Genomic DNA, 57,671 nt, shown 5'->3' on the forward strand with positions numbered 1-57,671 from the left:
TCACTGAGGATTTCATATCTTTTGGAAAAGGTTTCTGAATCAATACGGAATACTCCCCGGTTATGAGCTGTGTACTCGTATTTTTTGGCAAAAAAGCTAAATCTTGCACGTACGAAGCCAAGTTCATCCCCCTCTTGATTTGTAACGATCCACCTGTTGCTGAAAAGCGGGAATTTGCCGCTAATCAAAATATTTCCCTTCAAATCTAAAACATCGATTGTGGAAGTAAAGGCACTTTTTAAATCTAATTTACCAACAATGTGTTCATCCCTTGTATAAATATCTTTTTGGCCAGATGAAAAAAAACTATCTGTAAAGTATAAATTCTTATAATCCATATTGCCACTCCCTGACATTCTTAATTCCCTCTTCATTAACATTTCTACATCTAAAACCGTATTCCTGCCTTAAAATATATATTGCCACTGAAGTTTGTCTACCTTTATAATGAATACAAAATTATCCATTTTCACGATGTCCCCCTAAATGATTGGCATTCGTTAATGAAGCCCTTTATCCTGCCTGTCCACCAATCATTTTTCAAATATTAAAAGAATAACTAATAAAGGAGTGGAGACATTGGATTGGAATTTATTTGGCGCCCTAGCGATTGCTCTCTTTCTTATTCGCTGGGATCAGAACAACATTAAACTTATTAATTTATTTAAAGAACTGTTAATGATAGGCTTGTTTGTACTTATTTTATCTTTTAGCCTTAAAGTTGAGAATCTAGCATTTTCCGTTTTCAACTATGTTCCTGAACAATTTGAAATTTGGACTGGCGCTCTCCTCTTCATTTCCTTTATTGGCGCATTGACTCACAGAGGCTGGCGCATCTTCAACACAAACCATATCAATCGTCATCATTAAAAATGAATGCTAATCCATTTCCTACATAAACGAAAGGACTGCCATACTGAGCTAGCTATTCAGTGTGGCAGTCCTTTTTATGGTTACGCGGCCAATCTTACTATCACTGTTATAATGAAGCTTTTCAAATCTTCTCATTCGCATCATAAATCTTTTTAACGATTCAAGAATACTTTTGTACTGTCAACAATCTACATATTTATAGCATCATCTAAGGACAGTTTATTAACCAGCTCTGTTAAATAGTCAGGGGCTGTCAAATACAGCAAGCCATTTCCCTCTAATTTAGGTGAGTTCCCAAGAGGTATTGTTCTCTTTATTAATTGTGCATATATTTCCGGCTCACTTAAGTTACGTTCAAAGCTGTTATTGGTCATAACCTTAATAAGAGCCATTGCTCCTGCCACATGAGGCGTAGCCATAGATGTTCCACTTAAAGTCGCATATTTTCCGTTCAAATAAGTGGATAGAATTTTCTCACCAGGTGCTACCAAATCAATCTCCTTATTCGAATTAGAGAATCGGGATGACCGGTGTTCGAGATCAATTGCGCCAACACTGATGACTTCGTTGTAAACTGCCGGATAGCAAAGCTCTTCCGTCTCTTCATTACCATCTCCATCATTGCCTGCGGCACAAATAACTGCAATATTATTCATTACTGCCTTCTTAATTGCTTCATGCAGCTCAGGTACATCTTCTGTTCCCCCTAGAGACATAGAAATAATATCTGCTTTTTGCTCGATTGCATAAAGAATCCCGTTAATAATCCAGTCATATTCACCGAAGCCATCCTTATCCAATACTTTCAGAATAAGCAGCTTGGCAGCTGGAGCAACCCCAACTACCCCACTTTTATCTTGCGTGGCTGCAATTGTTCCCGCCACATGTGTACCATGCCCGTTATAATCCTGGAATTTATCAGGGTCACTATCATCGTCTGTAGTAAAATTCCGGCCGCCAATAATTTGCTTTGCCAAATCAGGATGGTTCACATCACAACCAGTATCCAACACTGCAATGGTTACACCTTCACCCATCGTAACATTCCAGATTTCAGGGGCTTCAATCATTTCAATGCCCTTTGGCACCTCATTGACTGAATCAAGCTGTTGATCAATATGATATGGTATAACTTGCACTTCTCTCTTCATCTTATCTCCTCCACTTGAGATTAATTTGAAGCCGGTACCAGTTGTTACCCATATTTTAACAATATATATAAAAATATCATAGGTACATTCGCACTGATTTTTAATTAGCTTATTTACATAATTATTCATGATTCATGGTTACTACTTATCAATCGTTATAATTTGACAAGTTAACATTATAATTAACCTGAGTGTAACAATGGGCGTGATTCAAAAATGAAAGACAAAATCGTATTTTATCACTAATACAAAAAAAGATTATCCGACCTCTTCACTGATTCAAAACCGATAAATAGTATAATGAATATTCAGAAAATGGTATGTAATAAAGCTGACTGATTATTTTACTTAATATTGATTTTTATACCATGTACGTTTTTTAAACCCTTAATAAGCTTCCAGCTTCCTGATCTAATAAGAAAGTTGTATTTTGGTGTAAAACTTTCTTTTGTGTATGTAAATGTAAATTCTCCTTTAACGTTTTCCTGATTATTTGCGCTTTATGCAAACCATTCGCCAACACAATAACTTCCCGTGCTCCCATTATATGTTTATATCCTACCAAGTAAGCTGCAGGCAGATCCTGTGTATCAGACTGATTATAATAATCCTTATCTCCTATGCGGCGAACATGTGAATAACAAGAAAAAGAACTACTGGGACTAATAAAACCAATCTTGCAATCTCCGCCAATTCCCAATAGGACTAAATCTAATCCCCCGTTTTTAATAATATCATTGTCAATTCTCTTACATTCCTTATGAGGTATCTCAGATTTTCCGTTAAAAAAAACCAATTGTGAAGCTTTGACATTAACTTTAGAAAAAAATTCTTTATAGAGGAATTGATTGCAGCTGCCTTCATCATAAGTGCTTCTGCCCATCCATTCATACATAACTGCAAAACGGCACTCTGAAAAATCAACCAACCCCAATGAATATTGGTTCGCTAATATCTCCAATACTCGCCTTAGACTATTTTCTGCAGGGAGACCTATAAAAAGGTTTGGTTTTTCATTGATTTCTTGTATGATTATTTCAGCCGCGGATGTGGACATTTCTTCGTAATCTTTAAAAATTGTATAGTTCATTTTCTCACAATACTCCTTCCAATATTTAAGCATTTAATTCATTATCCTAAAGATGTATTTCTATTCAGTCATTCATTAACTAGTCCAATTTGTGAAATTTAAGAGAAAGTACAGAGGCGGAGTAAGTAATCATTTATGTACTAAACAGAGGAGGTTATAAACTGTATTGAAGTTAGAAGTTATAAGAAATTGTTGGTTTTATCAAACTACCTTTCCAATAATACAATGCTTCCATCCTCCTAGGCAAGAAAGATGTCTGAAATTTTTGTTAAATTAATCAGAATAAAGTCTTACTAGGAGATAAAAAAAGAAAAAATGTCAATTTCAGCAGAATTAACATTTTAGAAGGATTACTATTTATATATTTCTACCTTTTTATATTTCTTTTGCAGTAATCGTATTCTCTTTCTTCTCAACAGAACTTAAGCCATGCAAGACTAATCCAAACATGACAATAAATATTCCAATCATAGCCGAGATGGACGGAAATAAAATAGATAAGATTATCATCTCTCCTGCTAAAGCAAACAAAATTTCCATGGATTGAGTGGCCTCCACCGCTGCCATCTTTTTCATATCACGGTTAACGAGATCGGTTGCTTTAAAAAATAGAACGGTGGCAATGACTCCTGAAGAAATAGCAACTATCAATGTTTGAATATTTTGCATAGGGCTTGGTGGTCCAACTGTAGACAGCGCCAGAATGGAGACGATAATCCAAAGAGGTAAGCTGGCTATGGTCATTCCTAGTACTCGTTGATATGCATCCAACCGACCTTTTGTAATTTCCATCATTTTACGGTTTCCTAATGGATAAGCAAATGCTGCTATCAGGATTGGGATAAAACCAAATAAGAATTCCTTTATTGTTAACTGATTCATATTTTCCATCTGTATCAATAAAATCCCCAGTAAAATAAAGCATGAGAAAAACAATTGCTTTTTAGGTATGATACCTTTTTTTGAATAAATCCCCTCTTTAAATTCAAAAAACAATGGTGTCAATAAAGTACCTGCCACTATTGTAATTTGCCAGGTTCCTGCTGTAAGCCACCCTGGAGAATATGCTGCAGCAAAACATAAAGGCAGATAGAACATCCCAAAACCAATAAAGCTCCAAAAAAACCATGCCTTTAAGTTTTCTCGCATAATAACAAACAATTGCCATAAATTCTTTCGGATATAAACAATTGCCATTAAAAATGGAATCATATAAATATAGCGCAATGACGCACTCCAAAGCCAGCTACCTCCTGAGAGTTCCATTGACCTGTTTAGTATAAATGTCACCGCAAAGAAAAAAGATGCCAATATACCTAACAATATGGATTGCACTCACATCAACTCCCTATACTAAATTCTTCTCAAAATGGCTATGCCTTTCTCTTAAACCATCTATTATAAAAGGTTTTACAAATGTAAAAGATGCGTAGGTAAAATAAAATGTACATTTGGAATTATTAACAACCTTCTAATAACAAGAAAATCATTCTTTTCCTCAAACGTTTATCTATGAAACGTGTAATATTCGTAACGGCAAAAAAGTTAGAATTAAGGAACAAGTTTCAATCATTTTATCTTTTTTTAAATGCTGCGTGAATACATTATCATTGGCATCCAAGCTTAATAAATATAGAATAATGATTACTTTAAGCTGCTTTCACATCAACTAAAAAAACTTCATATGGGTTTTCGCTTCTTTATAATAGGACAGACGATCATCAAGATTCCCAGTATGGAACTCAAATTTATGTCCATCAGGATCAGTAAAATAAACGGATCGCTGATCTTTTAGATCTCTCATTCTTCCTGGAAGAATATTCACGTTTAACTTTTTTAAGTGATTTATACACTCATCGAAATCTGCTTCTTCTACGGAGAAAGCTATGTGGGTATATGAATATTCTATGTCCCTCCGAGGTATCATTTTTTCTTCATTCAATGCTAACCATAAACCATTAAAATTAAAATATGCAGTTGTTCTCCCTTTTACAAGTAATTTCGCTTCGAACACTTGTTCATAAAATAAAATGGATTGATCCAGATTGGATACGGAAAATAACAAATGATTAATCCCTTTTATATTCATCCTTTATTCACCCTTTGTTTTTGGTTCATTATACTTGAAAACGAACCAAATCCCCCAGATAAAAGATACTTCCAAAAGATAAAACTCATGTTTTCATAATCTCTTCTATACATATAATGGTAAAGTATTATAGAATGATTTATTAGGTGTTTAATTTAAACTAAAGGAGTCAGACGGATTGGTAAATACAGAAAATTTAAAAAATCAATCGCTTTTTTCTATATCATGGCCTTTATTTATAGAGCTTAGCTTACATATAGCAATGGGGTTACTGGCTACATTGATGCTTGGACATTATTCTGACCTAGCTGCAGCAGGAGTAGGTGTCGCCAACCAATTAATAAGTATTTTTATCTTAGTTTTTAATGTCTCTTCTATTGGTGCGATGATCTTAATTGGACAAAGGATCGGGGCACAGCGTCTTGATAAAGCAAGACAATTATCAAGATCTGCATTTAGCATTAATGTATGGTTTGGTGTCCTCATATCTCTTATTGTAGTTATTTTCGGGCAGAGTTTATTGAATTTATTTGACATTAGCGGAGAGGTTTATGACTATGCTCTTCTATTCATAAGGATTGTTGGATTTTCTTTATTTCTTGAGTCAATTTCACTTGTTCTAAGCGCTATTCTCAGGAGCCATGGAAGAACAAAGGAACCTATGTATGTTTCACTCTTTATGAATATTATCAGTACACTAGGCTATGTCATTAGTATTTACGGAGTATTCAATCTTCCGATAACCGGTGTGACTGGTGTTTCATGGACGATGGTTATTGCTCGAAGTTTTGCAGTGGTCGCTTTAATAATGATCGTTGCCAAAGAGCTTGCATTGCGCTTCCGATTAAGTGATTTATTTCATATTAACACTGAAGACATGAAAAATCTTTTTCAAATAGGTATTCCCTCTGCCGGTGAAAATTTATCCTATCATTTTTCACAGCTGTTGGTAACTGCTTTCGTTGCCACCCTCGGTGATGCTTCATTAGTTGCACGTGTTTATTTAACGAATATTACAATGCTCTGTTATTTATTCAGCGTTGCGATTGGCGAGGGAACACAACTGTTGGTTGCAAGATATATAGGGGGCGGTCACTTTGATCAGGCCTTAAAAAGAGGAATGAAAACCGTAAAAATAGCTGTATTTGCCTCTACAGCTGTGTCACTGACATTTGCACTAATGGGAAATTCATTGATTGAGTTATTTACATCTGATGCGGCCATTTTAGCGATTGCTTTGCCTGTTCTCTGGGGAATTGCCTTTGTTGAACCTGGCAGAGCTGTCAACATTGTTTTAATGAGCTCATTAAAATCAGCAGGGGATGTTCGTTTCCCAGTCATTATCGGCATTTTATCTATGTGGACATTTACTGTAGGTTTCGGGTATTTGTTTGGCATTACATTCGGGCTTGGTTTACTCGGAATATGGATTGCTCAGGGAATTGACGAATGGTTCCGTGCAATCTTTGCAGTCAAACGCTGGCACAGCCGTCCATGGGAGAAAAAATTCGCTCATCAGACAAAAAAACAAGATCCTATTCATATTTCCTAACTGACAAAAAGCCTCTAAATCCGTTGTTGTGGATTAGAGGCTTTTTAATCAATATTTGAACTTTCTTATTGAATACGATCCCAGTGGCGATGCTTAGCAACCGCTTCAATAAACTGCTCAACTGACTTATTTATTGGTTCATCAGAAGCCGAGGTAATAATACCGGCAGCTCCATTAGATGTCCGGATAAATGGAGCAACCAAATCTGCAGCTTCTTTTGGGGCACCTATTGCTTTAAAGTGATTGAATGCATCCATTATAAACTCATTCACCTTGTTGATCGTTTTTAGAGCATCTACACTATGTTGACCCGAAGCAAGATAGACAGCATCATATAAAACTGAATCTGTTGTCAAAAACGTCTGGTCTACCTTTAACACAGCTCCATTAGCGCTAGTTATTTCTCCTTGGTTCTCAGAAACAATTTCAGCAATTAAACCAGCCTCCTCAAAGGCTACCAGCGCCTGTTTTAAATCAATTCCATCAAATCCATTATGGACAAGGACAGCAACCTTTCTTGTCGCGGCACCCATGGTTGTATTCAATTGACTGAGTGCAGGTGATGAATCAATTACTTTTGATTCTTTAACTTCAGTATTTGATGGTACCTCAAGACCTAAACCAATCGCAATTTGTTCAGCCAAATAATGATCCACATTCGCATACATATTAACAACTTGTTGTTGGATATTCTTACTTAGACATTTACCAAGCTCAAAGCGGAATGCATCGATGATATGTTGTTTTTCTACTGAAGACATGCTGTTCCAAAATAATTTAGCTTGGCTGTAGTGATCCTTAAAACTTTCACTTCTCTTCCGAACTTTAGATCCATCTACCTTTTCCTGATAATGCTCGAAACCGCCTTCTTCAGGAGAGGCCGGTGATGGAGAATTATTGGCTAACCCATTTTTATTGTAGCTAACCTGTCCTTTATCGATACGCATTTGATGATATCCGTCACGTTGGTGATTGTGTACGGGTGAAATCGGGCGGTTAATCGGAATTTGTTGGAAGTTCGGTCCCCCAAGCCTTAACAGCTGTGTATCCGTATAAGAGAATAGACGCCCCTGTAATAATGGATCATTGGTAAAATCAATTCCCGGTACAATATGACCAATATGGAATGCCGCCTGTTCCGTTTCCGCAAATACATTATCCACATTTTTATTAAGTGTCATTTTACCTATTTTCTGTACAGGTATGAGTTCTTCTGGCCACACTTTAGTAGGATCCAGTATATCGAAATCAAACTTAAATTCATCTTCTTCCTTAACTACCTGAATACCAAACTCATACTCTGGATAATTTCCCATTTCAATCGCTTCATATAAATCACGACGATGAAAATCAGGATCTTTACCTGCGATTTTTTGCGCTTCATCCCAGACAAGAGAATGGACCCCAAGTATTGGTTTCCAATGGAATTTAACAAAATGGGCTTCTCCTTGTTCATTTACAAGTCTAAATGTATGGACACCAAACCCTTCCATCATCCGATAGCTTCTAGGTATACCCCTATCAGAGTTCGTCCATAGAACCATATGTGCAGATTCAGTATTATTTACAACAAAATCATAAAAAGTATCGTGGGCTGTTGCTGCTTGAGGCATCTCATTGTGTGGCTCAGGCTTAAAGGAATGAACTAAATCTGGAAACTTAATCGCATCCTGAATGAAAAATACAGGAATATTATTTCCTACGAGATCAAAATTACCTTCATCCGTATAAAATTTGGTTGCAAATCCACGGGCATCCCTTACAGAATCAGCAGATCCCCTGGAGCCTGCCACAGTGGAAAATCGTACAAAGACTGGTGTTTTTTTAGATGGATCCTGCAAAAAACTTGCTTTGGTCAGCTTCGTCATTGGTTCATACACCTGAAAATAACCATGTGCACCAAAACCACGAGCGTGGACAATTCGTTCCGGAATTCTCTCATGGTCAAAATGCGTCATTTTTTCCCGAAAATGAAAATCCTCCATGAGAGTCGGTCCACGGTCACCCGCTTTTAAAGAATGTTCATCTTCAGAAACTCGTACACCATGATTGGTTGTTAATTTTTTTTCACTATTATCCACTCTAAAATCATCTAATTGCTTGTCTTTTTTGTTTTGAATATGGTTATCAGCCATCATCTCTACCTCATCTCTTTGTCTAATGGTTTCATATATACATAAACATATATAAAAATACACATTTTTCAAAAAATACCACTGATTCATTATTTTTAAACCTTAAAAATTTTAAAGCAATTAATATAGCAATAATTAGGTAGGAAATAAAACGTATAGGATAGACGGGAAAGCCAAAGCCAGAGAGCTTAATTTTTGATGTTGAAAGTGGTTGTTATTTCATACGTATCACTTGCACTTACTACACTGGCACTTAGTATTCGCAATGAGTGATGGCCCAATAAAAAAAGCTTGCCATTCTTACTGATGGCAAGCCTTATAATTATTTTTTGATCAGTTCACTAAGCATTAAAGGCAATGATTGTATGGAATTATTCAGCATCTCCAGCTTCCCTTCAATACGGTATAAAAGATAAACGGTTACCACAATAGGGAAACCCACATCTTTAATTAACGGAATTAAATCGTTCACGGATTGCCACCTCCTCGCTCAATCCTTAAAAAATGGCTAATCCAGCTTATTTGGATTAGCCATCTGTTCATCAATTACACAAATGAATATTCGGTTTTTGCTGTTTTAACTAACTGTGCTTCTTCTTTACTAACGTAAAAACCTGATGTTGTTAAGAATACTTTCGATTCAATAATGATATCCATTGCCTGTCTAACCGCTTCTTGGTCAACTGGCATTTTTGGGTTATCAATTGATAGTTTAGCAGTTTTACCTTCTTCTGTTAGAAAATATAATTCTAGAACATTTTCCATCTGTAGCCCCTCCTTTCTATCCGATATTCCCTTCTACCGATACTAGATTTGCCAAGTATCCAAGCGCCTTACTCCTGCTATTTCATGGACTTGAAGAGAGATAATCGCATTTGCACATCGTTTTAATGCTTCACCATCCGCCCCATTATTAATATTGGATAGTGTTCTTTTCTGGGTGATTGGTTCCCCTTGTGCATCGACCCCAACAACAAATTCAATCTGCAGCTTTGTTAACTCTAAGAATTGATTTTCCATGTTCTCACCTCCTTTTCACCTCTTATATATAAATAAAGAAACTAAAAAGGAGCATCTATAAAAATATTATTTCTCTATTCTTAGCTAGTTTGGTATTTCTCGGCAACCGATGTATTTATCTCGATATCGTGCTGTTTATGATATTAGGCAATCATTCTTCCTATTATAAATTTCTTTTTTGAATGCAATTTGTACTTTTTTGGAAGTAAAGTACAGTTTTATTCTTGGCAGAAATATCCCTGTACTGATGAATGTAATTGTAAGACCGAAAGCAAGATAGTATACATGCTCGGTGCAGGGCTCTAGCGTCAGTTGAACTAATCCGCTAGTCTCCCACTATTCGTTATTGCTTCTCATTCGTTTGAAGTGAGGATCTTGACTCCAGTTTGAACGAAAAAAGAGCAACGGAAGTAAATCCATTGCTCTTCTTTTGAAAAGCATATTATATAGTGAAATCAAGTCGTGAATTGGCTTTCATATAGTCTGTGATAATACCCTTTATTTTGAATAAGCTCGTTATGAGTTCCATGTTCCACAATCAACCCATCATCGATGACATATATACAGTCAGCATTCTCGATTGTTTTTAAGCGGTGTGCAATTACAAAGGTTGTACGACCCTTAGTCAAATTCTTCATTCCGTTTTGAATGGCTATTTCTGTGCGTGTATCAATACTTGAAGTGGCTTCATCCAATATTAAAATATCTGAATCTGCTAAAACCGCTCGTGCAATCGAGATTAATTGCCTTTGACCCTGGCTTAAGTTGATACCACCCGATGTGATGACTGTATTATATTGATTTGGCAAATGTTTAATAAACTGGTGTGCAGCAGCAATCTTAGCAGCTCGAATGACCTCCTCATCAGAGGCATCCAGTTTACCATAACGGATATTCTCCATGATTGTTCCAGAAAACAAATATGTTTCCTGTAGAACGATTCCTATCCTTTTTCTTAAATCTTCGACTAAATAATCCTCTATTAATCTGTCATCAATCCATATTTCACCGCTTAATCGATCATAGAATCTTGATAGCAGATTAATAATAGTCGTTTTTCCTGAACCAGTTTTGCCTACCAATGCTATGGTTTGTCCGCTTTTAGCTTCTAAGGAAATACCTTTTATAATTTCCTTCTCTTTCTCATAGCCAAATCGAACACCTTTAAATCGGACATTCCCTTTTATAGAAGTCGCTGGTATAGCTCCCCTTTTATTCTTTAAATCAGGTACTTCATCCATTATCTCAAACACACGCTCAGCTCCTGCTATAGCGGATTGAATCGTATTCATCAAATTGGATAACTGATTGATCGGTCTGAAAAATAATCTTGAATACGTAACAAAAGCAGCGATTACACCTATTGTTGTCAGCCCATGCACCGACATGATGGCCCCAGTGCCAATAATCAAGCTAAGGCCGAGATTATTGATAAAGTTATTGACAGGGCCGAGAAAACCACCATATGTATCAGCCTGTATAGCCGATTCACGCAAGTCCTCATTGATCTTTTTAAACTCCTTGATAGTCTCCTGCTCTCGTCCAAAAAGAGTGATGACCTCTTTGCCGCTTATTGCTTCTTCTACATACCCATTCAGGTTACCTAAATTTTGCTGCCTCTTGGCATAATTACGGCTGCTCACTTGGATAATCTTTTTGGATGTAAAAATCATAAGGGGTATCACAAGAAATGAGACAATAGCCAACACCCAATTTAATGCAAACATGGCGATTGAGACACCAATGATTGTCAGTAAGGAAGAAAAAATCTGGACTACACTTTGGCTTAATGCATTATTTAAATTATCAATATCGTTGGTTACCCGGCTCATTAAATCGCCGGATGAGCGTTTATCAAAAAATCGGAGGCTTAATGTATGCAGGGTTGAAAATAATTCTTCTCTAATTGTCCGAATCGTTTTTAATGAAATATGTATCATCAAGTTTTGCTGGAGCCAGGTAAGAATCGCACCTGCTATATAAATAACGGCTAATAGCAAAGTCATTCGAATAGAACCATCTACATCTTTAACAAGTACATATTCATCAATTGTGATACCAATATAATAAGGACCAAGCAAACTGAACACAGTCGAAAATAGTACGCATATGATTGACGCATACAGTGTTAATTTTCGCCTTTTAAGATAGGTCCATATTCTTAGGACCGTTTCCTTTTGATGTTTTGCCTTGCTTTTAGGCCCAAATGAATGTCTGTGACCTGGTCTCATATTCACTTGTTTTTGAGTTTGCGTCTGCTGGCTCATAGATGGCTCACCCCCTGCTCACTCTGTATAGAGCATAATTCACGATAGAGTTCATTTTTTTGGTAAAGATCACTATGGCTGCCAATTCCAGTTACTTTACCATCCTCAAGAACCAAAATTTGATCCGCATGTTTTAATGATGAAAGCTTTGAAGAAATAATAATTTTAGTTGAATCCGGATATTTATTTATCAATACTTTTCTGATACGGCTTTCCGATATCGCATCCACCGCTGAAGTAGAATCATCCAATATAATTACGGATGGCTTCCGTATAAAAGCCCGAGCAATGGATATTCTTTGTCTTTGGCCACCTGATAGGTTAGTTGCCCCCTGAGTGAGTTCATATGCATAATCCGGGTCTAATTGTTCTACAAATTGAAGGGCTTCAGCATTTTGAAGAGCTTCTGTCATGTCGTCCTTTGTTGCATTTTCATTACCCTGAGTTAAATTCTGACTAATAGTTCCAGAAAATAACAACGCTTTCTGCGGTACAAATCCGACGGACTTTCGTAATTCTTGTATATCCATATCTTTGATATCTATTCCATTCAACAGGATTTGCCCTTCATCCACGTCATAAAGTCTAGGTAGTAATTTGACCAGCGTTGTCTTTCCGCTACCTGTTGCTCCAATGATTCCAAGTGTTTGTCCACTCGGTACACTAAAAGAAACATTAGAAAGAACTCTCTCCCCATTTTTGCTATAACTAAAACTCACATTTTTGAATTCCAAAGTACCTTTATCCGGTACAGGAACAAGCGGTTGGTCAGATTGTTTAATGTCTTGCTCTGTATTCAATACATCAACAATCCGCCCTGCAGATGGAAAAGCTCTAGTGATTTGCATGAGAACATTACTGCTTGTCATAAGGGAGTTCAAAATGATTGTTAAATAATTTATAAATGCTACAATTACTCCCACATTCAAGCTTCCGTTATCAACCTTAATCGCACCCATCCAAATAGCCGCAACTATTCCCATGTTAACGATAAACAATAGTATGGGCATTAACCCCATAATGACTTGGTCAGCACGGATATTGACCGCTGTTAATTCCTTATTAACAATCTGAAATTGTTTCATTTCATGGTTCTGTGTACCGAATGCTTTAATTACCCTGATTCCAGCAAGGTTTTCCTGTAATTTCGTATTGACACGATCAATTGCCTTCTGCACCATTTGAAAAAGATGACCGGCCTTCCATGTAAATAAAACGATTAATATTGTTAATACAGGTACAACTGCCAGAAGAATTGGAAAAAGTTCTCTGGCAGTAAAAAACACAATAATAATACTGCCAATAAACATAATTGGGCCACGAACAAATATACGTAAGGTCATCATGACAGCCTGCTGCACGGCTGATATATCATTCGTCATAATAGTAATCAGTTTTCCAGCACCGAATTTATCTGTATTTTCTCCAGAAAAGTAATCAATTTTTTCGAAAACATCTCTGCGAAGGTCAGTTGAAAAATGGATCGCTGAGCGCGTACTGAATATCGTACTTCCCATACCACCAAGCAGCCCTATAATTGCAGAGAACAGCATAAATATACTCATTGTTACTACATAACGACTATCACTCGAAGCAATCCCTTTATCAATAATATTTTGCATGATTGTCGGCTGAATCAGGTCCATAGTTACTTCCACAATCATACATAAGGGGCCAAGCAATACAATTAACTTGTATGACTTTAGATATTTGATTAATGCTAAAAATGAATTCATAAAAACCCTCACCTTCACTTATGCTGTCAAACAATCAATTTCATTTACTTAGGATAATAGCTAGAAATAGTTGCAGGATAGCTTATCTCGGATGTCTTAATTTTCAGACTCCATATCTAAATCTGAATCCTACCCTTTCTTTCCGACTGTTACATAGGATTCTTCCCCAGCTATCCATTTCTCAAAAATTAACCATAAATAAACACCCCAAAAGTCAGATTCGAAATCCAACATTTGGGGTGTGAAAAAGCTCAGAGGATCATAAAACGTTTGAATATGAGTCTTCTTATTTTTAAAACCTGAATGCCTTTTAACTTTCTATGTCATAGAAACCAAAAAGGAATATAAGGTGCAGTAGACTCAATAGATCATTATTTCTTTTTCATTCCTTTATTAATTTTCTTTTTTCTGACCCGAATCGTTCTCATTTTTTTCAGACGAAACTTAGGTGTCTTACCTTTTATGTATCTGGCAATGATAAAGATAATATAAATAGCAATGGCAACATAGAAAAATTCAGGAACACTTTTAAACCCTGACTTTGCAATAAGATAAAACATATACAATAGGAATAAAGTTATAATGACCGTATAATAATTTAATTTTACCTTTTTGAAGCTTGGGATTTTAATGGTACTGACCATCAAGATTGCCAAACTAAAGAATATAATGACAAATACGCTGACATGAATCCAGTTTTCAAATAGTACTAAAAAGGCAACAAGTCCCCCTGCAAATGTAATTGGGATTCCTTTAAAATGCTTTAATGATTCCTCAGTAGGCGTAATATTAAATCTTGCAAGTCGATAACATCCAAAAAGCGGGAACAAACCGGCAATCAAAAGACCATATTGTTCAAAATCGTATAAATATGTATAAGATGCTAAAAAGGCAGGCGCGACCCCAAATGATACAATATCAGCCAATGAATCAAGCTGTTTTCCCATATCATCGGCTACCCTTAAAATTCTTGCCATTCTTCCATCCAGCGCATCAAGCATCAATGCAATAAAAATGAGTATAGTCGCATTTCGCACATCCCCGCTGATAATGTAAGAAATGGACAGATAACCACAATAAAGATTTCCTAAAGTCAATAAATTTGGTATATGTTTCTTCATTCTTCACATCCTCAATTTTGTTCGTACCTCATTTGAAGTTATAAGTGCTATTATATCTTAAACTATTAATTAAATTTTATCAAAAGTACCCATATAATGTAATCAAAATAATCTCATTTTAACAATAAGTTCATTTATCAATGGAATAATAGCACCAAGGAATATTATTCTTCCTACACAACTCATTATGTAAATGGGAATAGAATCTTATTCTTTATCAATTCGTTTTATAATACGGGCCGGATTACCGCCAACAACCACATTATCTGGAATACCTTTCGTTACAACAGTTCCTGAGGCAACCACTACATTGTTTCCAATTGTCACCCCTGGATTAATAACCGCTCGGCCGCCAATCCAGACATTGTCACCAATTGTGACCGGCTTTCCATATTCAGTTCCTGAATTTCATTCATCAGGGTTGAGCGGGTGTGTGGCTGTATAAATATGAACACCAGGGCAAGCATGCAATTTTGACCAATTCGAACTTCACATGTATCTAAAATAACACAATCAAAATTAGCATAAAAGTTTTCACCAACATGAATATTGTACCCATAATCACACCTAAAAGTCGGTTCAATATAGCAATTTTTTTCGGTTGAACCGAGTAACTTTTTTAATAAAGCTGTTCGTTCTGCATAATCAGTTTCCATTGTCTGATTATATAGTCTCGTAAGCTTCCTGGCACGGAGACGTTCATTGGCGAGCTCTTCATCTTGGCCTATATAATTCTCCATTAATCATTTTCTGTTTCTCAGTTGCCATACTTCACCCGCTCCCCATAGTACATCCTTTTAAATCTTTCTCAGCTTCACTGAGGAAATAGAATGATCTGAATCCTTCTTAAGAATAATGTTCGCTCTCGTTTTAGTTGGAGCTATATTTAAATCCAAGTTGATTTTGTTAATAGTGTTCCATATATTTGTTGCAATTTCGTCTGCTTCTTCATCCGTCAAATCGGCATAGCGGTGGAAATAAGACTCCGGATTGGCGAAAGCGGTTTTACGAAGCGTTTTAAAACGTTCAACATACCAATTATAAATATTATTTTCAGTGGCATCGACATAGATGGAGATGTCGAAGAAGTCTGATACATAAACACTTGGGAAATGATCATCCTGTTTAGGAGTCTGCAGAACATTAATCCCTTCCACTATTACGATATCCGGTTGTTGAATGACAGTATATTGGTTAGGCATTATATCATAATACAGATGCGAATATATAGGTGCCTTCACCTTTGGATGTCCAGCTTTAATCCTAGATAAAACCTTGATTAATTCCTTCGTATTATAACTCTCAGGAAAACCTTTTTTGTCCATTATTCCTCTTTCCTCAAGAACAGCATTAGGATAGAGGAATCCATCCGTTGTGATAATTTCTACCTGTGGAGTATTTGGCCATCGGGATAAAAGAGCCTGAATAATACGGGCTGTTGTACTTTTCCCTACAGCCACACTTCCTGCTACACCAATAACATATGGCACTTTTCTTGTAGTATTCCCAAAGAATGTGTCCGTGACCGTGTGCAGCATTTGTGATGAGTTCACATATAAATTTAATAAACGGGTTAACGGCAGATAAATAGTCGTAATTTCCTCAACAGAAAGCTTTTCATTAACACCTTGAAGTTCTTCTATTTCCGATTGAGTCAATGTCATTGGCGTATTAAATCGCAAGTTAGCCCAGTCTTTTTTTGAAAAATATCTGTATGGCGAAAAATTTGGCATGGTATCTCCCTTTTAATCTCTTTCTCAATCAACAGTATAAACTTTGCCAAACTGTTTTTCCACTGCAATAATTATTTTTCCTAAATTTCAACATTTGACCCAATTCCAAGTTAAATGGTATGATTTTCATAAATTGACGAAAACTAGAGGGAGATTTTCCTAATGACACATATACATATCATTCATGAAAATGATGACTGGACCAATCATTTAATTAATAGAATGGAAGAATTAAACCTTCCATACAAAAACTGGCATTCAGCTGAAGGCTTAGTCGATTTGACGGATACTCCGCCAGAAGGTATTTTTTACAACCGTATGAGTGCGTCATCCCACACACGCGGACACCGTTATGCACCTGAACTTGCTAGCGGAGTAATCAACTGGCTCGAACGTCATAATCGAAAAGTATTTAACGGTTCAAAGGCTTTAGGAATGGAAATCAGCAAAATCAATCAATATACAGCTCTTCAAGCTTCAGGTATCAAAACTCCTGCCACGATTGCAGCTGTCGGTCGGAGTAATATCATTTCTGCCGCTAAAAAACTTGGAACGACACCTTTTATTACTAAACACAACAGAGCTGGAAAAGGTCTTGGTGTGCAGCTATTTCAATCTGTAGAAGCCCTAGAGGAATACTTAAACAGCCCTCTTTTTGAAGAGCCAGTAGATGGGATCACACTCATACAGCAATATATCCTCTCCCCTGATTCTTCGATAACCCGCTGTGAATTTATCGGAGGAAAATTTCTATATGCTGTTCGTGTTGATACATCAAAAGGTTTTGAATTATGTCCTGCCGATGCCTGCCAAATAGAGGATTTATTTTGCCCAGTTGGAGAACAAGAGGATATATCTCCGCAATTTAAAATTATTAAGGATTTCAATGATCCTATTATTGCAAAATACGAAGAATTTCTTACCTCAGCAAGTATTGACATTGCCGGAATTGAGTTTATCCGTGATCAGGATGGAATGATTTACACATATGATATCAATACAAACACAAACTATAATTCCGACGCCGAAGCTGAGGCAGGCCTATATGGAATGCTTGAGCTCGCAAAATTTTTGGGAGCCGAATTAGATAAAGCAAATAGGTCTTAATCTAGCCTGTAGTTTTAATATTCTTTACCTATAATCTTAAAGAACGAAAGACCTCCAATTGTTTTTACAATTGGAGGTCTGTTAATTATATAATGAAATTTATTTTCATATAGAGCTAACTATACCATTACCAATTAGATGGTATTAAAGTTAATTTAACGTATTATTTATTGAATCATTTCTTGTATTAATTAGCAAAACGACTAACCCAAGGTCAAAAAATAATTTATGGGTTCTTTGTCTCTATAAAAAGAGAGGTAAACGCGACTTGCAGCAATGTAGTAGCTATTGGCAAGTCCCCGTTATTTTCAGCCACTAATGCACAAGTTAATGAACCGTACAACAATAACACCGCAAATACATATACGGTTAACTTTCCATTAAATAACCGATTAATTATTTTTGTAGTATTAATTATTGATACGATTATCAACAAAAAAATACTTATTCCAATATACTTTAATACACTAAACTCTGTTAATACGTTTTCTGCAGACCACTGGATAGCATAATAGATACCTGATGCGAATAAATAAGTTTTTACTCCGTCAAAAATGATTGTTTTAACATTGACCTTAATTGCGTCATTTGGACTATGAACTTCCTTAATAATATATAGAGGAAACAACACTATTAAATATATTCCCACAGAAACCCAGTTTACTCCATAATTTAATAGGAAGGATAAAAATTCCGGGATTTCTCCAACGTCTGCTTCAGTTAACCAAGGTTTAATTAACCCCTCCGTGTAAAACAACAAGAAACAAACACATCCAAACAATAATATCGCTATGGTTAATATCCGCTTTTTATTTAAATATATATATTGTACAATCTTTGCCTGAAGTGTCCTTATATTATCAAACTTGATTAGTTGATTTAACCATGATGGATTTATATAGAAATACAAGCTTGTAAAGATCATCCATGCAAATAATATCCCAAAATAGATTAATACATTAGCTATATTAAAATCAGTTGGAAGAACTTCTTGTAAATAATACAAAGATACTAAACACAATAAAATATAAGAACCTGAAGTTATCCCAATCATTATAATTGGTCTATAAGTAATCTCTCGCTCTATTTTTCTTATTCTTCCTTTAGCCGTTTCATCACTTACTTTGTTGTAATGAACCAGTGCTTTTTTATAATTCTTAGTAGTGCCTTTCCCTTTATAATAACAGTCACCTAAATCTAAATGAGCTTGATTGTAAAAATCATTCGAAGCATGCAAATTATTGACAAATTCCTTTAAATGACTAAAACCAACTTGTTCATTTTTTACGCAACCCTCTCCACTGAAACACATCTGACTTATCCGATACAACGAATTTTTATTATTTCCTTTTTTAGAATTGTTTTTATTTATCGCCTCTTCATGTAATTTTATTGCCCTATTCAGATCCCTAGGAAGGCTATCTGTACCTGTATAATATAATTCAGCTAATTCATACAGTGCATAACTGTGATCAATAATATTAGATTCTTTAAAATGCTCAAAAGCTTTATCAAACTCTTTATTTTTTAATGCCTCACGACCACAATGATACTCATAATCTTTTATAGAAAGAACTTTTTGCAATGTTTGTTGAGTATCTTCCTCTCCAAAATCCTTATGCCCGACATTGGCGATATAATAATCCGTAACAGGAGAAATACCTTTAATGCCAAAATACTTGTGGTTTTTTAATAAAAACAAGATGAATTTTTTTTCATCGATACCTTCTTCTTTTACTTTCTCCAATAAAATATCTTTGAAATAAATGGTAGTAATGTCCTTATCTTTCATATTCAGTAATAATCGGATAAACATTGAATATTTTAGAAAATGTTTATATTCCTCATAGTGATCTTTGAAATCATTTGTTAAGAACACTTCTTTTTCAAACTTTTTCAGGATATCCTTCTTATTAATATATTTTTTATAACTACTATCATTTGGGTGCTCATCATATATTTTTTGTAAATCATCTTGTTTTTGCTTGATTTTATTTTTGACTGTTTCATAGTTTGCTTTTTCATCAAATCCAAAAGCAGTAAATAAATTCACTTCTCCTAACTGTTTCAATTCATTTTCATAAATGGCTAGCTTATTAAGTAGATTCATTGATATGGCTTCATCTGGTCTTTCTTTAGCTTTAAATATCTCTTTGACTATCTTTTCAATTTCCGATTCATCTAGATATTGATGGTATTGTTTCTTTAAAGCTTCAAGATCCATATCCTCTTCATTAGATTCGATTAATCTAGTTTTTAGTTCCGATTGCTTCTCCTCTTTAATTTTCAAGTAATACCGTTGTCGTTCTGTCGGATTTTTTAAAATATCAAATTCATGTGCTTTCAATCTCTTTAAATTTTCAGACGCTTCATCGCTTTTCTTACCTAAATGTTTTAGCTTTAATTGCTTCCATCTGTTTTCCGTTTCTAAAAAAGCTTTATTTATTTGCTCTTCATACTCAGAAGTTGGATTTAATATCAGCGACTCATCCACTTTAAGTTTAAACAAATCAAAATAATTATCATTCGTCATATCAATCACCACATTCCAAGGTTGTATGATTTTCTTCTTAATTGAATGATTGGTGTTTATTACGTTCTATAGCTCGTTTTGTTTCCTCAGTGGATAAAGAGTTCGAAACATCAAAAGTACCATTATACATACTATTTGTTTCTTTATGAAAGGCACTAACTTCCAATAAACCAGCACTATTCATGCGAAGTGTGATCTCAATAGGTGTTCCCTTCGGCATGCTATTTGGAAACTCAAGTATTCCTGATCCAATTTTATTACCTTCTTCAAGTTCAGCCTTTGCACTCATAGTAAATGATTCATATACGTCAATATCCACTCCAACTTGCCCTTCATCCATCGTATAAAACATCAGGGTTTGTTTTTGTGGAAGTTCATCATTTCTTTTTATAAAATTAAAGATTACTAGTTTATCTCTGGAAGAGCTTTCATAGGCTGCTGTTCCGTATGTTCTTGGAGAAACATTTGTAAAAATCATGCCACGCGATTCTTGCTTTTGAACCATATGTCTTGGCAGTACATCTTCATACTGTTTGATTATGCTTTCATTTCCCTCCTGAATCGCTTCTTTCACAAAATCATAATCTTGCTCGCCAACTGATTTTTTTACCAATTGCCAGTCTTCTTCACTGAATTCCACATAATCATTGCTTGCACAAATGGCCGCTCCCTTTGCAACAGCCTCATCCAAGTCTGCTTCTTTTGCTTTAATACCATATTTACTCTGAATTAATTTTGATACTTGAGGCATTTTGGAAGAACCCCCGACTAATAATATGTCGGTAAGTTCTTCATGAAGATATTTATTTATTTCTTCATTCGTTATAGCTTCAATATCTTTTCCATATTTTTTCGCTGCAGCAATTTTCAAACATTTATCTGTATAACTAATACTTCTTTCTAATAGATCCTTCGTTTTTTCATCAAATTCGTTGCGTGTCATCGTAAAGTTTATTCGTCCTGAATCACCAATAATCATAATTGGTGCTGATTCTCTGTTGCTCAGAGTTATTTTAGTTTGTTCCGCCTTTAAAAATAACTCCTGTAAGATATCCAGGTTTTCTCTAGGGTCTTCACCCTTTTCTTCTATATATTTTTCAGCAAAATATTGAACAAGTGCATCATCCCAATCTTTCCCGCCTAATGTATGACTACCATCTGTACAAATAACTCGCGGAATACCATCGTGGACTTCAATAATCGTAACGTCAAATGTACCTCCGCCTAAATCATAAACCATAACGGTTTGTTCTTTACCCTTATTAACATGAGCATAATTTAATGCTGCAGCTGTAGGCTCTGGGATAATATTCATTACATTTAAACCTGCAATCTTGCCTGCAGCCTTAGTTGCCTCTCTTTCAGCCATACCAAAATAGGCAGGACAGGTAATCACCACATCCTTAATATCTGGATTTCCATCACTTAATTTCCCTATTTTCCTTAGCTCAGCATTAGCATCCTTGACTATTTTCGTAAGAATCTTTGCCGAAATCTCTTGTGGAGACATACTTATTCCATGAATTGTTCTCATAATTGGCGCCTTTGTTTCATCGTCTATTTTCCCCATATCACGCTTAATAAAGGCTACCGTATTATCCGGTTCAGATACCAAGCTTTGTTTTGCTACTTCTCCTACTACAATATTTTCCTGTGATTCAAAATAAACAACAGATGGTGTTGTAGCATTGCCTTCTGCATTTTTTAATACAATTGGATTTTGGTTTTCATCGATATACGCCACACATGAAAAAGTTGTTCCCAAGTCAATTCCTAGTCCTTTGACCATTTGCCCTCTCTCCTTCACATTAGCTTGTTTTCGATTTTATAAGTCTATTTCTCTTAATAAGAGCATTTATTCTATATTAATATAATTTCTCTAAATTCTTATAATTAAACGTTAATTCAAGTTATTTAACGATTTTTTATACCTGATTGGTTGGTCAGATTAAAGTTTGTAATTATATAAAAGAGAAAAAGTGAATTAACAGCTACGGTATCAAATATCGTATATTAATTTTTATAACGAATAAAAACACAAAGGCTTTACTGCCATTGTGCTCTTAGAATAATGGTTCAAACTTATGTATATGTTGTAATCAAGCACTTGAATTTGTTTATCCATCAAGCAACACTTATAATAAACCTGATTCTATACAAATAAAGGAGTTTCTATCGTGATTGAATTTTACAGCTGGCCCTTATTAAAAAATTATTTAATAACAGAATACGATTTTCAGGAGCACGGACTTGAAGAAGCATTCAGCACATTCGAAAGAAAGGTAATTTTAAAGCATGGATTAACAACTAGTGCTCAACCTGCCACTTTTCCCTTTAATTGGTTAACAGAAGATGGAGTGGATGTGACACTTAACTTTGCCTTTATCTTTGATGAAGAGGAAGAAGAAAAAAAGTATGCGATTGTTATGTATTGATACATATACGTGAGGATTACGCCCAGATGATTATTTAAAATACTCTGGATATAATCCTTTATTAATTACACAATATTGGTACTTAACATTCTTCTTTCCGGATACTCACCAGTTTAACAAATTCCATTAATACCAGTAGAATTATTCTCATCAATCGTTTTCAACCTTTTTAGCCACTTCACCATGCATCCATTCTCAAAAAAGCTTAGCAGAGCCCCCTCACTGAATCGCTCCGCTCGAGTGGCACCCATAATGAGTGCAAGGATACATTGGGCATCGAGAGAATCCTCATCCGCATTACGCATTGCTTCCTGATTCCATTTAAGACCATTCCTCTCCAAAATATCACTGTAACTGGTCAAATTGTATTCCGGATGGGATTCGGAAAAGTGATAGAATTCCTTAACAAATAAATTTATAAGCTTTTTATACATGACATATGGCATTTGGATGGATTGCCCTAGTGTTTCATTATACTCTCGATCTATAAACCATTCACCAAAGGAATCCGTATCACAAATTTTAGGTATATATTTTGTTAGTACTGTGAACTTACCAGAGTGATGTTCGTTCTTATAAAGACACCAGTCATCGTAAATAGACTGCAGTTCATCATCCAAATAGGTTAATACCTTTTCCTTCAGGGTTTCAGGTACTCCGTAATACGCTTCCGCTATAGCGCCGGTAATGGCTGCCAGAGTATCACTATCTCCACCAATCGAAATGGCATTACGAATTGCATCTTCAAAGGACGTTGATTCTAAAAAAGCAACAATCGCTTGCGGAACGGTCTCTTGGCATATCTCATTAAACACGTATGTGTCTCGGATTTGATCAATTGAGAAATCTAAATGATAGTAATAACCATTAATCCTATTTTTAATTTCACTTTTGGTAAATCCACGTCTCGCCATAAATATGGCTAGAGCGGTAGCCTCAGCACCCTTTATTCCCTCTTCATGATTATGGGTTGTTCTGGTAACAATCTTAGATAAATCCTTTGCTTCATTCTCGGTTCTGGCTAAAAAACCTACAGGACTTATTCGCATCGCTGCCCCGTTTCCAAAACTGTTATAAGGTTCGGGATTATCACTGAAGACCCATTTCGCAAACATCCCACCAAACCCACAATTCGGATATTTACGCCCCAATTCTTGCATAAATGTAATCGACATACTCTCAAGCAGTGTCTCGTACTCACCGTCATAATCCCTTGCAGTGATAGAAGAGTGAATAGACCCTTCTGTCTCCATAAAAGCTTTAGCAATCGCAAGAGTCATAATGCTGTCGTCCGTTACTCGGCACTCTTCGGTAAACAACTCAAATTCCTTGCTACGATGATTATTAAATTCAAAACGAGATCCAACAACATCACCTATAATCGCACCAATCATAAATAATCCCTCTCTCTCATTACTCAACTCACTATTTCAAGGCTTAAAAAACGAAAGGAAAGTTTAGACAGACAACTGTAACAACCTTTAAGTCATTAGCATTACCTTGGTAATAAAAAATCAAATTTCTAATGTTCCAGCTTCTCTTACTGAGGTTTCATTGTTCACGAAAACAAATATAGTTTGCAAAAGAGCTATTCAAATTTTTAAATATATCTACACTTCAGTAACCACTCACAGTATAAAATTAATTATATATACGTCTCCACCAATATTTTAATATAACATCAAGTGGTTCATATACCTATAAATCAAAAATCAGATTTTTAATTTTACTTTTTCACACGGCATATAAAAAACCCTAATCTCTGCTCAGAGATTAGGGTACTTTCATTCGAATTAAAACTGTTTCAATCTGTGTCATTCACTCAACCTAGAGTATACTATATGTGTGTACACATGATCCTGTTGGTTTTAATGACATATGCTCGCTATTTTTTATTCGTCTTCAACTAATCTTTAGACTAGCGTCTAAGTACGCATTATAGCGCCATTAGGCTTTGGTATATCTTGTTCCATGATCTGATTCATTTTACAAAAATGATTAAAGAATTGCTGTGCAAGTTCTCGTTCATTCGGGTCACTTTTCAACGAAATGATAGCAAGTAAAATTTGAGCCATCCATAAATTATCGAAATAACGGTATTTACCTGTATTCCATGTCATTTTTTCTGGATTTTTCTCATTTACATAATATTCCCAGAAAGCCAACTGATCTGATTCCTCTTCTGTAAGTTGGATTCTGTATTTTGAATGAGCAGGAATAATTCCATCTTCACACATCTTTCCGACAAAATTTTCATGCACCATATAGACACCTAAGATACGTCTGTCTTTTTCAGACATATTGGAATCGACTGCAGTTAACAGGACAGCGCTATTTTGATGTAAACGGACTGGCTTGTTCGGATTTCCTTTGTTTTTACCGCTTTTTATTACACCCGAAAAAACCTTCCACTCTGAAAGAGAACTATTCTGTTCTTCTGTGTCACACCAAAAAACCATTTGTGATTCAGGATGTAGCTTATGATGCTTCATAAGTTTTTCGTGTTCTACGCGAAGTTCCTGTTTTTTTCGTTGTAGTTTTTTTTCTTCTTCCTTTTTCCATTCTTCCTCTTTTAGTTCGTCTTCCTTTTTTTGTATAATTTCTTCGAGTGACTTAGCATCACTTTTATCATGTAGTTTTAGATGCTCTCCAAAAACATCAGGGTAAACAAACATTTTATTTTCCGATTCGAAATTTATTTCAATTTTAGACTCATTATGCCCAACTATACTACCCGTTCCAAAACGTTTGTGTGTAACTTTCTTATTGATTAGATTCATTATTAAAGTCCTCCTTGTATATAAAAACTCGTTTACTAATAAAGTGAAACTTTGCTCGGTGAAGGTTTTCTTTCATCCCCTCCCGAGCATTCGTTGAACCAATCGGGTTCTTACCGACGCTTATCTCCGCCTTAACCGTGATTGCTTCTGCTTATGTTTGAAGGCGGAGTCTTAGCACCAGTTTGAACGGGATAAATAGTTTATTGAAAATTTTATTCAACTAACTTACTTTAAAGCTTAAAAAACATCTGAATTTTCCTTCGTTTTATAAAAGTATATAAAAAAAAACGTATGCAAATTCTATCTGTAAAGAAAAGTCCAGCGGAATTTGAAATACGATAAAAAACAACTGTAAAACTATTATACCATTTTTTTGATATTTTTACAAATTAATTATTGACAAAACATTTTGTGTTGATGTAAAATGAAATTTTATTCCACGCACTTACGTATAATAACCATAAATTTAAGGTGTATAAAAAGGCGCAAAACTCTAAGGAAATCCGCTTAAATCACCGCTGATTACCGGTGATAAACAGGGGTGAATATAATATACAATAAGTTGATTCCTTTCCTGGAAAATTAACCGATGAATGAATCCGTGCCACGAACCATATATGCGGAACATTACATAAAAAGACCCTGATTTTCACAAAGATTATATGAACGAAATTAGGGTTTTGATTAAAATCTAGATGTTATAACTTCTCAATGGATTAAATGATATTGAGACTCATTAATCAAAGATTATTTACTAAAACAATTGTGACAAACCATTAATGAGTGAATAACCTCCCATTATCGCCATACCAATAACGATAACTACACCAAAAACAGTAAGCCATAAAGGCTGTTTATAGTCTCCTACTATTTTCTTCTTATAGGCTGCTATTAGCATAACACCAAGAGCCACAGGAAGAATCAAACCATTTAATGCCCCCACCAGCACGAGAATCTGTACAGGCTGGCCAATTGTCGCGAACACTGCCGTTGAAATAACGATAAAAGCAATGACAAACCATTTTTGATAACGATCAACAAAACTACTAAAGGTTTTGATAAAGGAAACCGATGTATATGCTGCACCTATAACTGAAGTAATGGCAGCAGCCCACATTATGACCCCAAACATTTTATATCCTACATTCCCTGCAGCTTGCTTAAAGACAGAGGCTGCCGGATTACCGGCATCCAAAACAAAGCCCTGTGAAACCACTCCCAATACTGCTAAAAACAAAAATATTCGCATGATGGATGCAATGCCAATGGCACTAACCGCACTCTTAGTAACTTGAGGTAAATTTTGTTTTCCAGTCAACCCGGCATCAATTAATCTGTGCCCACCCGCAAAAGTTATATAACCACCGACTGTTCCTCCAACCAATGTGACAATCGCCAGCAGATTAATCTCATCAGGCCACACTGTATGTACAAGAGCTTTGGCATAGGGAGGATTAGCTGTGAACATTACATAAACAGTAAGAAAAATCATAATAAAGCCCATAATTTGTACAAACCGATCCATTACTTTACCAGCCTCACGAACTAAGAATATTCCTACCGCAACTAATCCACTTAAAAGCGCACCCCATTTTGCATCGACCCCAGTGATTACATTGATACCGAGTCCTGCCCCCGCAATATTCCCAATATTAAATGCTAATCCCCCTAATACAATTAAAGTAGCTAAAAAATAACCTAATCCCGGTAGTAATTCATTCGCTATATCCTGCGCCCTCTTTTCTGATACAGCTATAATTCTCCAAATATTCACCTGTGCCCCAATATCTATAATAATGGATATCAAAATAACAAAGCCCATACTCGCCAATAGCTGTTCAGTAAATACAGACGTTTGTGTTAAAAATCCTGGGCCGATCGCTGATGTGGCCATTAAAAAGGCAGCCCCTACTAAAATACTCAAATGCGATTCTTTCTTTTTCATACGACTCCCCCATCCAGCTTTGGCTCATTAGTTAGAATAACAACCAGCTGTATTCAAATGTCTTCCAAAGAGATTTTTTATATCAATTCATTTATGAAACGATCTATTTTTTGAATTTCGATATCTTCTCTTTTTAATGTTTCTGAGATTTGCTTTGCAAATTCCAACGCGTTTTCTCCATCTCCATGAATACAGACTGTATCTGCTTTTATCGTTATCACCTCATCCTGAACGGAAGTAACCCTCTGCTCTTTCACCATACGAACAACTTGATGAATGGCTTTTGTTGGATCTTTAATCAATGCATTGGCTTCCGTTCTGGAGGTTAATGTTCCATCCGCCTGATAAGTGCGGTCTGAAAAAACCTCACTGGCAGCACGTAAACCAATACGTTTGGCCGCCTTCACCAATTCTCCACCGGATAATCCAAATAAAATCAATTCAGGATCGACATCATATACCGCTTCCGAAATGGCTTCGGACAGAGCAACATCCTTTGCCGCCATATTAAATAAAGCTCCGTGCGGTTTTACGTGCTGTAGCTTGCCTCCCTCTGCCTTTGTAAACGCATATAATGCACCGATTTGATAGATTACCAGATCATAGGCTTCCTCAGGACTAACCCTCATTTCCCTGCGCCCAAAACCTATTAAATCCTGAAAACCCGGATGTGCTCCTATTCCAACTCCCTTCGAAAGCGCTAACCGTACTGTTTTCTTCATTGTCGATGGATCGCCTGCATGAAAACCACAGGCTATATTAGCTGAAGATACATAATTTAGTATCTCTTCATCTCGCCCCAATCGATACTGCCCAAAGCTTTCTCCCATATCGCAATTAATGTCAATCTTATACATATTGTTTCCCCTTATTAAATTTCATCCCAATTCCCCTTTTTAAAATTTTCAGTTGTTTTTCTTGATTAATATAAAGCTGCTGCGCCTCATCCAATGTGACGAATTCAAATTGCAAAGAATCACCTGGTTTTGCCTGGGCAACAACTGGCAAATCAACCGAAATAACTTCTGCTATTTTTGGATAGCCGCCGATCGTCTGACTATCAGCCATCAATATAATTGGTTTCCCATTTGCAGGAACCTGTATCGTCCCAAAAGTGACGGCTTCTGAAATAATCTCTTTCTGCTTAAAAAGTTCAAGCGAGACTCCATCAAGACGATAACCCATTCTATCTGATTGAGGAGAAATTTTATAAGATTGCTTAGAAAAGGCATCTATACTCCTTTTTGTAAATTCTTCAAAATGCCTGCCCTTTAAAACCCTTACCTTTTTACGGCCTTCTGGCTCTATATGCAACAAGTTCGAAGCAAACCACTTCGTGCTAATTACATCCCTCTCAAGTTTTAAAGGACCAGCCCCTAAGTGATCGCCCTTTTGCAAAGGTCTCCCTTTGAATCCCCCTATTTGTGCACGTAAATAAGTGGAATAGCTCCCCATCACTTTTTGAATCTTTATGCCCCCGCGTATTGCTAAATAGGCACGGCATCCTGTCTTAGGCTGGCCGAATGTCAGAACATCCCCTTTTTGAATGTGAATAGGACTTGCCATTTGCATTGGCCTGCCATTTAAAGAAGGGGATAAGTTTCCTCCGCACAAAGAAACTATCGTATTCTCTAAAAATCGTATAGTTGGACCATAGAGGGTCATTTCAATCGTCGGTTCATTTTCATGATTCTGGACCAACAGATTTGCCATTCTATGAGATAACGGATCCATTGCTCCGCCTGTGATAATCCCATATTTTTTAAATCCATACCTTCCTAAATCCTGAATGGAGGTTAACAAACCCGATTTTTCAATTATTAACATTGCCGTTCCCCCTCCAGACTGACATACTCTTCAGGGCTAATTGGTTTAAATTGAACCCGGTCCCCAGCTTGCAATAAAGTGGGTGACGAATCAGTTGGATTAAATAATTTCAGAGGAGTTCTCCCAATCAACTGCCAACCTCCTGGTGTTTCAATTGGATAAATTCCTGTTTGTTCACCAGCAATTCCTACCGTTCCCGGGGGTATATTTTGTCTTGGCGATTTTCTTCTTGGTGCTGAAATTTCCTTAGACATTCCTCCAATATAGGGGAATCCAGGTGCAAAACCAAGCATGTATATAAGATAATCACCACTTGAATGAATCTCAATAACTTCCTGTTCAGTTAAATAATTATATTTAGCCACATATACTAGATCCGGCCCGTATTCTCCGCCATAGCAAATTGGAATTTCCACTCTTCTTTGTTCGTTTTTAATTGATGGTTGAAGACGGTCTAGCAATCTTTTTAATTCACTAGTGATTACTTCATATGGTAGCCGACTTTCCTGAAATGCTCGATAAACATATTCAGGAGAATAAAATAAGGTAAGTGTTGTATACGCGGGAACCACCTCAATCAGCCACTCAGGTTGCTCACTTTCCAATATGTTGCTTATCTTTCGGACAGAGTTATAGGTCTCTTCATCTATCTCTTTGCCAAATTCAATTAAAATTGCTCGGTCTCCAAGTGGATGTAACGAATAATTCAACTACCATCCCTCACCTTCCATCCCATTCAAGAGAAATATGTAATGTTTTGTAGGAATAATAAAAATCTCCAGATATTCCATTATTATACTTTAAGTGTTTGAATTATTAAAATATTTAAATTATCACCATTTATAATTTACTCCATTCGTTATCGTTGTAATTATCCTTACTTCAATTCAATTCTTCTGTTGATAAACTGAACCAAGATAATATCGAACAAGATAGTATGGCAATGATCATTCTTAACAGCAAGAAAGCGAAGTCCTAAATGAAAAAGTAAAAAAGACAGAGAAATAATCTCCCTGTCTTCAATCTTAATATTCATACGTTAATGGCATCATAAACCTTTATTCGATTAGCCCGACCAAAACTAACCTCATAAAAGCTCAACATAAGCTTTTGATTTTAAAGGATTTACACATTACTTGAAGAGTAATTCAGTTTAAAGATGGAAAGTTCCTTCTCAATCTCGCTATCTATTAACACTTCATTTACTGTATCCTCTTTTGGATTAAGTTCTTTATAGGACTCTTTATCGATAATTTCCCTTTTAATCCGTTCAATATGCTTCTTGCAGTTCCCTCTGTCTAACTTTTCAGAAATCACCAATTCCTGTAATGCTATTTTCTGTTTGATAATAAAAGCTTCTCGATTGCTTTTATCATTATCTAAAACACAAAGGGCTTTATTTAGCCTATATTGATATTCTTGGATTCTTTGATTATGCATATCTATTATTTCATTCAGACATTGTAATTTCTGCTGTTCCTTAACTTTTTCTCGAATCATTTCCCTGGCAGCTGTATCTTTCTTATGATCCACATACTGTGTGACTAACTTATTTATACTTTCAATTCGAATAAGCTTGTTCGATTGTTTCATATCCAAGTAATGACCGATTTCTATATGCTTTGCTAATGCTAACTTTAAAATTTGAATGTTCTCCTCTAAAATTTTTATAGCATCATCTAACATTTGGCGGTAATCGTTCAATTCTTCAATAAATAACTCTTTATCTGTTTTGAAAAATCGGGTTATCTTTTTTAATAAGTTTTTCATGCTACCTCACCCTTAGTTGTATAATTTATATAATTAGTTATCCGATACCCTTTTTCGTCGGTCAAAAGAAATGATTGCCGTATAATAATCATATTATGTAAATAAACTTTTATTTCATGCAGTATACTTGTATTATGATTACAAAACCTACTAATCAAATTAGTATCATTATTACACTCATGGTATAAATATACACTTATTCCAGTTTATCAATCCACTATTTGTTTTCAACTAAACTGCTCTTTAACAGCATAAAAGAAGACCGTCAATTTGACAGCCGTGGACTTTCGCTATAGTTTGATAGAATACCGGTCTCCAAAGGGTGAGACTAAATAGTTCATCATTCAACATAATTTAAATATCCTATTATCCCCTAACATTTTTGCTTGGCTTGCTCAATATAAATTTTATCCATTTAATCTTCTTTTATCCAATATTCCGAACAATCCGTGCTGCGATTCATAAATCCATACACGATAAGCTCTCTTCTAATTGTTGCAAAATCACCGTAAATTGTTTTCAATACTTCGTTAATTTCTATTTCTGAATATACTCTCCCCAGTTCAAAACGTTCACTTATATTTTGTAAAATGATCAGCTTTCTTTTCTCCTTACTCGGAAAAGTATCTAATTGACCACTCAAACCTTCTTTAAAATAGGCTGACAAGACCTTTTGCTTTTCCTCTTCTGTTGTTACATAGCGTATATTCACCATGTTTACCCCCTAAAATCAACTATGTTTCTATTTTTTTAGTAATAATATTTACAATCTCATATTCAGGTAATGTTCCATCTACAATGAGGTCAGAAATTGGTTTGATCGTATTCAACATATGAAGATATCCCCTTCTTCCCCAACCAATGTAGTAATTTAAATCCATCATAATCTCCTCAACGGCACCATTTCTAAAATCTCGAGTTAATCTTCGTGCCATGGCAATATCCATTGGAGTATCAATAAATACTGCAAAATCAATAATTTCCTTCATTTGACTATGTAAATTAGCGAATGGAAAATCTACTATTATGTAATCCAGCGGTTCATTAACTAACTTTTTTATATCTGTAAGAAGCGGTGATAAATCCCAATCATCTGGATTACCTCCATTATCAATCCAATTAATCATGTCATTGGGACCATTAAAATCATAATCATCAAAGGATAGAGTTCCACTATTTTGCAAATTATTTTTCAGGTAAGAGGTGATGGTCGTTTTTCCTCCACCTGAAACAGCAGCAATTGAAATAACAAACGGACACTTTCTTTTTTTATATTTCTCCAATTCAAAAATCCTTTCATATAACCAGCATTCTATTCCTTTGAGTACTTGACTAACTTTGCAGTTCCACCGTCTTTTATTGACTTTGCAATCCTTTCACATTTTTTAATGGCCCATATATAAAAGCAGGTTTCTTCTTGTTGGGAAGCCTGCTCCTTCTGTCCTTTCCAAAAATATTTTCTCTACACATTCAATTATCTAGATTTTAAGTTCCTAATTACCGAAGCCTGAAGTTAAATGATTGTCAAAATTTTATGGCTGGATTCCATTCTATTGAATCATTGAAGCCCGTCCTTGTATGTCGCCTAAGCTTTTCTCGGTGATATATCCTCTTCTAATACTTTTAGATGAATCACTCGCTACTTAATTTCTTTTAACTTACTAATAATGCTATCTGCAATAACATGCCAAGTATCATAATCCACCGTAAATTTATTTACAAATTCTTTGAACATCTCAAGTTGTTTTTCTTTAAAATCAGGGGCATCTGCGCTTGGTAACTGTGATTTCAATTCCTCAAAGCTTTGTTGAATTTTAGCAGCGCGTGGTCCCCAGACGGTTAATTCATTTCCATCCTCATCTATGAAAATAAAAATCGGGATCGATCGAGCCGTTCCATTGGTTAAATACTGATCCATTAACTCTAAATTGCTGTCACGCAGGATAAAACGAACGTCGATATTTGTTGCCTCTGCAATACGCAGTAAAATCGGGATATTTACCATTGCATCCCCGCACCAATCTTCTGTCAACACAATAACCTTAATCCCAGTGGGCGGTATAGTTAAAAGCGCCTCTTTACTCTCCCCTGATAGATGGAACGATTCATATACCTTTAGGAGATTTTCTTTATTTGTTTTCATACCATCGATATACTGTTCCGTTGTTAAACCTTTTTCAAACCATTGTTGTAATTCCACCCCTAAAACCCTCCTGTTATCATTATAAAAACTCATCCACCAATATATGTCTCTATCTTAAGAGAGCTATCAAGGTTAAAACAAATTCTACCAACAAATTCTACCAATCTATTTATTTCTCTTTCTTTATTTTAAAAATTTTATTTGGGTTTAGAAGATTATCTGGATCTAGTACCCGTTTAATCTTTTCCATCACCAGCAGTGCTTCTCCGTGTTCTTTCTCTTGGTATTTCTGTTTCCCAATGCCGACACCATGTTCTCCTGTACAAGTTCCTCCTCGTTCAAGTGCATACATGACAATCATTTCATTATATTGATCAGCTCTTTTCAGTTCATCAAAATCATTCATATCAATCATTAACAGAACATGAAAATTGCCATCACCGACGTGCCCAACAACACCGCCTGTAAGCATTAACAAATCAAGTGTTTCTCTTGCATGAGCAATAGCACCTGCTAACTCGGAAAGGGGCAAACAAACATCGGTTATCATGAGTTTTTTTCCTGGGTGTCCGTGAATATAGGAGTAAGCTAGATTATGGCGAGCTTCCCATAGCTGATTTCGAGCAGCATTATCGGTCTCGAATTCAATACGTTCACAATTGTGAGCTTCCACAATCTCTTTCATAAATTCAACATCTTGCTTTAAGCCCGCCTCATTCCCCTCAAATTCTAAAAATAAGGTTGGCTGTTCCAGATAGGCCGTCTTATTATGAAGGTTTACTTGTTTCATAGAAGGTTCATCTACGAGCTCAACTCTTGCAATTGGAATTCCCGCTTGTAAAATATTCAAGACTGCTTCAACAGCATCACTAACTGTTTTAAAGGATGCTCGCGCTGCCATAATATTTTCAGGAATACCGTACACTCTTAATGTCAATTCAGTAAAACATCCAAGTGTCCCTTCCGAACCAACAAATACACCATTTAAATGATAGCCAGAAGAAGATTTTTCTGCTAAATTTCCTGTATGAATCACTGTGCCATCTGCGAGAACAACCTCTAAATCCCGAACTTGGTCACGCATAATTCCATATTTAACAGATGTTGTTCCACTGGCATTTGTAGCTGCCATCCCACCAAGTGTTGCATCTGCTCCCGGATCTACGGAGAAAAACAATCCGTATTTTTTCAGCTCTTTATTCAACTGAGAACGCGTCACCCCTGGTTGAACTTTCACAAGAAAGTCCTTCTCCCTAACCTCTACTATTTTATCCATAAGAGAAAAGTCAATCATGATTCCATGGTCATAAGGAATAACATGCCCTTCCAAGCTTGTTCCCCTTCCAAATGGCACAATCGGCACTTTATATTGATCCGCTATAGTAATTATCTCCCTCACTTCTTCTGTGTTTGTCGGAAACACTACTATATCAGGCAGACTAGCACGATGATACGATTCATCTATGCTGTGTTGTTCTAAAATAGTATGATTGGTCGTTACTCGGCTTTCTTGAATAACACTTCGCAGAGCAATTAACAATTCTTCAGTGGTTTTGATCAATTTATTCGCCCCTTATTATCATTTTTCCGCGGTATTTGTTAATGGTATTTTTGCTGTTTGAATTATAAAAATATACCTTTATAGTAATTCCTCTTACTTTCAATTCTCTCCAACCTCTACCATTATATCAAATATTAGGAAAATATTTGCAATTCACATTCCCTAATATTGATTCTAATTAAAGCTTTAGGGAATAAGAAAGGATCATACAGCTTCGATATAATAATCGAATAAGAGTCATTATTAAAAAATACTGGTTGAGGATGCGGTGAAGGGCAATTTAGCTGGATTAACATGAAATTGATTCAGGAAAAAGATAACTATATTAGTGCATGAAAAAAGCAGGAAACTATGTCCCCTGCTAAGATTTCTTTCGTGATACATTCCATACGGCAAGAGCGAAAAATAAAATGGTGACTCCTACCAGGACAAGAATATGCGTGCTGCCTTGGGCAGTAAAGTCACCATATGTCAGCACAACACCCAGTTCTTCTTTAAAACCATCGACTGCAGCACTTGGTGCACCGTCGAATGATATTTTTAAGGGCTCTTCCATAAATACCTGACGAAATAAGACGCCTGCATGGGTGACCGGAAAGATCTTCACAATCATTTGTACAGCATCAGGAAGATTGCCAATTGGTATGTAAATGCCGGTAAGAAACCCGATTAATGTCCCGATAATCGTACTGCCAGTTGCAAATGCATTAACACTTGAAAAAAAGCTAACTAAGAAAAACACCATTGCGCTTGAGGCTAGAACCGATAGGAACATCAACACAATGATTTTTAACATACCTATGAGTGGCAAAAGCTCCCCACCGTTTGCGACAATATATATCTCCGCTAAGACAAAAGTGACCATACACATGATGAGGCCGACCATAAATGAACTGATTACATAACCACCAGCGATTTGATACCTTTTTAATGGCGAAGCATAGAAATCTTTTGCATTGCCATTTGCCCGATCCTCTACCATTGTGCCAAAAGCGCCCATTGTCGTCGTGACAGAGGTAACGGCAAGAAGACCGCCCATAATCCAACTGTCCATTAAGTATCGAGCTTCCTTAATTTCGGTCATGTCCCCTGCAATGGTATCTCCAAGAAAGAGGACATATAAGCCAATGATAATGAAGACGGCCAATAAGGAGAAGAAGACCGCACTTTTATCCCGAAAAAATAGTTTTAGATTACGCTTTGCTAAATTAAACATCAGCACGTATTTCCTTTCCTGTGATTTCGATGAACACGTCATCCATTGTCCCATGCATCACTTCAAAATTTGCAATCAAGGGCTCTGCCAATTTTAGAATCGAGAGGGCCTCTTTTGTATTCGCTATTTTAATGATCATCAGTTGATGCTCGTTTTTGTAACTGATTCCATTGGCTTGAAAAAGCTCATCGAGAGCAGCATAGTCAATCGGTTCAATTTTCAGCATATCTGAGCTATATGTATTTCGCAGTTCATAAGGAGTTCCCTTTGCCACAATCTCTCCATCATCAATAATCATGATATAGTCGGCAGAGGCGGCTTCCTCCATATAATGTGTCGTCAAGAATACAGTCAGTCCCTGATCTCTTTGCAGGTTCGTAATCGTCTCCCAAACACTTCTTCTTGTTTGGGGGTCAAGACCGGTAGTCGGCTCATCCAGGAAAAGAACCTTCGGTGTGTTCACAAGAGCTCTTGCTATATCAGCGCGGCGCCTTTGTCCTCCTGATAATTTTCCGTATGGGCGATCAATAAAGTCCATGACATCAGCTGCAATCGCTGCTTGTTCCACTCTGGATTTGAGCTCCGATTTTGGAATCTGATAGAATTTGGCTCTTGTTAGGAGATTTTCCCGTACAGTCAGGAGAGGGTCGAGCAGACTTTCCTGGAAGACTACCCCGATTGATTCACGGATTTTTGAATCATTTTTAGCAATCTGAAAGCCATTGATGATGATTTCTCCTTTATCTGGCTTCAAGAGCGTGCATAACATATCAATTGTCGTGCTTTTGCCCGCGCCATTAGGACCGAGGAAGGCAAACAGCTTTCCTTGCTCTACATAAAAATCAATATCATTCACCGCAGTAATGTCACCATAGGTTTTGGTGAGGCGGCGTACCTCAATGATTTTTTTCATATAAACACCTCAATTCATATAAATAGGCAGATTAGAATGTTCTTTCGCTGGAGAGTTTTAAAAATGGGGTCAATTTGTAATATTTAATTATATTATAGCTCGGATAGAAGCAATTTGGCGATGAAATATATGCGATGAAATGAACATTCTATCCTGATTAAAACATATATAGACTGGATTTACAGATTGAGGGAGAACTTCGAGATATTTACACGACAATATGGATGCAAAAAGCCGTACCTGTATTAAATAAACCGATTAATGATGTAAAACCACTCTATAATTATGTAAAAAGGTATATGAATTAACGCGTCATTTCTTTAAATAACTAGAACAGCCACTTCCTTCCTGGAGGTGGCGGTTTTACAACTCAGAATAAATTATACAAAAGCAACATCCTTACGAAAACAGTCTTATTTTTACTGTGGCGAAAGAATAAGATTACTATCAGAGAGCAACAAAAAAATTGCTTAATATAATCTGGTTGTGTAACCCTCCTTTAATTGAATTTCAATGTCTTCAGCTCTTGTTTTCAATTTGCTGGCATGCGCTGCAAGTATCTTTGAAGCTTGAGGAAGAGAATTTTTATCTGGCCACGTTGTCGGGTTCCATAATTCTGATCTAATAAATGCTTTTGCACAATGAATAAAGCATTCCTCTACCTTAACCCCAATACCGATGTTTGGTGTCTTTCCATTAACACCTAAACACTCAAGCAAGTCTGGATCTTTTACTACGTACCCTTTTCCATTTACACGGAGGGTTTCACCCAAGCCTGGAATAATAAACAACAAGCCTACTCCAGGGTTCATTAGAAGATTGTATAGAGTGTCCATTCTTTTATTGCCTCTCCGTTCTGGAATTATCAAATAATTTTCATCCAATATTCGAACAAATCCAGCTTGGTCTCCCCTAGGTGAAACATCTAAATTCCCGTTTCCATCCGTTGTACCAATAAACACAAACGGAGATTTGCTTATGAAATGAACACAATGATCATCCAATCGTTTAATCACTTTATTTTTTACTAGTTTACTTGGTTCTCCTATCAGAGCACGCAGTTCATTTGCCTCCGTTATAATCTGTTCAAACATTGTATTCCCCCTTTTTTATTTAACCAAATAGGTTTCAGCCAACTCCTGATTCAAATAGCGGGCCATACCTGTTTTCAATGGGTAAAATCCGCATTTTTTATAAAATTCCTCGTTTCCGACTGTCGAAATTAAGTGGATACAAGATACGGATTCAATTGTGTTAATAGAGAGTTAATAATTTCCTTAGCTACTCCATTACCCTGTTCGTCTGTATGGACTACGAGATCATAAATCGCACCATTAAATACACCATCTGATAGCGCTCTTCCAAAACCAATTAGTCTATCTTCTTTAAAAGCAATGGCCACATGCGTGCTTACTGTGAATACTTGATTAATCATTTCAATTGTATGCTTATTCCAGCCCACAGATTGATAGACTTGCTGCATAGACTCGGCATATATTGAGTTATAATTTACTTTGATTTCTATGTCCATTCCGAGATTCAGTTGACTATGCTACCGATCGTTTATCTTTTCTAAGCACTTCCTCGATTTAAGCTTTCCGGTTAGAGCAAATAGCTTCTGCCACGCTAACAAAATACTGCTTAGAATGCGGTACAAACCGGTCCTTACTTATTGTCTCCTTAAACCAGGTTTTACCTCCGCTAGAATCCTGCTTATAGCCTTCAATCTCCAAATGATCTGAATCTCCATTGTAAAAAGAAATAAAATCGTATAATCGAGCTTTTGCCATTCCAGATACTTCTTCCGGCTGCAGGATAAAAGTCTCCATAGGTTCTGTCATTTCATAAAGAAAAACATGACTTAATTCATGGTCTTTGATTGTCTCTGTTTCTATTACATTAGGAAACATACCAAGGCTGTTTAGTTGATCATAGGTAACATTTAATCCAAGTTCCTCATTAACTTCTCTTACACCATCAGCTACCGTTTCGTTTGAAAGAATATGTCCCGCTGCAGTTATATCGTAAACATTAGCAAAATCTTTTTTTAAATGACTTCTAAGTTGAAGATACATATATTCTTCATGATTTTCTTTTCCAACCACATAACATTGAAAGGTTTGATGCCAATATCCTTTATTATGGACTTCATCGCGTGTGGCTACCCCAATCGCGGAACCTGATTCATCAAAAATAGTTAGCATTTCTGTTTCCATACATATACACACTACTTCCCATATATTTACTTTCACCATTATTATATGCCTAGCTTTTCTATGTAGTCTAGATAAAAAAGGAGATATTTTCATAATGATTAATACCTATTCTTTTGACAATCTGTTTAATAAAACCAAAATAGGGAAAAGTGCTATATATCATTAATTAAGGAGTTGGTTTGATGGAACCATTATATACAGCAACCGTCACATCCACAGGCGGTCGTGAAGGACATGTAAAATCTGAAGACGGGATTATAGATTTAGATGTGAGGCAACCAAAAGCATTGGGAGGTAGCGGAGAACAAGCTGCAAACCCAGAATTACTGTTTGCAGCAGGATATGCTGCCTGTTATGACAGTGCATTAAACCTCGTATTACGTAAGGATCGAAAAAAAGTAGATACAACGGTCACGTCTAATGTAACGATTGGTAAAGATGAAGAAGATGGCGGTTTTAAACTGGCTGTCCGCTTAGATGTCTCTATCCCTGGTTTGGATAAAGAAGAAGTTAAAAAATATGCTGATATGGCCCACCAGGTTTGCCCTTATTCTAAAGCAACGCGAGGAAATATTGAGGTAACCATTATTACGGTGTGATTACTTACTTTCTATATAAGTATTTTTATAGGATAGAGTCTATTCGCTTATAAATAACAGAACAAACGACTGGGAAACCAGCCGTTTGTTCTTTTTTTACTTAAACCGTCCGTTTAACTGCTAAAATTCTTGGATGAAATCCATTCAATTAATTGTTTTAGGATAATAGGTAGTTCCGTTTAATACCAGCTTAGGGACATCCTGATGTTCAGTCAATAAAGCCTTTATTTCATTCCTATTTAATTTAAAAATATAGGCTAGGTCACTCTCTTTTAAAAACACATTGTAATCAATTACATTTTTAGACTGACGAAAATTTATGAGTCCTTTACCTATGTAATGCCCCAATAAAGCTAATCCAACCCCAATACAAAATAGCCCAAAATTTATTCCTGCACCTGATATATCTATTTCCAAATCTATCTCCCCCTTCTTTAATTCTAGTAAACATAAAGAAATTTCCCTTCGAATTCTGACTCTTTTATATGCATCTATATTTATTCGATTAAAATATTGTTAAATCCTTTTATTAAACTTTATTTTGATCTTGCAGCATAATGATTAAGGTAGCTAACACCTTTGTTTATATAAGTAAATATCAATCAAAAAAAACTGTTCACCTCTCAGCTAAAACTTTATTCCCTTCTTATTCGTCTCTTCTCACTTAATAAGAGAACTTCTTCTATCCCTGGCATTCATTTAATGGTATAGTATCCATAACAAATCACTTCATAATTTGAAAATCTTAAACGGAGAGTTGCCAGCCATGATAGGATTATTAATTGAATACGATTATGATGTCATACAGCAGACATTAATAATTGCCTTTTTATTCTCGGTTGTCTTTCCGTTAGCCGCCTTATTCATAGTGCATAAGCAAAATAAAGTCCTTTTCAGTAACCACTATGAAGAAGGAACGAATCAACCGATTTTAAAAAGCAATAAGAAACAGCCAATTATAGATAAACGCCATATTCAACGCTTTTTCACTTTATTTCGTATTAAGGTAAACCCCGGAGATAAAGAAAGCAGCCATTTCCATCCCATCGTATAAACAAATACATGATCGGAGGAAATGGATTGAAAAAATTAATAGGTGTTTTATTCGCAGGAATGTTGTTGAGTGGATGTTCAGCCAATTCTAACGGAGACGGTTTTTTCCAACACTTTATTGTCTCTCCCTTATTATCCTTACTGGAATTTAATGCAGATCTATTTCAGGGGAATTATGGGCTCGCCATTATTTTGGCTACGTTGCTGATTAAATTATTGCTCATGCCGTTGACTGTTAAACAGTATAAAACTCAAGCTGATATGAAACGGAAAATGGAAGTTTTAAAGCCTGAGATGGAAGCTATACAAGAAAAATTAAAACAAACAACTGATGCAGCGAAGAAAGCAGAAATTCAACAGGAAATGATGCAGCTTTATCAGAAGCATGGCGTAAATCCTCTCAATATCGGATGCTTACCAATGCTGATTCAAATGCCGATATTAATGGGATTCTATTATGCCATTAGGGACTCACATACAATTGCAACCCATGACTTCCTTTGGTTTAGTCTTGGCGAGGCGAACATGATCATGGCGTTAATTGCCGGATTGATTTACTATCTCCAATTCAAAGTCAGCTCAAGCCAAATGCAGCCTGAACAGCAGAATCAAATGAAATTAATGGGACTCTTGTCACCTATGATGATTATGTTCATTTCTTTTTCGGCTCCGGCTGCTCTTCCGCTCTATTGGATAACAAGCGGAATCTTCTTGATCATCCAGACATTCGTTTTACAAAGTATCTTTAAACAGGAAGAACCAAAAGACCTTCCAAAAATTCAAACTGAGCCATCTTTAAAGAAAAGCTAAGCTCTTAATAAATAAAATCACCCCATAAAAGACAGACATAGCTCTGACTTTTATGGGGCTTATTTATGCTCTTATTTAACTGATTAACCAAATAAGGAAAAACAGTGTGATTACCGTCCATAACCACACTGCTTTCTTAAAGATCTTAGTCCATATTAATCCATACACTCTTCACTTCTGTGTAGTTATCGAGTGCATAGCTTCCCATTTCACGACCAATACCGGATTGTTTGTACCCTCCAAAAGGAGAAGCCGCATCAAATGTATTATAGGTATTTACCCATACCGTACCCGCTTGTAACTTATGTGCGATTTGATGAGCCTTTTTCAAGTCCTGTGTCCAAACACCTGCCGCTAACCCGTAGTTGCTGTCATTGGCTTTTTGTATAAGATCATCAATATCATCAAATGGCATGGCCGCTACAACAGGTCCAAATATTTCTTCTTTTGCTATTGTCATGCTATGGTTTACATCTGCAAACACGGTCGGTGATACAAAATAGCCTTTATCAAATGGAATATCCCCTCCAATTAACACTTCGGCTCCTTCTTCAACACCTTGGTCAATATATCCTTTTACCCTGGACTGCTGCTGGGCGGAAATAAGCGGGCCCATCGTTGTATCTTCTTCTAACCCATTACCCTGTTTAATATCCTTGGCACACGTTATTAAATCAGAAACGACATTATCATACATTTTCTTTTGGACATATAAACGGCTGCCTGCACAGCAAACTTGCCCCTGATTGAACATGATACCCATTAATGCACCCGGAACAGCCTTTGATAAATCTGCATCCGGAAGAATGATATTCGGCGATTTTCCTCCAAGTTCCAATGTTACGCGTTTCAGCGTATCAGCAGCTGATTTCATAATTTGTTTACCCACCTTAGTCGAACCCGTAAAGGCAATCTTATCGATCATTGGATGATCGACCAATGGTTGTCCTGCTGACGGACCATATCCTGGGACAATATTGACGACTCCATCCGGGAATCCAGCTTCACTAATTAGTTGTGCCAGGTATAATGCAGAAAGAGGTGTGTTTTCTGCTGGTTTTAATACGATTGTACACCCGGTAGCAAGTGCCGCTCCGAGTTTCCAGGCAGCCATTAATAATGGGAAATTCCACGGGATAATCTGCCCAACCACTCCAACTGGTTCATGTTTTGTATAATTAAAAAAATTACCGGCTACTGGGATGGTTTGTCCCATGATTTTAGTCGACCAACCTGCAAAATAGCGGAAGTGTTCAATGGCTAATGGAATATCTGCATTAGATGTTTCACGGAAAGGCTTCCCGTTATCCAATGTTTCCAATTGAGCCAACTCCAGCTTGTTTTCTTCCATTAAATCTGCCAATTTGTATATTAAACGACTGCGTTCTGCAGCATTCATTGTTCTCCATGGTCCTTGATCAAATGCTTTACGTGCAGCTTTGACAGCTATATCAATATCTTCAGATTGCGCTTCTGAAATCACAGCCAAAACTTCACCAGTAGCAGGATTCATTGTTTCAAATGTTTTACCAGATACTGAGTCTACGAATTCACCATTCATATATAACTGTTTTGTACCTTTTAGAAACTCTGCTAATTTGGGACTAATATTAGAGCTTATAGTAGTGGTCATTTAATTCCCTCCATTTATATCCATCATTTTGTGAACGCTTTCAGTATATTCCATCTATTTTCCATTTTCAATTAATTACCATCTGAAGAGCAAATGAATCGTTCGCTCCTTTTTGACATGAATTAATTCAATACACCATATATTTGTTGAAAAAGAGCAAAGCTTGATCTATATTGTACTTTTGTGTTCTTTTAGCAACATAGACGCGCTTTTTGCATTTTTAAACACATGCTTTCAAAATGAATGATAAAATGCTCTCATACAAAATAGTTTCTCTTATTGATAAAAGGGAAATATATCCATTGTATAGAATAGTATTAAAGAGGCTCCATCTTTACTTTAACGAGGAGGTTCCAATTTGAATCAGTCAGTACTTATTGAGGATTTTAAGTCCTTCTTTCTTGAATTTCAATCTATATGGAATAGCTGTAATACTGAATTGATGATTTCCAAGCTTTCTCTGAATTTATCTGTTCGTTGGGCAAATGCGGATGGTGTCGTTTCAGATTGGGGATATAAGGAGGCTTGCCTAGGATGGGCAGAAGCTTTTGAACAATATTGCGGACATAACCCAAAATGGAATTTTACTATTTTACATACTACTCCAGCGTCTGAGGATGAGGTCATTGTTTTATTTTGGGTAACATTTGAAATGGATGGTGAAAAGAAAGAGGTTGTTAAACTGTTTGTACAGAGATTTAAAAGATATGAAGATGGATGGAAATTGTTGCATGAATACTGTGAAAGTTTACGGCCAGAAGCAGCAATATTATAGACGCCATACCTTTCTTCCACACAAAAAAAACGAACTGTTTTGAAAACAGCACGTTCTCTTTACTACGATTGGATTTCGATAAATTGCTCAATTTTATTGATCAAGATTAACAGGGCAGCACGAGTTTCAAACTCCTCCCTTGTTTTTGGTAAATCCATATTCTCAAACTTACCTCTTAGATTCTGTAATTTTAACAGTAGACGATTCCGGTCTTCTATATTTGCACCCAAATCATCTACGAAGTCAGCTACCATTTCATTCTGCTCAAATGTTGTAGGCAGATGAATGATTAAAGGAGCCATTCGCTCAACGATTTGGAATTGCTGATGCACTTTAGTGAAGTATTGCAAATAATAGGAGTCTCTTTTAAAAAAGGAATTTTCCTCACTTCTCTTGGCTAATTCCATACCCACTTCGATTAGCTTCTTTGTTTTAATAATGTATTCATCATTCCAAACACGTTCTTTCTTCCGAATAAACTGACCGAATTGCAAGAAGATCACTTTAAAATTTCCTTCTAGCTCCTTTATAATCTTCTTAATCTCACCTTCAACACTTGGCATATATAAGTTGAACAAAAGAGCGACCAGAATTCCAATCGATACGATGCAGATTTGGTTTAAAATAAGCTCATACGTAATATTTTGCGATATGTATAATTGCATGACAATAACAAAACCAGGTACAATACCGTCCTGAAGCCCCAGCTTAGCCATGACCGGTATATAAATAAATAATAATAAACCTACTGCAACAGCTGTATAAGCACATCCTTCAAATATCAATACAGCCAATAAAATCCCAAGTATACAAGCTGCAAACCGCTGCCATGCAATCTGTATACTTCTGCGCTGTGTACTCTGAACACTTAATAAGGTGATGACTGCAGCGGTTGCTGTATTTTCCAGCGACAAAACTTGAGCAATAACCAAGGCAATCATCGCGCCAATCGCTGTCTTAACTGTGCGGCTTCCAATTGTAAACATGGTTGTATCGATCCCTTCTTTCTTTCCATCCCCATTATATAAGAATACCCGAAATAAATAAAATTACCTCTGTACGGAAATATTAACCTAAAGAAAATTCGAATAACTTTTTGTTGATCAATAAAACTTTCGTTATAATAGGAATACAGAAGGAGATGAATCTGATGAATAAGAAATTAGTTGAACGCTTTCTTACATATGTAAAAATTGATACCCAATCCGATGAAAACAGTCAAACATGCCCTTCTACAGAGAAGCAATTTGACCTCTTAAATCTTCTAAAAGATGAATTGCAGACAATAGGAATGGAAGAAGTAACACTTGATGAAAATGGCTATTTATTTGCCACCCTTCCCGCGAATACAGAAAAAGAAGTACCAACAATCGGCTTCCTTGCTCATGTCGATACGGCTACCGATTTTACCGGTAAGAATGTAAAACCACAAATCGTAGAGAATTATGATGGCGGTGATATTACGCTTAATAAAAATCTTAATGTCATCCTATCACCGAAAGACTTTCCTGAGCTAAAAGAGTATATAGGTAAAACACTTATTACCACTGACGGCACTACTCTGCTTGGTGCTGATGATAAAGCAGGCATCGCTGAAATCGTAACGGCAATGGATTACCTAATTAAACATCCGGAAATTAAGCACGGCAAACTTCGTGTCGCTTTTACACCGGATGAAGAAATTGGCAGAGGCCCTCATAAGTTTGATGTGGAGCGTTTTAATGCTGACTTTGCTTACACACTGGATGGCGGTCCCATTGGTGAACTTGAATTTGAAAGCTTTAATGCTGCAGGGGCAAAATTGACTTTTAAAGGAACCAATGTCCACCCAGGATCCGCTAAAAATAAAATGGTCAACTCCTTAAAGATTGCCATGAATTTCATTGATGAGCTTCCAAAAGAAGAATCACCCGAATATACAGAAGGCTACGAAGGCTTCTATCATCTCCTATCGTTAAACGGTGATGTAGAACGTACTCATGCCGCTTATATTATCCGAGATCATGACCGTGAAAAATTTGAAGCCAAAAAAGCGACGATGAAAGACCTTGTTGCAAAATACAAGGCTAAATACGGCGAAGAAAATATTATATTAGATATGAATGATCAATATTATAATATGGGAGAAAAAATTGAACCTGTAAAGGAAATAGTCGATGTCGCCCATCAAGCCATGGAAAACTTGGGCATTAAACCAATTGTTAAACCAATTCGCGGCGGTACAGATGGTTCCCAACTATCCTATATGGGCCTGCCTACTCCTAACATCTTTGCCGGAGGAGAAAATTTCCACGGTAAATATGAATATGTAGCTGTTGAAAGTATGGAAAAAGCCACCGAAGTCATCATAGAACTTGTACAATTATTTGAGAAACGGGCATAATTTCTCTTATATGAAAAAGAGTGTGCAGAATAGAGGATACCAAGTCTATTATAGAGGCTAGGTATCCTCTTTTATTTGAATTTAACCAGACAAGGAAAATGGTATATCCAATATAAAAGAACTATTAAAACCCCAATTATATCCCTCCGCAAGCCGCAAAATATATACTACTTATTTTCAATTTTCTCCAATAGGGCAATAACTTTTTCGTTTTGTGCGATTATTATTTCATTTTGCTTTCTCAGTTTTACAAAGTCAAAGAGATAGACTAATAAAACCACTATAATTAAAAATCACAATCCTATTCCCCTTTCACAGTACAAAATAATTCCATTTATTATTCATTTAACCTACCCAGCCAGTAGGAACAACCTATCCTATAGTTAGGTGGCGGTAAACTACATAAATTAAAGACACATATACTTCCTCATTTAAAAGAAAATATCGTTATTATTTTGATTCAGCAGTACATACAAGTACTCGTTGTATTAGCTCATCTAGGAGTACTAAAAATTTTCTTTGGCGGTACATTACAGGATTCTGATGGAAATGCTAACTCAGCTTCTCACGAATGGTCAGGTTTGATTGGCCAAGCTTACGATAATCTGATCGGGTATCCCTGGTTACCACTTATACCTATCCTATTTTTAGGATTAACCATTTTATCCGCTCAAATGATGCTAAGCGGGTTCACAGATGTAATAAATAATAAAGCTTTATATCTGGCTAAAGTATCTAAACCGAGAAAACGTGCTGCTAAGAAGAAGATAGAAACACAAAACTAACTATTTAATGAACACGAATGTGTCTGGCTTGATAGTTGTATAAGGTAGAATCATTAGGACTTGAATCATAAAAAAATAGCCCAATCATATTATAAAATTAAAATATGATTGGGCTATTTTTTTACATTGATTTGAAGGTTGAGTATCCAAATATAATATAAATTGGTACCCTCCTTTCGTTAGTCTACTTTGAACTGAATTTTTTTCCTTGAGTCATCCTTCACCCCTTTGGCTGTTAACCATGCTTCTAGAGTGTATTCTCCAGGTTCAAGGTCTTTCAAATGGATATCATGCGTTAATTGCGCTCCTTTAACCAGTTCTTTTTCAGTAATAACCTGTATAAAGGATTTTCCCTCTGAATACTGGATGATTGTTTTTCCCGCTTGATCCTTTAAAATATAATCAAACGTTTGGCCGCTGTTAAACGTTAATTTAATCGGTTTCGCTGTCTCGTTTTCAACTGTATATACAAATAAGTAATCATTTTCGACTTTGTTCTTTTGGACTAAGCTTGACGTTAAACTTGCATCATTGATACGATTTGTACTCTTATCTATATTCACTGGTTTATCATCACTTCCTTTGTTTGGACTGGGTTCTTGCCCGCATGCTGCCAACAGGAGGATACATAAAATAAAGCTTAGACTTTTTTTCAAACTCACACCTCCTTATAATTCCTTTGTTTGTTAGGTTCTACAATCATCTGCCATTCCCCTGCTCAATCATTCTTAGATTTTATTTTTTCCTTCATCCATTTATAGACTGTTACGATTCCTAACACTCCACCCAACGCAATTCCGGATAATGCTACAAATAAAGCGATATATTCAAAGAAGGAATAGGAAGCAGCCTGGGACCAGTTAATATTCCCTTTCCAATCCTGTTCAATGACCAGATTCATGCCGTAAATTCCCGAAATAACCGTATATGTAGTTAAAAACGTAAGTAAATATTCATGTCGTTTCCCTGTTAGCTTTTCGTGGTTTTTATAGAGATTGCCAAGTGTTCGGTTCACATGATTATAAAGCTCATCCATATGAAAAATATCTTTCATTTTTAAATAGATTTCTTTCCCAAAAATCCGGCTATGTACTTCAGGCTGATAAAATTGTGCAGAAAAATTCGTGATTCGAATGATAAGCTTTTCAATAGAACCTTTTTTATCATCCACTCTCAGCTGGGAATTCTCATACGATAATTCTAATAAGAGGAGTCGATTGAAAAAGAATAAAATATTTGTGTAAAAATTTTCTCCATACATACGCTCAGCAATAAATTTACTTTTCTCTTCACATTCATTTGATAGACAGACAAATGCATAATTACTGATTATATAATAGGAAGAATCGCCCCATCGATCATATACATGCTGATCACAAAAGCGATGGATGTATGCCTCCGATTTAGCACCGGCATAGGGATGTCCTTCCCTATTATATCCCTTAATCAAAGCGGCTCTGTATAAAGAAATTTCATCCAGGAGGGTATTCTTTTCGAAAGCTAAATAGTAGTAAACTTGCATACGTTCTTCTATAAAAAATGGCAAACTGCCAAAATAGGTTGTATGCTCTTTCTTTGATAAATGATCCTCCAGCCATGGACAATATTCATTGAAAATAATTCCTTTTGTTTCAGAATACTCTTTTTCATTTAATCTAATAACTATATCATGCGGTTTATCTAGTTGTCTGAATAAGTCTATAAAATGAAGAACATCATTATAGCTCATATGATCAGGCAAATTAATTCGCATATTCATAATGCCAATATTATACGGACAAACAAAGATATCAAAAGATACTAATATAAAATCAGTTTCTAAATACTTGGATTGTAAACAACCCTTTTGATTGATAATTTTACTAAAGCGACGAAATGCATTTTTATCCTTTATAGTTGGGGGAAATAAAATGGGCTCCATATTAGGAAGAAAAAATTTCTCCATGCGTTCATGAGATACTCGTATATCTCCATAAAATTTGCAATCCTGACTTGTATCTCTTAAATCAAAAAACTCCCACTGCTCTTTTATTAACTGCTGAACCAAGCCCTCACTCCGTGAGTCCTTTATTTGAAAGGGGAAGATGAACTGTAGGTAGGATTGTTCCACTTGAAGTTCTGGGATTTCTATCTTAGACATTCTGTATACCCCCATCTCTCTATCTATCTCTCTTTTCCCTCAATACTGGATTAAAAAACTTATTGATTGGTTTATATAATAACCTATGATGAATAATTGGGTTTATATTCAATATATACAAAACAAGTACTAATATTAAGAGGAGAGTGGACTATATTCTCTCATCACACCCATTCACAGTCCAAAATAAAAACCTTCTAGAGAGATTACCACATCACTCTAAAAGGTTTAATAACCGATGTAAAAGAATTAAGATTATTTTAGTAAATGAATTGTTTAATCGATATATATGCCAATCGCTTTACTATCATCAACTTTGGCTTTTTGTTATTTCAATGCGCCAATAAAAATTGTAAGGATATCTCATTGAATTGGGCAGCTTGATCTATATTACATACATGACCGCTATCCTTTAATATGACTAACTGACTTGATGATTGTTTTTTTACTAGCCGCTTCACTGGTTCTAAAAACACATAATCCTCATCTCCCATAATATATAATGTAGGAATATGTGTATCTTTTTCATTGATTTTCAATAAATAGCTTGCGATATCACCAGTTAGTGATAACCAACGCAAAAATTCTCTATGCTTAATTTTTCTCGCCTCTTGAACAAATAAATGACGTGAAGTTTCATGGGTTTTTCTCGGCATTAAAATCCAGGCAAATAGTTTATATAACCACATAAATGGGATTATTTTCTTAAACATATTTGCGATACCAAGTAAAAAGTGCAGCCTTGGTGTAATACGTATTACAGCGCCTGCAAGTACCATCGAATGAAACCTTTCAGGGTTCGTCTCAGCTAACTGACGAATCAGCATTGTCCCCAGTGAAATTCCTACAAAGTGAGCTTTATCAATCTTTACTTCATCTAAAACATTTAAAATATCTTCGCTAACCAAATCAAGTGTATATTTAGTTGGACTGTTCTCAATCTCACAATCACCATGGCCGCGAAGATCGACGACCAACACATTAAAATGCTTACGGTATACTCGAATTTGCTTGTACCAAATAGTTGAGCTACCTCCTGCACCGTGTACTAAAACAACCCATTCTTTATGTTGTTGACTATAGATTTTATAATGTAACAAATTTTTCATCCTTTAGTTATTTAACATATACTATCATTACGTACAGCAACACTCATGGTTTCAAATTTTAGAGTATTTTACATTAGATGTATGCCCAAAAGTAATATCCGTAAACATTTCCATTTATCAGATACCGAACATATCTATAATTTTTTCGCTTCCTGCTAGCGTTTGATCAAGCATTTATCACTTCTAACATTTATTTCCTCTTGGGTGCTAGATATACAAATATTTTTAATAAATGAAGGAGCAGCGGTAAAAGACGATACATAGTCTAATCATACTGAATCTTTCAGTAAGGGACTTTGTGAAACAAACGATAATCAGAGTATTAAATAAGCCAAAAGAGAAAAAGCACTTTTTATAGTTCATGATAAATTAACATCGGCCGATATAATAAAAGCCCCATAGACAAGTCTATGAGACTAGAGGTATTATTTCGTTATAATAGTAATATTCAAATATTTATTTTTTGGGACTGCGCCATTTTTCAAGTGCAGTCTGTAATACAGATGCTAAAAAAAGAGTTTCTCCTATACTGATTAAAATTCGATTCATTGGATTATGCATATTAATCGATTCTCTATCAAGTTTACCTATCTGTTCTTTTTTTAATTGAATAATAGCTTCTTCAGCTTGACCTTTTGAGAATCTTAAAAGCTTATTTCCCCAATCCTGATCATCCTTCGTAAATAATACAGAGTCTTCTTCAATGATTGCAGCAAATTTTACACCGTAATTATTTTTGTAGTGATACGGAGCTTTTTCAAAGAAATCCTCAGGCGTGTCTTCTAACATTTCATGTTCAGCTTGTATAGCCTTAATCTCTTCTTCTACTTCTAAACTAGTGCTTGTAACCATAAATACCAACTCCTTCTGCTAAGTACTTAAAAGTATAAACGGTTTACCAAAAGTTGTCTTCTTATATATGGAAGGATATAAAAAGTAATTATATTTAGAATTTTCTTTTAAATATAACTACAATATTGGAATAATGATTACATTATGTAATAAATAGTTCTACCCTCGTATACAATAGCTAATTCTAACTTTAAACGATATATTATACATTGATTTATAGAAAATTTTATTATTCGAAGAATTTCTTCACCCTTTTTGTTAATATTCACTCTATGATTATCTTATAATCATTCTACTGAAATCATATATTTCTTAACCTCTAGATAATCTGTAACCATCATTTATTTACATTTGTTTCCACACTTGATATTATCAAAATAAAGAGGTGAAGCTGATGAAAAAAAGAATCCATCCGTCTTTTTCTCATTCCTATGAAATAATCTTGCAGGATACCGTCCATTTTTTGCTAGCTTTATTCCATAAAAATCCCTCACACCGTTTGATAAAGGAAACTCTTAATGCATGCTATGACTCTATTATTCATGTTACACAACCCCTTACCCGCCAACTTCAGGAACAACCTACAGAGAAAATTGAATTCCAGCTAGTTACAGACATGATTAATGAAATTTATTACGATGAAAAAGAGGACCAGAGCATTATTGATATGTATTACAAAAACCTTCCACTGGATGACTTTTCAAATGATAATTTAGTTTCGGAGCTGACCGAATTGCTGACAAGAACTCATAATCCCCAGCTCTCCTATTCAACCAGCAGAAAAGCGCTCCATTCATGGGTAGATTTGCGTGAAGATGGTCAAATAAAAAGCATATATTCCGGCCAAAGCTTAAATCCCAGTGATGTAATTGCTCAGGATAAACTGCTGGAAGATGCGGCAATCGACCAAATGATACAAGTATTGAGTAAGGATTTCGGAGTGCTTCATGAACATAAAAATATATTGATTGAGTCCGTATTGCGGTCTCTCCAATTCAATATTGAACATGTCATTCCACAATCGTGGTTTGAGAAAAGACACCCCATGGTTGGAGATCTTCATCATTTATTTACGTGTGAAAAAGATTGTAATTCATTCAGAAGTAATATTCCTTATTATGATTTTGAAGACTACAAACCTGGAGCTTATAAAGAAGTCATAAAATCCTTTTGCGGAAAAAGAGATGGCAATCAAAGGTTTGAGCCTGAAAATGGCAAAGGTGAAATAGCACGAGCATGCTTATATTTTTTAATGAGGTATCCTGATGAAATTATACAAGAAAAAATGTCATTGATTGATATCGACCTATACAAAAAATGGCACAACAACCATCCGGTCTCTCTTCATGAAAAACATCGAAATTGGGCAATTTTTAAACTCCAAGGAAATCGAAATCCCTATATTGATTTTCCTGAGCTGGATTTCACATGATTATAAGATATTTTTTCAGAGTTTGCTAACAATTGAAGATTCCAGTCATATTTTTTGGTAACTACATGATCCATACTATAAAAAATGAGGGATACAAAATGAAACTGAAAACCATTATTCCGCTTTCAGCTTCATTGTTATTGCTATGTTTATCAACAATGGCCGCTTTCTATGAAGGAAGTGCTCTCCGAGATGACATTTTCGAATGGCGGTGGTCCACTCCATTTACTATGCTTACAGCAGAAAGAATTTCACATGCCGATCAAGTATCAAAATTAGATTACCTGGTTTATGCTGCAAAATTCCAGCCGTTTTTTCCTGCTATTATGTTGATATGTCTCATTAGTATCCTCATCTTAGCCAGTTATATTGGTATTAAAAATCCAAAGACTCATGCTTATTATTTTTCGGTCTTGGCTTGTGTAATGGCAAGTGCAGGTTTAATGATACTCTCTGATCATGTGGGGACAAAATTTATTTATTCCAGCATACTACTATCAGGAGTTATTATTTCCTCTCTCTTAGCCTATCAGCACTTTACTCAAACACTCACACAATCTACATTTAAGCAAAATGAGACTTAAAATAATACCAATAATTAAAAGAAGGAGTGAAAATTCCACTCCTTTTATTGCGACATTCTTTTGTTTCAACTCTGTTAATGATTAAGGATGAGATTAGCGGAATTGCAAAAACCATCCCATTGTCGATATGTCTAATGTGCTAAGTCAATGTTTTTGTAATGAATAGTTTTAAAAAGGAGTACTCCAAGAGGCATATCTTCTTATGAATTCCCTGCTTCGAATTGATCCATAAGCATAAAAATAAAAACAATCGCCAAATGAAGAATTGCCAATATTGCGAAATGGTATCCTTCAAGGATTTTTATATAATAAAAAAAGATGGGAAAAGCAACGGTTTCATAACCAAATAAAACCAATAGCCACCCTATTCTTTCAGCCAATTTTTTCTCATTCTTCGGAATAAAGACTTCATTATTCCCTGCGATAAAGGACGTTTTTCCTTTTTTTCTAATCGAGTTCCCACTCATCATGAGTAATATACCGATCACCGCAAGTACAACAGAAGGCAAAAGCATTCTCTTTCCTCCTCATAATTCATCAGCATATTCTTAAACATGTATTCTGATTTTTTCAATAATTAAGTGAAACTTATTTATTGATTTTATCATCAAAAATTATCATTTAGAATTGCTAAATGCCGCTTTTTAAGTAAAAGGATTCCAACTAATTAGCATTATTCTATGTACCAATGAATTTTACAAAAATAGGAGGTATACCTTTGCCATTAACTTTATAGTATAAGGTAATACCTAATATAGGTCTCCCCCTTATGTTTATAAAAATACAATTGACATAGTGTACAGTTTAAAGGAACGAATGTGCCTCAGAATAAAGACGTCAGTTACATGTTTATTTGTTTTAATGATGTTTTTAAAATGTTCCCATTCCTACATCATGAATAGACTATAAAGGAAAGGAGCGGTTTTTTTTGAACAGAGATAAGTACGACGGTCTCCATTTCTTAGCGATTATCTGCATAACCTTTTTACAGTTGAACTTTGGCTTTAATGACTGGATTTTCGGATTGCTTATAACCATATATGCCGTATTTGCCATTTTAGTTATTGAAGGACTATCGAAATACTCCGTGACAAAATTTATCATTTTATTACCAATGATCTTCCTATTAAGAATCTTCATCACTTTATACTCATGATTTCAAATAATTTATAGATTACTATAAAATACAAAACTAATTCAGATATCAGCATGACCTGCACCAAGGTTAGATGGTCTTGAGCTCATAATAGTGCAGGTCCTACTTAATTGGATTGTTCTTTCTAATTGCTAGCCAGAATGACAGCCATCTCGTCTTCAATTTTCTTCAGCTGATTTTCTTTCTTGGCATTGTTAATAATGATGGAGAAAACGTATTTATTCCCCTTCTTTCCTTTTACATATCCCGTCAAACTACTGACCGTTGAAATCGTACCTGTTTTGGCTATGATTTTACCTTGTGCAGCTGTGCCCTTCATTCTGTTTCTTAATGTCCCTCCTACACTTCGATCACTATCACCTGCTACTGGAAGTGCATTCTTATATGTTTTATACCATGGTTTGGTTTGCGCTTTATAAAGTAAATTTGTTAATGCGTTAGCTGAGATCATACTAACATGAGACAACCCTGAACCGTCTCTCATAAGTATGGCATCATTTCCAATCCCCAAATCGACAAACTGGCCCTCAACAACTGATAATCCCTTATCCCAGCTTCCCACTTTTCCTTTTACCCTGCCCATTTCTTTTACAAGAACCTCAGATATTGTATTATTACTAAGCTTCATATATGGTACAAGAATCGTACCCAATTTAGGTGAATGGTCGGTGGCAAGCTTTGTAGGCTTAGCTGGTATTTTTCCGGCTGTATAATTCCCAGTAATTTTAATGCCTTGCTTTTCTAAAGATCTTTTAAATAAAGCAAGGGTATATCGAGTAGGCTCCCATACAGAAATCCATGTTTTTGTAGTACCGGAATTTAGAGGGACATTCCCGGTGACAGTAATTCCATTGCTGCCATGTTTTCTATGTATCTTAACAGTATTTTTACTGTTAACCTTACCAACTTTGGTTTTGTTCGATATCTTCACATAATCCGTCTTTGGAGTCATGGTTACAGAGGCGGCTTTACCTACTTTATTGCCAGACTTGACTTGTATAATCACTGTACCTGCATCATAATCAGCATTGGGGGAAAAGGTTAATCCAGAAATTTGAGCACCATAATACTCTTGCTCATCACTCCATGGCATATCCAATGATAATCGGATTTGGTCATACCAAGTATCATCCGCCACAAGATTTCCTTTAATCTTCTTTATCCCCTTCTTTTTTAGAGCTAAAGCAATATTGTCTAGATCCTTTTCCCCTAGAGTAGGATCCCCCTTCCCTCTGATGTAAATATTTCCCTTTAAGGTACTTCCTTTTTGTTTACCATCTGTATAGATCTCAGTTTTGAAACGATAGTTTTCTCCAAGTAATTGAAGAGCAGCAGCACCGGTAACTAACTTCATACTTGAGGCCGGCCTTAATCTGGTATCCCCATTATGCTTGTATATTATTTTTCCATTAGATGCATTTCTCACGCTTATTCCAATACTGGCACCTTTTAAATCAGGATGGCTTAGCACCTTGGCGATTTTAGAGCTTAACTGGCTTCCTCCAGCGGCATTAGAAGCCTCGTCCTTTTTCAAGGGACTGACAGAGCTAAAACTAATAACCATAACAACCATTAACAGACATAACCATTTCATCTGCTTGTACAATGGACTCTCCCCTTCTATATTTTTTTTAAACACTTTTATTAAACAGCAGAGTATAACTGGCTATGAAGGCATAGCCATATTAATTTGTATATGAAAGCACCTAAAAGGAGAATCATTTTTAAAAAAATGACCTCACACTTTTTACTAATTATCTTCTCCCTAATCATATTTACTAGTACTGCTTCTATTGTTAAAACATTCAGAGAAGGGATATAGTTCGCGAATACATTGGTTGCTCCCCCTTAACTTTATATATTCTGATTTATTAGCTATATAGTGTGGGGATGAAGAAACAGCTAAAAAAGACTGTGAGTTAGGAAGATTATGTACAAACACGTTTTCAGAAACAGGGTTAGTACCCCCAGTGCTTGTCTTGATGTTTGGAGTAAATGTTGGGGTTATCAAGGGGAAAAATATGTACAAGGATGGAAAGACCTATAAAGTTATAGTGTGGTCTTGGCAACAGTATTCAAACAGCTCGAATCACCAATCATATTATAAAAAAAATAATGCCAGGCGTTAGCATCCTTTTTTATATGATTGGAGTAGCCATAACCTCTAATTTTAAAATATGTAGAACATACTTAATTTGAATGACCAATGAAGAGACAAGCTGTCACCTTAACTATGTAGTTAATTCTTATTATATAATGTAGAGATATATACATAATTCTATACTTTTAGTTGTTTTTAGATTCATTAGTCAAAACTTTTACTAATACTAAATAAAAATATTATGTAAACAATCATTTTAAAATCTAAGCATATGTTAAACCGAGCACAACCTATATAATTGAGGAAATGAATTCCTCTAATATCATAAAAGTGTAAATCACTAATGCTATACCAGCAACAGCAATGAATCCAACAAATAGTGCAGAGCAAATTATCTTTATAAAAGAAATAATAGTGGTAAGAATATTTTTGTTAAATATTATAATATGAGCCATCTTATTCAACCTTTCTGAAAGTCTTCTACTTTCACTATACCGTAATCCCTTGCCAAATGTTAACACCTATTTTCCTTTATTTTGTAATAACATTTCCGTATTTCAAGAGGACCTCTAAAAAACAAACGTTAAAACCTTGCTATAAGAATGATTTATGTTAGATGAAATTATAAATATATGATTCATATGGAATCAAAATATTTTGTTTTTTTTATTTTTTGTTCTATCATAGATTATTAAAAAAGGAAAGTTAGGTCTTAAGATGAAAAAAAACACATATCATACAATTATTGCTGAACTAAATCAATCAGACCAAGTTTCTCAAAAATTATTACATTCTTTATCAGCTCCGATTATTATAAAAATGTTTTATAATTTATTCGGACCTTCTGGGACACACCGGTTAAGTGAAAATGCTTATTATAAAATTCTTACTGAATTGAAAGACCACACGGAAGAGCTTCCAAACACTTCTGTGCCATATGCCAGTTCAACACTGATTCATTTATTTTATGACAAGATTGGCAGGCACGTCACGGCTGAGACCGTTTTGGAGGATGATGAAGGGGACTCCAAAGAAGAAACAAATGA

54 protein-coding genes and 1 pseudogene (2 of these 55 running past the window's edge) are annotated in these 57,671 nt (G+C 35.6%); 14 read left to right on the top strand and 41 right to left on the bottom strand.

The genetic code is table 11. The features are described 5' to 3' along the window. On the bottom strand, positions 1-338 hold the 5' portion of the coding sequence (locus AC4BHP_RS06550) for an LURP-one-related family protein (RefSeq protein WP_066102213.1). The gene continues 172 nt to the left of window position 1, outside the view; the window shows 338 of its 510 coding nt (coding positions 1-338); the start codon lies at positions 336-338; its stop codon lies off the left edge, out of view. A 241-nt stretch (positions 339-579) separates the two neighbouring features. Here AC4BHP_RS06550 and AC4BHP_RS06555 point away from each other — a divergent pair, with 241 nt between their 5' ends. Continuing rightward, positions 580-870, top strand: coding sequence for a hypothetical protein (locus AC4BHP_RS06555; RefSeq protein ID WP_066099877.1), 291 nt, complete (start codon positions 580-582; stop codon positions 868-870). Positions 871-1,061: 191 nt separating this feature from the next. Here the strand turns inward: AC4BHP_RS06555 and AC4BHP_RS06560 are convergent, their stop codons facing one another. From AC4BHP_RS06560 to fosB, 4 genes are all read right to left on the bottom strand, one after another. Beyond that, positions 1,062-2,024, bottom strand: coding sequence for a S8 family peptidase (locus tag AC4BHP_RS06560; protein ID WP_066099880.1), 963 nt, complete (start codon positions 2,022-2,024; stop codon positions 1,062-1,064). 379 nt (positions 2,025-2,403) lie between these two features. Next, the gene (locus AC4BHP_RS06565) at positions 2,404-3,114 is read right to left on the bottom strand and encodes a 6-phosphogluconolactonase (protein WP_066099884.1); all 711 of its coding nucleotides are present in this window, start codon (positions 3,112-3,114) and stop codon (positions 2,404-2,406) included. Positions 3,115-3,489: 375 nt separating this feature from the next. Further along, positions 3,490-4,449 carry a DMT family transporter gene (locus tag AC4BHP_RS06570; protein ID WP_490551758.1) on the bottom strand — a complete coding sequence of 320 codons (960 nt, stop codon included), beginning with the start codon at positions 4,447-4,449 and terminating at the stop codon, positions 3,490-3,492. A gap of 334 nt (positions 4,450-4,783) precedes the next feature. Continuing rightward, positions 4,784-5,203, bottom strand: a complete 420-nt coding sequence (gene fosB / locus AC4BHP_RS06575; RefSeq protein WP_066099887.1) for a metallothiol transferase FosB — start codon at positions 5,201-5,203, stop codon at positions 4,784-4,786. Positions 5,204-5,381: 178 nt separating this feature from the next. Between fosB and AC4BHP_RS06580 the strand changes: the two genes are divergently transcribed. Then, the gene (locus AC4BHP_RS06580) at positions 5,382-6,755 is read left to right on the top strand and encodes an MATE family efflux transporter (RefSeq protein WP_490551759.1); all 1,374 of its coding nucleotides are present in this window, start codon (positions 5,382-5,384) and stop codon (positions 6,753-6,755) included. Between the two features lie 65 nt (positions 6,756-6,820). On the opposite strand, the gene AC4BHP_RS06585 is transcribed toward AC4BHP_RS06580, so the two are convergent. The 9 genes and pseudogenes from AC4BHP_RS06585 to coaA form a co-directional block, all read right to left on the bottom strand. Then, positions 6,821-8,890 carry a catalase gene (locus AC4BHP_RS06585; RefSeq protein WP_066099893.1) on the bottom strand — a complete coding sequence of 690 codons (2,070 nt, stop codon included), beginning with the start codon at positions 8,888-8,890 and terminating at the stop codon, positions 6,821-6,823. Between the two features lie 322 nt (positions 8,891-9,212). Further along, positions 9,213-9,362, bottom strand: a complete 150-nt coding sequence (locus AC4BHP_RS06590) for a YvrJ family protein (protein ID WP_066099896.1) — start codon at positions 9,360-9,362, stop codon at positions 9,213-9,215. A 74-nt stretch (positions 9,363-9,436) separates the two neighbouring features. Beyond that, positions 9,437-9,655, bottom strand: a complete 219-nt coding sequence (locus AC4BHP_RS06595) for a DUF2922 domain-containing protein (protein ID WP_490551760.1) — start codon at positions 9,653-9,655, stop codon at positions 9,437-9,439. A gap of 42 nt (positions 9,656-9,697) precedes the next feature. Then, positions 9,698-9,910 (bottom strand): DUF1659 domain-containing protein, encoded by a 213-nt coding sequence (locus tag AC4BHP_RS06600; protein WP_490551761.1) that lies wholly within the window; start codon positions 9,908-9,910, stop codon positions 9,698-9,700. Positions 9,911-10,365: 455 nt separating this feature from the next. Then, the gene (locus AC4BHP_RS06605) at positions 10,366-12,141 is read right to left on the bottom strand and encodes an ABC transporter ATP-binding protein (protein WP_225983715.1); all 1,776 of its coding nucleotides are present in this window, start codon (positions 12,139-12,141) and stop codon (positions 10,366-10,368) included. 32 nt (positions 12,142-12,173) lie between these two features. After that, positions 12,174-13,913: an ABC transporter ATP-binding protein gene (locus AC4BHP_RS06610; protein ID WP_140461333.1), complete on the bottom strand. Its 1,740-nt coding sequence runs from the start codon at positions 13,911-13,913 to the stop codon at positions 12,174-12,176. A gap of 371 nt (positions 13,914-14,284) precedes the next feature. Continuing rightward, positions 14,285-15,034, bottom strand: coding sequence for a CDP-diacylglycerol--serine O-phosphatidyltransferase (gene pssA / locus AC4BHP_RS06615; RefSeq protein WP_066099906.1), 750 nt, complete (start codon positions 15,032-15,034; stop codon positions 14,285-14,287). Positions 15,035-15,241: 207 nt separating this feature from the next. After that, positions 15,242-15,802, bottom strand: a pseudogene (maa, locus tag AC4BHP_RS06620) (maltose O-acetyltransferase). 29 nt (positions 15,803-15,831) lie between these two features. Then, a complete protein-coding gene (coaA, locus tag AC4BHP_RS06625; RefSeq protein ID WP_066099908.1) occupies positions 15,832-16,767 on the bottom strand; it encodes a type I pantothenate kinase in 936 nt (311 codons plus the stop codon). Between the two features lie 162 nt (positions 16,768-16,929). Between coaA and AC4BHP_RS06630 the strand changes: the two genes are divergently transcribed. Then, complete coding sequence (locus AC4BHP_RS06630; protein ID WP_490551762.1) at positions 16,930-17,874, top strand: ATP-grasp domain-containing protein; 945 nt, start codon at positions 16,930-16,932, stop codon at positions 17,872-17,874. Positions 17,875-18,100: 226 nt separating this feature from the next. Here AC4BHP_RS06630 and AC4BHP_RS06635 read toward each other — a convergent pair whose 3' ends face one another. Together AC4BHP_RS06635 and AC4BHP_RS06640 are read right to left on the bottom strand one after the other, a co-directional pair. Continuing rightward, positions 18,101-20,407 carry a tetratricopeptide repeat protein gene (locus tag AC4BHP_RS06635; RefSeq protein ID WP_490551763.1) on the bottom strand — a complete coding sequence of 769 codons (2,307 nt, stop codon included), beginning with the start codon at positions 20,405-20,407 and terminating at the stop codon, positions 18,101-18,103. Between the two features lie 37 nt (positions 20,408-20,444). Then, positions 20,445-22,196: an Hsp70 family protein gene (locus tag AC4BHP_RS06640; RefSeq protein WP_066099917.1), complete on the bottom strand. Its 1,752-nt coding sequence runs from the start codon at positions 22,194-22,196 to the stop codon at positions 20,445-20,447. Positions 22,197-22,584: 388 nt separating this feature from the next. Here AC4BHP_RS06640 and AC4BHP_RS06645 point away from each other — a divergent pair, with 388 nt between their 5' ends. Continuing rightward, entirely contained in the window at positions 22,585-22,842 is a 258-nt protein-coding gene (locus AC4BHP_RS06645) for a hypothetical protein (protein ID WP_139891156.1), read from the top strand. Positions 22,843-22,955: 113 nt separating this feature from the next. Here the strand turns inward: AC4BHP_RS06645 and AC4BHP_RS06650 are convergent, their stop codons facing one another. The 16 genes from AC4BHP_RS06650 to AC4BHP_RS06725 all read right to left on the bottom strand — a co-directional run bounded on the left by AC4BHP_RS06650 (position 22,956) and on the right by AC4BHP_RS06725 (position 39,213). Continuing rightward, positions 22,956-24,236, bottom strand: a complete 1,281-nt coding sequence (locus AC4BHP_RS06650) for an ADP-ribosylglycohydrolase family protein (RefSeq protein WP_066099922.1) — start codon at positions 24,234-24,236, stop codon at positions 22,956-22,958. Between the two features lie 531 nt (positions 24,237-24,767). Then, positions 24,768-25,622, bottom strand: coding sequence for a malate synthase (locus tag AC4BHP_RS06655; protein ID WP_066099925.1), 855 nt, complete (start codon positions 25,620-25,622; stop codon positions 24,768-24,770). A gap of 754 nt (positions 25,623-26,376) precedes the next feature. Further along, entirely contained in the window at positions 26,377-27,567 is a 1,191-nt protein-coding gene (locus AC4BHP_RS06660) for an NRAMP family divalent metal transporter (protein ID WP_066099928.1), read from the bottom strand. A gap of 77 nt (positions 27,568-27,644) precedes the next feature. After that, positions 27,645-28,424 carry a LamB/YcsF family protein gene (locus AC4BHP_RS06665; RefSeq protein WP_066099931.1) on the bottom strand — a complete coding sequence of 260 codons (780 nt, stop codon included), beginning with the start codon at positions 28,422-28,424 and terminating at the stop codon, positions 27,645-27,647. Continuing rightward, complete coding sequence (locus AC4BHP_RS06670) at positions 28,417-29,394, bottom strand: 5-oxoprolinase subunit C family protein (protein WP_490551764.1); 978 nt, start codon at positions 29,392-29,394, stop codon at positions 28,417-28,419. The genes AC4BHP_RS06665 and AC4BHP_RS06670 overlap by 8 nt, the downstream gene beginning before the upstream one ends. Beyond that, a complete protein-coding gene (gene pxpB, locus AC4BHP_RS06675; RefSeq protein WP_140461327.1) occupies positions 29,388-30,104 on the bottom strand; it encodes a 5-oxoprolinase subunit PxpB in 717 nt (238 codons plus the stop codon). Before pxpB ends, AC4BHP_RS06670 begins: the two co-directional genes overlap by 7 nt. Before the next feature lie 415 nt (positions 30,105-30,519). Next, positions 30,520-31,164 (bottom strand): hypothetical protein, encoded by a 645-nt coding sequence (locus AC4BHP_RS06680; RefSeq protein ID WP_139891159.1) that lies wholly within the window; start codon positions 31,162-31,164, stop codon positions 30,520-30,522. A gap of 415 nt (positions 31,165-31,579) precedes the next feature. Next, the gene (locus tag AC4BHP_RS06685) at positions 31,580-31,876 is read right to left on the bottom strand and encodes a DUF2087 domain-containing protein (RefSeq protein ID WP_490551765.1); all 297 of its coding nucleotides are present in this window, start codon (positions 31,874-31,876) and stop codon (positions 31,580-31,582) included. A 22-nt stretch (positions 31,877-31,898) separates the two neighbouring features. Beyond that, positions 31,899-32,447 carry a nucleoside/nucleotide kinase family protein gene (locus AC4BHP_RS06690; RefSeq protein ID WP_490551766.1) on the bottom strand — a complete coding sequence of 183 codons (549 nt, stop codon included), beginning with the start codon at positions 32,445-32,447 and terminating at the stop codon, positions 31,899-31,901. A gap of 356 nt (positions 32,448-32,803) precedes the next feature. Next, entirely contained in the window at positions 32,804-33,364 is a 561-nt protein-coding gene (locus AC4BHP_RS06695; protein WP_066099951.1) for a thioredoxin family protein, read from the bottom strand. A gap of 112 nt (positions 33,365-33,476) precedes the next feature. Further along, complete coding sequence (locus AC4BHP_RS06700; protein WP_139891162.1) at positions 33,477-34,868, bottom strand: FAD-binding oxidoreductase; 1,392 nt, start codon at positions 34,866-34,868, stop codon at positions 33,477-33,479. A 361-nt stretch (positions 34,869-35,229) separates the two neighbouring features. Next, on the bottom strand, positions 35,230-36,084 hold the full coding sequence (locus AC4BHP_RS06705) for an ABC transporter permease (protein WP_066099955.1): 855 nt from the start codon (positions 36,082-36,084) through the stop codon (positions 35,230-35,232). After that, the gene (locus tag AC4BHP_RS06710) at positions 36,077-36,997 is read right to left on the bottom strand and encodes an ABC transporter ATP-binding protein (protein WP_490551767.1); all 921 of its coding nucleotides are present in this window, start codon (positions 36,995-36,997) and stop codon (positions 36,077-36,079) included. The genes AC4BHP_RS06705 and AC4BHP_RS06710 overlap by 8 nt, the downstream gene beginning before the upstream one ends. 470 nt (positions 36,998-37,467) lie before the next feature. Next, positions 37,468-38,091 (bottom strand): pyridoxamine 5'-phosphate oxidase family protein, encoded by a 624-nt coding sequence (locus tag AC4BHP_RS06715; RefSeq protein WP_139891165.1) that lies wholly within the window; start codon positions 38,089-38,091, stop codon positions 37,468-37,470. Positions 38,092-38,219: 128 nt separating this feature from the next. Next, positions 38,220-38,528, bottom strand: a complete 309-nt coding sequence (locus tag AC4BHP_RS06720) for a GNAT family N-acetyltransferase (RefSeq protein ID WP_306821531.1) — start codon at positions 38,526-38,528, stop codon at positions 38,220-38,222. Positions 38,529-38,586: 58 nt separating this feature from the next. Beyond that, complete coding sequence (locus AC4BHP_RS06725; protein WP_066099964.1) at positions 38,587-39,213, bottom strand: NUDIX hydrolase; 627 nt, start codon at positions 39,211-39,213, stop codon at positions 38,587-38,589. A 182-nt stretch (positions 39,214-39,395) separates the two neighbouring features. Between AC4BHP_RS06725 and AC4BHP_RS06730 the strand changes: the two genes are divergently transcribed. Continuing rightward, positions 39,396-39,812 carry an organic hydroperoxide resistance protein gene (locus AC4BHP_RS06730; protein ID WP_140461321.1) on the top strand — a complete coding sequence of 139 codons (417 nt, stop codon included), beginning with the start codon at positions 39,396-39,398 and terminating at the stop codon, positions 39,810-39,812. A 144-nt stretch (positions 39,813-39,956) separates the two neighbouring features. Here AC4BHP_RS06730 and AC4BHP_RS06735 read toward each other — a convergent pair whose 3' ends face one another. Further along, positions 39,957-40,229: a DNA-binding protein gene (locus AC4BHP_RS06735; protein WP_490551768.1), complete on the bottom strand. Its 273-nt coding sequence runs from the start codon at positions 40,227-40,229 to the stop codon at positions 39,957-39,959. Positions 40,230-40,578: 349 nt separating this feature from the next. Here AC4BHP_RS06735 and AC4BHP_RS06740 point away from each other — a divergent pair, with 349 nt between their 5' ends. Continuing rightward, positions 40,579-40,866, top strand: a complete 288-nt coding sequence (locus tag AC4BHP_RS06740; RefSeq protein WP_066099970.1) for a hypothetical protein — start codon at positions 40,579-40,581, stop codon at positions 40,864-40,866. Positions 40,867-40,892: 26 nt separating this feature from the next. Beyond that, on the top strand, positions 40,893-41,675 hold the full coding sequence (gene yidC, locus AC4BHP_RS06745) for a membrane protein insertase YidC (protein ID WP_308810529.1): 783 nt from the start codon (positions 40,893-40,895) through the stop codon (positions 41,673-41,675). A 145-nt stretch (positions 41,676-41,820) separates the two neighbouring features. On the opposite strand, the gene AC4BHP_RS06750 is transcribed toward yidC, so the two are convergent. Next, entirely contained in the window at positions 41,821-43,308 is a 1,488-nt protein-coding gene (locus AC4BHP_RS06750; RefSeq protein WP_490551769.1) for an aldehyde dehydrogenase family protein, read from the bottom strand. A gap of 358 nt (positions 43,309-43,666) precedes the next feature. Between AC4BHP_RS06750 and AC4BHP_RS06755 the strand changes: the two genes are divergently transcribed. After that, positions 43,667-44,083, top strand: coding sequence for a hypothetical protein (locus tag AC4BHP_RS06755; protein WP_066099976.1), 417 nt, complete (start codon positions 43,667-43,669; stop codon positions 44,081-44,083). A gap of 62 nt (positions 44,084-44,145) precedes the next feature. Here the strand turns inward: AC4BHP_RS06755 and AC4BHP_RS06760 are convergent, their stop codons facing one another. Further along, positions 44,146-45,069, bottom strand: coding sequence for an aromatic acid exporter family protein (locus AC4BHP_RS06760; RefSeq protein WP_066099977.1), 924 nt, complete (start codon positions 45,067-45,069; stop codon positions 44,146-44,148). Between the two features lie 164 nt (positions 45,070-45,233). On the opposite strand from AC4BHP_RS06760, the gene pepT reads away from it, so the two are divergent. Next, positions 45,234-46,466: a peptidase T gene (gene pepT / locus AC4BHP_RS06765; RefSeq protein WP_490551770.1), complete on the top strand. Its 1,233-nt coding sequence runs from the start codon at positions 45,234-45,236 to the stop codon at positions 46,464-46,466. 455 nt (positions 46,467-46,921) lie between these two features. After that, positions 46,922-47,251, top strand: a complete 330-nt coding sequence (locus tag AC4BHP_RS06770) for a hypothetical protein (RefSeq protein WP_490551771.1) — start codon at positions 46,922-46,924, stop codon at positions 47,249-47,251. A 179-nt stretch (positions 47,252-47,430) separates the two neighbouring features. Here AC4BHP_RS06770 and AC4BHP_RS06775 read toward each other — a convergent pair whose 3' ends face one another. The 4 genes from AC4BHP_RS06775 to AC4BHP_RS06790 all read right to left on the bottom strand — a co-directional run bounded on the left by AC4BHP_RS06775 (position 47,431) and on the right by AC4BHP_RS06790 (position 51,352). Then, complete coding sequence (locus AC4BHP_RS06775; RefSeq protein WP_066099988.1) at positions 47,431-47,907, bottom strand: BsuPI-related putative proteinase inhibitor; 477 nt, start codon at positions 47,905-47,907, stop codon at positions 47,431-47,433. 62 nt (positions 47,908-47,969) lie between these two features. After that, the gene (locus tag AC4BHP_RS06780; RefSeq protein ID WP_490551772.1) at positions 47,970-49,391 is read right to left on the bottom strand and encodes a hypothetical protein; all 1,422 of its coding nucleotides are present in this window, start codon (positions 49,389-49,391) and stop codon (positions 47,970-47,972) included. A 332-nt stretch (positions 49,392-49,723) separates the two neighbouring features. After that, positions 49,724-50,491 carry an alpha/beta fold hydrolase gene (locus tag AC4BHP_RS06785; RefSeq protein ID WP_066099995.1) on the bottom strand — a complete coding sequence of 256 codons (768 nt, stop codon included), beginning with the start codon at positions 50,489-50,491 and terminating at the stop codon, positions 49,724-49,726. Between the two features lie 465 nt (positions 50,492-50,956). Beyond that, on the bottom strand, positions 50,957-51,352 hold the full coding sequence (locus AC4BHP_RS06790) for a hypothetical protein (protein WP_066099998.1): 396 nt from the start codon (positions 51,350-51,352) through the stop codon (positions 50,957-50,959). 394 nt (positions 51,353-51,746) lie between these two features. Between AC4BHP_RS06790 and AC4BHP_RS06795 the strand changes: the two genes are divergently transcribed. Continuing rightward, complete coding sequence (locus AC4BHP_RS06795; RefSeq protein WP_490551773.1) at positions 51,747-52,784, top strand: endonuclease I family protein; 1,038 nt, start codon at positions 51,747-51,749, stop codon at positions 52,782-52,784. Positions 52,785-52,882: 98 nt separating this feature from the next. Continuing rightward, a complete protein-coding gene (locus AC4BHP_RS06800; protein ID WP_066100001.1) occupies positions 52,883-53,368 on the top strand; it encodes a DUF4306 domain-containing protein in 486 nt (161 codons plus the stop codon). Positions 53,369-53,568: 200 nt separating this feature from the next. Here the strand turns inward: AC4BHP_RS06800 and AC4BHP_RS06805 are convergent, their stop codons facing one another. Beyond that, positions 53,569-53,883 (bottom strand): hypothetical protein, encoded by a 315-nt coding sequence (locus AC4BHP_RS06805; protein WP_066100008.1) that lies wholly within the window; start codon positions 53,881-53,883, stop codon positions 53,569-53,571. A 413-nt stretch (positions 53,884-54,296) separates the two neighbouring features. Between AC4BHP_RS06805 and AC4BHP_RS06810 the strand changes: the two genes are divergently transcribed. After that, positions 54,297-54,524, top strand: a complete 228-nt coding sequence (locus AC4BHP_RS06810; RefSeq protein ID WP_139063780.1) for a hypothetical protein — start codon at positions 54,297-54,299, stop codon at positions 54,522-54,524. Positions 54,525-54,648: 124 nt separating this feature from the next. Here the strand turns inward: AC4BHP_RS06810 and dacB are convergent, their stop codons facing one another. Continuing rightward, the gene (gene dacB, locus AC4BHP_RS06815) at positions 54,649-56,130 is read right to left on the bottom strand and encodes a D-alanyl-D-alanine carboxypeptidase/D-alanyl-D-alanine endopeptidase (protein WP_225983682.1); all 1,482 of its coding nucleotides are present in this window, start codon (positions 56,128-56,130) and stop codon (positions 54,649-54,651) included. 1,212 nt (positions 56,131-57,342) lie between these two features. Here dacB and AC4BHP_RS06820 point away from each other — a divergent pair. After that, positions 57,343-57,671, top strand: the 5' portion of a protein-coding gene (locus tag AC4BHP_RS06820) for a hypothetical protein (RefSeq protein ID WP_066100014.1). It continues 115 nt past the right edge of the window; only the first 329 of its 444 coding nucleotides appear in the window; its start codon is at positions 57,343-57,345; its stop codon lies beyond the right edge, outside the window.

Source organism: Pradoshia sp. Z4_20 (assembly GCF_058216035.1).

What these genes read in the sequence shown, in the direction of transcription:
- AC4BHP_RS06560 (WP_066099880.1), bottom strand. Translation starts at nt 2,024, where the DNA reads ATGAAGAGAGAAGTGCAAGTTATACCATATCATATTGATCAACAGCTT.
- AC4BHP_RS06650 (WP_066099922.1), bottom strand. Translation starts at nt 24,236, where the DNA reads ATGATTGGTGCGATTATAGGTGATGTTGTTGGATCTCGTTTTGAATTT.
- AC4BHP_RS06630 (WP_490551762.1), top strand. Translation starts at nt 16,930, where the DNA reads ATGACACATATACATATCATTCATGAAAATGATGACTGGACCAATCAT.
- AC4BHP_RS06740 (WP_066099970.1), top strand. Translation starts at nt 40,579, where the DNA reads ATGATAGGATTATTAATTGAATACGATTATGATGTCATACAGCAGACA.
- fosB (WP_066099887.1), bottom strand. Translation starts at nt 5,203, where the DNA reads ATGAATATAAAAGGGATTAATCATTTGTTATTTTCCGTATCCAATCTG.
- AC4BHP_RS06795 (WP_490551773.1), top strand. Translation starts at nt 51,747, where the DNA reads ATGAAAAAAAGAATCCATCCGTCTTTTTCTCATTCCTATGAAATAATC.
- pssA (WP_066099906.1), bottom strand. Translation starts at nt 15,034, where the DNA reads ATGAAGAAACATATACCAAATTTATTGACTTTAGGAAATCTTTATTGT.
- AC4BHP_RS06780 (WP_490551772.1), bottom strand. Translation starts at nt 49,391, where the DNA reads ATGTCTAAGATAGAAATCCCAGAACTTCAAGTGGAACAATCCTACCTA.
- AC4BHP_RS06660 (WP_066099928.1), bottom strand. Translation starts at nt 27,567, where the DNA reads ATGAAAAAGAAAGAATCGCATTTGAGTATTTTAGTAGGGGCTGCCTTT.
- AC4BHP_RS06640 (WP_066099917.1), bottom strand. Translation starts at nt 22,196, where the DNA reads ATGGTCAAAGGACTAGGAATTGACTTGGGAACAACTTTTTCATGTGTG.
- AC4BHP_RS06715 (WP_139891165.1), bottom strand. Translation starts at nt 38,091, where the DNA reads ATGTTTGAACAGATTATAACGGAGGCAAATGAACTGCGTGCTCTGATA.
- AC4BHP_RS06665 (WP_066099931.1), bottom strand. Translation starts at nt 28,424, where the DNA reads ATGTATAAGATTGACATTAATTGCGATATGGGAGAAAGCTTTGGGCAG.
- pepT (WP_490551770.1), top strand. Translation starts at nt 45,234, where the DNA reads ATGAATAAGAAATTAGTTGAACGCTTTCTTACATATGTAAAAATTGAT.
- AC4BHP_RS06605 (WP_225983715.1), bottom strand. Translation starts at nt 12,141, where the DNA reads ATGAGACCAGGTCACAGACATTCATTTGGGCCTAAAAGCAAGGCAAAA.
- AC4BHP_RS06720 (WP_306821531.1), bottom strand. Translation starts at nt 38,528, where the DNA reads ATGGACATAGAAATCAAAGTAAATTATAACTCAATATATGCCGAGTCT.
- AC4BHP_RS06710 (WP_490551767.1), bottom strand. Translation starts at nt 36,997, where the DNA reads ATGAAAAAAATCATTGAGGTACGCCGCCTCACCAAAACCTATGGTGAC.
- AC4BHP_RS06610 (WP_140461333.1), bottom strand. Translation starts at nt 13,913, where the DNA reads ATGAATTCATTTTTAGCATTAATCAAATATCTAAAGTCATACAAGTTA.
- AC4BHP_RS06635 (WP_490551763.1), bottom strand. Translation starts at nt 20,407, where the DNA reads ATGACGAATGATAATTATTTTGATTTGTTTAAACTTAAAGTGGATGAG.
- AC4BHP_RS06805 (WP_066100008.1), bottom strand. Translation starts at nt 53,883, where the DNA reads ATGCTTTTGCCTTCTGTTGTACTTGCGGTGATCGGTATATTACTCATG.
- AC4BHP_RS06800 (WP_066100001.1), top strand. Translation starts at nt 52,883, where the DNA reads ATGAAACTGAAAACCATTATTCCGCTTTCAGCTTCATTGTTATTGCTA.
- AC4BHP_RS06600 (WP_490551761.1), bottom strand. Translation starts at nt 9,910, where the DNA reads ATGGAAAATCAATTCTTAGAGTTAACAAAGCTGCAGATTGAATTTGTT.
- AC4BHP_RS06585 (WP_066099893.1), bottom strand. Translation starts at nt 8,890, where the DNA reads ATGGCTGATAACCATATTCAAAACAAAAAAGACAAGCAATTAGATGAT.
- AC4BHP_RS06595 (WP_490551760.1), bottom strand. Translation starts at nt 9,655, where the DNA reads ATGGAAAATGTTCTAGAATTATATTTTCTAACAGAAGAAGGTAAAACT.
- coaA (WP_066099908.1), bottom strand. Translation starts at nt 16,767, where the DNA reads ATGCCAAATTTTTCGCCATACAGATATTTTTCAAAAAAAGACTGGGCT.
- AC4BHP_RS06680 (WP_139891159.1), bottom strand. Translation starts at nt 31,164, where the DNA reads ATGAAAAACTTATTAAAAAAGATAACCCGATTTTTCAAAACAGATAAA.
- AC4BHP_RS06750 (WP_490551769.1), bottom strand. Translation starts at nt 43,308, where the DNA reads ATGACCACTACTATAAGCTCTAATATTAGTCCCAAATTAGCAGAGTTT.
- AC4BHP_RS06705 (WP_066099955.1), bottom strand. Translation starts at nt 36,084, where the DNA reads ATGTTTAATTTAGCAAAGCGTAATCTAAAACTATTTTTTCGGGATAAA.
- AC4BHP_RS06655 (WP_066099925.1), bottom strand. Translation starts at nt 25,622, where the DNA reads ATGAATCTAATCAATAAGAAAGTTACACACAAACGTTTTGGAACGGGT.
- AC4BHP_RS06760 (WP_066099977.1), bottom strand. Translation starts at nt 45,069, where the DNA reads ATGTTTACAATTGGAAGCCGCACAGTTAAGACAGCGATTGGCGCGATG.
- AC4BHP_RS06725 (WP_066099964.1), bottom strand. Translation starts at nt 39,213, where the DNA reads ATGGAAACAGAAATGCTAACTATTTTTGATGAATCAGGTTCCGCGATT.
- AC4BHP_RS06670 (WP_490551764.1), bottom strand. Translation starts at nt 29,394, where the DNA reads ATGTTAATAATTGAAAAATCGGGTTTGTTAACCTCCATTCAGGATTTA.
- AC4BHP_RS06790 (WP_066099998.1), bottom strand. Translation starts at nt 51,352, where the DNA reads ATGGTTACAAGCACTAGTTTAGAAGTAGAAGAAGAGATTAAGGCTATA.
- AC4BHP_RS06565 (WP_066099884.1), bottom strand. Translation starts at nt 3,114, where the DNA reads ATGAACTATACAATTTTTAAAGATTACGAAGAAATGTCCACATCCGCG.
- AC4BHP_RS06730 (WP_140461321.1), top strand. Translation starts at nt 39,396, where the DNA reads ATGGAACCATTATATACAGCAACCGTCACATCCACAGGCGGTCGTGAA.